The sequence below is a fragment of the Fructilactobacillus sp. X8R4C1 genome, from assembly GCF_059900905.1.
Genome location: NZ_JBWXVJ010000002.1, coordinates 288,356 through 346,026 on the forward strand (window position 1 = coordinate 288,356; position 57,671 = coordinate 346,026).

Below are 57,671 nucleotides of genomic sequence, written 5' to 3' on the forward strand. Positions count from 1 at the left end.
CTGCCCGCTCATACTCCATGTTATTTGATGCCGTATTCATTCGTTTAGTCAGTAGTTGTCTAGCAGGTCCCACACTACCGTTTAAAAATGACTTGATTTTCTTGATTTGAGCATCGTACTCTGACTTAGGTACTTTCTTAAAGCAAGCCCCCAAGCACTGTCCCATGTGGTAGTACAAACAAGCTCGTTTTTGATACCCATTACAACGTCTGAGTGGATACATCTTTTGTAAGAAATTCAAGGTTTCATCTGCAGCATAGACGTTTGGATATGGTCCAAAATAATATCCACCATCATTTTTAACGGTATTAGTAATCAACATTCGGGGATCACGTTCATTAGTAATTTTAATGTAAGGATACCCACTGTGTCCTTGCTTTAAACGAACGTTATAATAAGGCCGATGCTTCTGAATCAAAGTGATTTCAAGTAAAAATGCTTCTTTGTCATTTGAAGTAATGATTGTCTCAAAATCAGCAATGTTTCGCACTAATTTGGCTCGTCTCCCATACTGAGTACTCTTGAAATAAGAGCGAACTCGATTCTTTAGGTTTTTTGCCTTACCAATATAAATAATTTTGCCATCTTTATCTTTCATAATGTAACAACCGGGTTGATCCGGAAGTAACGTTAATTTTCGTTCAATTAAATCAGATGCCATAAACTCCCTCCTTTCCGATAAATACTACTGTTACAATTATAATGAATTAGTTACAGTTTGTATAACAAACTGACATGAAATGATTTTTTTGCTATGATGAGTTTAAAGGAGCGATCGATATGGGACTAAAAATTAGAAGAAATGAAGATCTTGATGCCATGTTCAGTAAATTCGCTAAAGAGAATCCGAAAGATCCTAACCGTACCAAGTTTTTGAATCATAAAAACAAAGAAGACCAGCGCGAATCAAAAAAGAATAAAATATTAGATCAAGACAAAACCAAATAAACACAAAATCAGCTGCTCTCACAGCTGATTTTTTATTACTTAATTTGTTGCTCAATCCAGTTCCAAATTTGATCTGCTCCGACCTTGGTTTTAGCAGAGAACATTATCAACGGTTCATCTGCTTCAAGCTCCAGCCCTTTTCGCAACGTCTGTTCTTGTTTCTTGATTTTACTTTTAGGAATTTTATCAACCTTAGTCGCTACATAAAGCACGGGAATTCCATAATACTCTAACCAATCACGCATCTGAATATCGTACTCACTCGGGGCGTGTCTACCATCAATTAAATTGATCACTCCCCGGAGCTGTTCACGTTGCGTTAGATAAGTCTCAATCATTTGAGCCCATTTTTCCCGTTCCGTTTTAGAAACCTTCGCGTACCCATATCCTGGAACGTCAACAAAGTAGAGTTCATCGTTAACGCGATAAAAATTCAAAGTTTGAGTTTTTCCAGGTTGACCAGACGTATGAGCGTAATCCTTTCGGTTAATCAACACATTCGTTAGTGAAGACTTGCCGACGTTAGATCGACCCAAAAAGCCAATTTCTGGATATCCAGTAGTGGGATACTGTTTGGGATCAACTGCACTCATTACAAGTTCAACATCATTTACGTCCATTATTATCTCCGTTTAATTACTTTGTTCCGCTTTTTAAGACCATCTTTGGTTCTTTACCACTATTTACTGAATCTGGGGTAACAATCACTTCTTTAACGTCATCACGACTTGGAAGTGAATACATGATATCTCTCATCACACTTTCAATCATAGAACGAAGACCACGAGCACCCGTATTTCTAGCAATGGCTTTTTTTGCCATGGCCTTAAGTGCAGCGTCTTCAAATTTAAGTTGGACACCCTCGAGTGATAAAAGCTTTTGGTATTGTTTTACTAACGCATTTTTAGGTTGAGTCAGAATTTTGACCAGATCATTTTCGCTTAACTTATTCAAAGCAGTCAAAATTGGAAGACGACCGATAAACTCTGGAATTAATCCAAAATTCATCAGGTCCTCAGGAATTACTTTTTGCATAATATCTTCATCAGCAACGTCTTGGGTCTCATGATTATCAACCCCAAAACCAATTGTTTTATCACCTAAGCGTCGTCTAACAATATCTTGAATTCCATCAAAAGCCCCACCAACAATAAACAGAATATTCTTCGTATTAATCTTAATAAACTCTTGGCTTGGGTTCTTTCTACCACCCTTTGGTGGAACATTAGCGGTCGTTCCCTCTAAAATCTTTAAAAGAGCCTGTTGGACTCCTTCACCAGATACATCTCTTGTGATTGAAACATTTTCGGCTTTTTTAGCAATTTTATCAATCTCGTCAATATAAATGATTCCCTTTTCAGCCCGATCAACGTCATAGTCAGCGTTCTGTAAGAGTTTCAAAAGAATATTTTCAACATCTTCTCCAACATATCCAGCTTCAGTCAACGTCGTAGCGTCAGCAATTGCAAAGGGAACGTTTAAAATTTTAGCAAGCGTTTGGGCCAGATAAGTCTTCCCCGATCCAGTTGGTCCAATCATCGCAATATTACTTTTCTGAATCTGAGCATCATCATAAGCATGTCGTTCTTGGTTACCATCTTCACTTTCATCATCATCTTCAGAATCATTCAAAGCCTTAATTCTCATATAATGATTAAAGACAGCCACCGCTAGCGTTTTTTTGGCTTCATCTTGACCAATCACATACTCATCAAGTTTTTTAACAATTTCACTTGGAGTAAGCACATTGATGTCTTCAGCATCGGTCTTGTTTAATTCATCACTCATGATCTGTTCACACAAATCGATACATTCATTACAAATATATACACCGGGTCCAGCAACAATTTTTTTTACTTGGTCCTGTGACTTTCCACAAAAGGAGCAAGTAATGGTCTCATTTTGATTTGAATCATCATACATGGTATCTCTCCTTTTTGTTAATTCGTTGTTAATTCGTCTCGTTGCCTGCAATTTGAAACTATACCATACTAATAGAACCTTTTAAAATAATTTGCTCTACAAAAAAAGACCCGCTCTAACAAGCGGATCCCATCTTGTATAAATTATTTCTTATTTTCTTTACTGGAATCCTTCTTTTCAGAAGCCTTCTTGGCAGTTGATTTTGGTTCTTCTTTAGCACTGTCAACCACAATGTCAACGGCTTTTTGAATACCAATATCATGTTTTAACATGTCATCAGATAATGCATTACGAACGGCTGTTTCTTCCATTCCGTATTGTTTAGCAAGGTTGCTAACTTCTTTTTGAATGTCTTCTTCACTAGGATCAATCTTTTCAGCTTTAACAATTGCTTCTAAGACCAAATTAGTTTTAACTCGACGATCTGCACCATCAGCAAATTGCTTCTTTAAGTCCTCTGGCTTAGTACCAGTGAGTTTGTAGTACATTTCAGCGTTAATACCCTGCTGCTGCATTCCAGCTAAGTACTGGTCCATTTGACGTTGAACGTCATCATTAATCATAACTTCTGGAATATCTTTAACAGTAGCATTATCTACTGCTTCACTAATAGCCGTATTTTCCTTGGCATCGTGAGCGGCTGATTCTTTTTGTTCCTTAAGTTCTTTTTTAACTTTGTCTTCCAATTCAGAAAGTGTATCAACATCTTCATCAACATCTTTAGCAAAGTTATCATCAAGCTTAGGAAGTTGTTTCTCTTTAACTTCATGGAGTTTAACCTTAAAGGTAGCTTCTTTGCCAGCTAGTGACTTTTCTTGATAATCCTTAGGGAAGGTAACTTTTACTTCGACATCATCGCCAGCCTTTTTTCCAATCAATTGATCTTCAAATCCTGGAATGAATGATCCTGAACCAAGTTCAAGAGAATAGTTATTTGCTTTTCCACCTTCAAAAGGCTTGCCATCAACAAATCCCTCAAAATCAATGGTAACAGTGTCACCTTTTTTGGCAGGACGATCAACTAGAACAAGTTCAGCTTGAGATTGACGCATTTTATCAATCTTAGCATCAACGTCTTTCTTGTAAACTCGAGTACTTTCCTTTGGAACGCTTAGTCCTTTGTATTGACCAAGTTTAACATCAGGTTTGACACTAACAGTAGCCTTTAAGACCCAAGGCTTCCCTTTTTCAATTGAATCAACACTAACGTCAGGTTGACCAACGGGTTCAATGCCAGCGTCTTTAATTGCTTCACTGTAAGCATCTGGTAATAACAAATTCAAAGCATCTTGGTATAAAGCTTCTTCACCATACATTTGGTTAAATACTTGTCTTGAAACTTTACCCTTACGGAATCCAGGAACTTTAATATTTTTCTTATTCTTTTTGAAAGCTCGATCTAATCCTTCTTTAATCTTATCAAGACCAATTTCAAAAGTTAATTCCCCATCATTGGTACCTTTTTTCTTCCAATCTGCCATAACATTTCCTCCAACATGAAAAATATTTACACACTTTTCCAAGTAATAGTATTCAAGTAATATTCTAACTTAAGCGTCCTCAAAAGTAAACAGCGACGCTAAAACGGCCATAGCAATAAAAAAGAGATTGAAGACATTGTCTTCAATCTCTAAATAAAAATACTAATTAATCATCGATTTCGGTAACAACACCGGCACCAACGGTATGTCCACCTTCACGAATAGTGAACTTAGTACCCTTTTCAATGGCAACTGGCTTAGTTAAGTCAACGTGGAAAGTAACGTTGTCTCCAGGCATTACCATTTCAGTTCCCTTGTCTAATTCGATAACACCAGTAACATCAGTGGTGTGGAAGTAGAATTGAGGACGATAGTTTGAGAAGAATGGAGTATGACGTCCACCTTCTTCTTTGGTTAAGATATAAACTTGACCAGTGAACTTCTTGTGGGTTTGAATTGAACCAGGTGCTGCAAGAACTTGTCCACGAACAACTTGGTCACGATCAATACCACGAAGTAATGCACCGATGTTGTCACCGGCTTCACCCTTGTCAAGAGTCTTTCTGAACATTTCAAGACCAGTAACAGTAGTCTTCAATGTGTCAGGAACTAAACCAACAATTTCAACTTCGTCGCCGACTTTGATGCTACCACGGTCAATACGACCAGAAGCAACAGTTCCACGACCAGTGATGGTAAATACATCTTCAACAGGCATTAAGAATGGCTTGTCGTCATCACGTTCTGGAGTTGGGATGTATTCATCAACAACATCCATTAATTTCATGATGTTTTCTTCTTGTTCTTTGTCACCCTGAAGTGCTTTCAAAGCTGAACCACGAACAACCGGAACATCGTCACCATTGTAACCATATTCTGAAAGCAACTCACGAATTTCCATTTCAACTAAGTCGATCAATTCGTCGTCATCAACCATGTCAGTCTTGTTCAAGAAGACAACAATGTGGTCAACACCAACTTGTCTAGCAAGCAAAATGTGTTCACGAGTTTGTGGCATAGGACCATCAGTTGCGGCAACAACAAGAATGGCACCATCCATTTGGGCAGCACCAGTGATCATGTTCTTAACGTAGTCAGCATGTCCTGGGGCGTCAATATGTGCATAATGACGCTTTTCAGTTTCGTATTCAACGTGGGCAGTATTAATAGTAATACCACGTTCCTTCTCTTCTGGTGCAGCATCGATATCAGCAAAGTCTTCAGCCTTAGCCAAGCCTTTTTCTGATAATACTTTAGTGATTGCTGCAGTTAAAGTAGTCTTCCCGTGGTCAATATGGCCGATAGTACCAATATTAACGTGGGGCTTTGTTCTTTCATAATGTTCTTTTGCCATTTATGAAACCCTCCTGTCATTTTCGTAAGATAAACATCAGCAAAACGCCAATGTCTCTTTATTATTAATTATACTACATTTCCCCTAAAAGGCAAAATTGTCACTTTTTTGGGAATTCACTTTCATATTATATCCACTGACAAATTATTTGTAAACCAGATATAGACAATTTCTTAAATTACTTTAGTAATAAATTCATGATTTTATCAATTTTCACTAACCAATGATCAATTGATTTCATTTTTTCATCATCCACTACCATATTCGGATTAATGATATGCCGATGAATAGCGGTTACCCATTCATCAGGTTCCTTAATCACATCATCAATAAACGGATACAAAATCTGAGCATCATATTCGGCCGCGTTAGAAATTTGCTGATAACGAATTGGATCATTTTGTCCATAGCGTTCCCTAATTTCCTTTTGCATTGCTTGATACGCACTAGAATCCAATTCATCAACAAGATGTGATGGTGTTAAAGTATACGTTTTTCCATCCATCCAAATATATTTAACTGGTTTATCATACTTTAACTTAGCTAAATTATTAAGTAACTGATTTCTCCATACCGGATTGACGTCTGGATCTACTAGGTTAAACTGTGCACCCTTCAAATATTGCTTATACGGGAGTTCTTCAGCCTTTTCCATTATGTCGCGCTGCTTGATTCCCGTTTGTCCACCCATGTGCATAAAATGCTTCAAGTTAGCCCGGTTAGATTCAGCTTGCTCAGAGTCATTGATTCTCTCTAAAGATTCGATTTTGCTTTTGACATCATCCTTATCTAATACATCAATTGAATCAACAATTATTCGTAATGGGATAAACTTCCGGTTTTTTAAGTAAATATTTATTAATAATTTAACGTCATTTTCAACAAAATAATTAAAGTTATCTTCTAATAATTGATATGATTCAACGTACTTTTTTTCATTAAAGAGCGAGTGTCCCAACAAATCAATCACATTGTAATCGTCAACTTCATCATACAAAGCCAACAATTCCTGTGAACTTTTCTGATAATGTTTTTGCCTAAAGTCTGTTTGTGCTTTTTTTAATCTTGCCTTTTGATGATCATTCAATCTATTATCCTCACATAAGAAAACAAAAAAATTGAGCCGGGGCTCAACTTCTTTAGTCTTCTTGATCGTTTTTATTGTTAGCTTTTTTTCTTCTATGGTGTTGATTGACTTCCATAATAACTGGAAGAATCACTGGTCTTCTCCCAGTCTTTTTGTATAGAAATTGTCCAAGGTCTTCTCTAACATCTTGTTTTAAATGACCCCAGTCAAACTCCTTGTTATTAAGGTTATTCTGGACCGCTTCAGATACAATATCAGCTGCTTCTTTAAGCAAGGATTTATCAGAATTAACGTAAACAAATCCCCGAGCCATGATTTTGGGCTCTGAAATAATTTTTTTCTTCTTGCGGTCGATAGTAACAACTGCCACGAAGACACCATCTTCCGATAACACTTTTCGATCTCGTAATACAATGTTTCCAATGTCTCCGACACCAATTCCATCAATCATGGTGTCAGAAGCTGGGACAGCTTCTGACAAAAACATGTTTTCACCATCAAACTCAATTACATCACCTTTAGCCGGTAAAATAACGTGTGATGGTTTTATCCCAACTTCCTCAGCTAGCTCTTTTTGTGCTTCCATTAATCGATACTCACCTTGGATTGGAATTAAGTAATCAGGATGAATTAAATTAAGGAGCAGTTGAAGATCATGCTTGCTGGCATCCCCTGAAATATTCTTTTCATCAGCAATGCTCATGACCTCTCCACCAGCTTTATAGATCATATCGCGAGTCTTAGCCCATGGAGTGTCCATTGCACGGGATGGACTGGTAGCAATCAAGACCAGGTCACCTGGCTGAATATCAACGTCTCTGTCTCGGTTATCAGCCATTCTTTGAAGTGATTCCATTGGTTCACCGTTCTTACCGGTTTGTAGAATCAAAACTTCATGCGGATTCATTTGCTCTAACTCTTTTGCAGATTCAATAAACAAATCGTCAGAAGGTAACGTTAACTTGCCAAGTTTCAACGCAGTATCAATAACCTCTTCTAGACCCTTGCTGGTTAGATAAACTCTCCTACCTGACTTAGACGCAGCGTTTAATACTTCTTGAATTCTTAAAATATTATTAGCAAGACAGGCAACGATCACACGACCCTTCTGATAGTGGAAGGTTTCATAGAGATAGTCTCTGATCTCTTTCTCGTCAGTACTCTCTTCCGGATTGTCAGCATTTCTTGAGTCACTTAAAAGTGCCAACACGTGTTCTTTACCAATATCAGTAAGAGCTGAATAATCCGTTTTGTACCCGTCAGCAGCAGTCTGATCAAACTTAAAATCACCAGTATAAACAATGTTTCCGAGTTCAGTACTAATCACGATCCCAACTGAGTCAGGAATTGAATGAGTGGTATCAAAGAAACTAACCGTGCCATCCTCAAATACAATTTCGCTTTTACTATTAATGACGTGAAAATCATTAAATTTCTTAGTCTTCTTATTATCGGCAACCGCCAACTTTGCCAAACCAATCGTTAACTCCGTTCCAAACACGGGAACGTTAAATTCACTTAAAAAATATGGAAGTGCACCAATTGCATCTGCGTGACCGTGGGTAAGAAAAACCCCGACAATTTTATCGGCGTTATCCCTTAAATACGAAAAATCTGGGATTACAAAATCAATTCCTAACATTTCGTTTTGAGGGTATTTTAGTCCACAATCCAAAATAAAAATACTATTATCATTAATTTCAATGGCATAAAGATCCTTGCCATTTTCTCTCACTCCACCCAGTGGAATGATTTTGATGTTCTTTTTCATAATTACTTGTTCCTCTCAAAAAATTACTTACGATTAAAATTAACTATTTTATGCGAAGCTTGGCCTCTAAGCGCTCATGATATCTGTTAACAGTGTAACATATTTATATTAAGCACTAAATTATTTATGTATAAAAAAAGAGCGGAAAAAATCCGCCCTATTAAAATCAAGATTAACGACGTAATCCTAATTCCTTGATTAATTTACGATAACTTTGTACATCATTGTTACGTAAGTAAGCAAGAAGATTTCTTCTGTGACCGATCTTCTTCATAAGTCCACGTTGTGAATGAAAATCCTTTTTGTGGGTCTTCATGTGTCCATTAATTTCATTAATATCAGCAGTCAGTACAGCAATTTGTACTTCTGTCGAACCCGTGTCACCATCGTGTTGAGCAAACTTTTTAATAATATCGTTCTTTTGTTCTTTAGTTAAAGCCATTATTACATTCCACCTTTCTAATCTAATCCCTCAATCTGAGTAATACGTCAGTGACTCGCAAAACTAAGATTAAGTTACTTATTTAATATAACCTAAAAGAAAGCGTTATTCAAGTTATCATTAAAAAATTAGTCTTGTTTTTGGTGCTATTGCAATTAATCAATGGATTTTGTATAATTAAGAACGTCAAAAGATGTGAATAATTGAATTTATTTCACAAGGTGGAGGTGAACTTAATGCCAGTAATTAAATCTGCTATCGAACGTATGCGAACTAACGAAGAAGCTAGAAAGAAAAACGCATCTCAAAAGAACGAAATGAGAAGTGCAATCAAAAAATTCGAAAAAGCTGAAGCTTCTGGTGCCGATGATTTAGATAGTGTATACCGCAGTGCTGTTGCAGCAATTGACCATGCAAAATCTAAGGGTCTTATCAAAGCTAATAACGCTAACCGTAAGAAGTCTCATTTAGCAAATAAACTTGCTAAAAACGACAACTAAAAAAAGAATCCGATTAATCGGATTCTTTTTTTATACTCTGATTTAGTTTAACGGCAAACATTTCAAACAACAATTCTGGATCAATACTCGTACTTTTCAGTTGCTCTTCAATTTCTACCAAACTAATATATGCATCTCGTAGATATTCTCTAGGATACTTGCGATTGTTCCTGATTGCTAACTTTACTCGATACGGGTGGACCCGTAAAGAACTTGCTAAATTCCCCTGACTATAGCCAAAATAATCTAAAATTTTAACTTGCAGTAATAATCTGAACTGACTAACTAAAATTGCATTGATTTGAATTGGCTCATGCTTCTGAGAAATTAAATCATGATAAAACTCGATTGCTTGCGTTGTTTTACCACTCATTAAATAATTAATTAAATCAAAAACGTTTTGATCCATCGATTTTGATACTAACGAATCGACCGCATCAAGCGTTATTTTTTTATCATTGATTTTGTATAAAAAGAGTTTATCTAATTCATTCATAACACTAGCCAAATTACCCGAAGTTCGAGAAAGAAGTTCTTCAAGTGCATTTCGATCGATCGAATATCCACTGTTCTTAATCTTACTTTGCACTAACTGCTTAATTTCCCTTTCAGAAAACCGATTTAAGTCGATTACTTCCGCACGTTTTAAAAGCTCCTTGCTAACTTTTTTTCTAGCATCTAACTTTTGGTATGGAGCAAAAAAAGCTAGAGTTGTTTCATCAGGAGCATTCTTCAAATAATTTATGAGTTCTTCTGAATGATGAACGGTTTTGCTTTTATTTTTTTCACCGGTTAAAAAATATGGATTCTTAATGAAGACTAGTCGTTTTTTTCCAAAAAAGGGAATTGACATCGCATCATTTAGTGCAACGGAAAGCGATGTTTCTTCCATATCATAAGTAGCAAAATTCATTGTCCGTTCATCATTTGGGATCAGAGACTTTAGTTTCTTTTGAATTATATCGATCCAATAATCATCATTTCCAAGGATTAAATAAATTGATTTAGGATCACTATCAATCTGATTAACTTGTTCTACGACACTCAACGACGTGCCACCTTCCACTTTGTTTCAAATTTTCCAATTTTGTTATTATTTTTGAACTTATATCTAATCATACCATTCTTTTTGGTACTGATAATTGCAACATGTTGTTGGTTCATTGTATCAATAGTTTCCTGATTTGGATGATTATAACGATTATGACGACCCGCAGATATCAGAGCAACTTTAGGATTAATTGCCCTGATAAATCTAGGATCGGATGAAGTCTTACTTCCGTGATGACCTAGCTTGATCACATCAACTCGCAAATCAGGATATTTTTGGATAATCTTAAGTTCTTCCTCTCGGTTCAAATCACCCATAAAAATCCACTTCAAACCGCCAATTTTACCAAAAAGTACCATGGAATCTTGATTTTCACCAGACCCACTTTTCATCGGATGAACAACTTGAAATGGGGAATTTTTAATTCGATTTCCAGTCTTGGCATCAAGCAACTGAAACTGTCCTTGATACGGTCTAATTCGCCTTAAAAAGCTTTGATTATTAGTCATCCCCCACGGAACATAAACCCGATCAACCTTCATTTTACTTAAGAAGGCCGGCAAATCACCAACATGATCAGCATCTTGATGACTTAAACAAACATTATCAAGTTTTGAAATCCCAATGCTTTTTAAATATTGGATTGAAGTATCATTGGCTTGATAAATTTTGGCCCGCTTCTGTTTGCCAAAGAAATTAGGCTTTCCGCCAGTGTCAATCAACGTAATCGAACGATTAAATGGCTCTCTAACAAGAAAACTATCCCCTTGACCAACATCAAATGCATCAACTTCTCCATTCATTGGAAAATGAATCATCACAAAACCAATGCTAAAAAATAACACTAAAAGAATCATTCGCTTCATAGTTACTTTTTCAATGAGTAGTAAAGAAATTATTACCATTAATAAAACGATCCATACGTTTAGTTTCCCGATCACCAAATTTCCTGGAAGCCTTGAAAGAAAATTTAAAAGCTGGTCAAATGTCTTTAAGGTTGTATCAATTAATGAAACAATCAAATCAAATTTTAAAAATGACAGCAAATATCCAATTAACACAATCGGAAATATAAAGGTTGAAAAGAAAGGGACAAATAACAGATTGGCAAACAAAGATAATGCATGCCATTCATACATATGATACAAAATAATCGGTAAACTAATTAAGTTAAGTAGGATAGTTTGTTTTAAAAACCCACAGTTTTTCGTCAGGATTAACCCAAGTGATAATAAATATGAAAGCTGACACCCAAACTGAAAAATAAACAATGGATTAATCAGCAAGTTGATCATCACCGCACTGGACCAGATATCTAAGGGAGATATGTCAAGATACACTTTATCTAGACCCAAGCGTTCTTCGGCCATTATAATTGCCCGAAGTAAACTAGCTCCTGCACCAGCAATTACAAAGTAAAATGGAAGAAAAATGATTAAGAATGAATTAACCTGCTCCCTTCTCAATCGCAAAGTCGTCATAATCCACGTAATCAAACCAATTAAATAATAAACGTGCATCCCCGAAATTGTGAATAAGTGGATGAGGCCCAAGCGTTGGACCCCGGTCAGTTCTTCTCTAAAATCACTACTCCGACTTCCATAAATGATACCCAAAACGTACATCCGTAGATGTTTAGGTAATTGATCACACGTTTTAATCATTTGAAACCTTAAGTCGTGAACCCGATCACCTAAACCTTGATTGCTACAAATCTGACGGTATTTAATTTGATCACATTTAATTTCACTCACAATTCCCTTAGCGCGATTAAAACTCTTGGAGTCAAATTGAGCAAAATTGGGTGGTGAATCAATCAAACTAAGTTGGCCATCAATAATAAATTCGCTGGTGTGATTAAGATGAAGCAAAGCATCTTTTTCACTCTTATTTTTTACAAACCCATAAATTAATACCCGCTGTTTTAGCCGGGGAATTTCTACAACTCCACTATACGTATCTCCATGAAGCTGTAATTCATCTGGATGGACCTTAGCTATCCAAGTCGAAGTCGTTTCTGTCTTAGGTATCACCCTAACTTGTCGGTTAATGTGATTTTGCCAAATTCCAAAAAATATCAGTGGAATTAGCAGTGAGATGACACTTTTTGAAAAGAAACGGGGAATTCTTAAAAGAAAGATACGAATCAACCATAAAATTAATAAAACAATTCCAATTACGTGATTTCCAAAAAATGCGAATGCACCAAGCACCCACAAAATGGATGTAAAAACCAAAAAATTCTTTTTAATTATTTATCGACGGATAAGAATGATTCAAACGGTAGATTATTAACATCATTTTGATTAACATCAACTTTTTCTAAAGAGACATGTTTCATGTCCAATAACTTTTTAGCATACTCACTGTTATGATAATTTCTTAAATACTTGATTTTAATGATCCCGGCCTGAAGTAACATCTTTGTACACTGCAAACAAGGTACATCAGTGACGTATAACTCAGCATTATCAGTTGACTCACCAAACTTAGCACATTGTAGAATGGCATTCATCTCGGCGTGGATTGTTCTTTGACAATGACCATCTACTAAATAACACCCTTCGTCAATACAATGGACGTCTCCTGATACTGAACCGTTATATCCACAAGCAATTACTCGCTTATTTCGCACCAATACCGCACCGACAGATCGTCGATTGCATGTGCTTCTGGACGCAACTAACATCGCTTGCAACATGAAATATTGGTCCCACGGAATCCTTTTCTTTTTCATAACTGTCATCACCTTCACTAGAATAGTTAAATCTAGTATACCAATATTTATCTATCACAGTTGCTTCAAACAGTAATCGAACTTTTCAAATTTGCAACGGTCTTATCACCAAATCCAGGAACGTTTTTCAAGTCCTCAGGCTTTTTAAATGGGCCACTTTGTTTCCGATAAGCAATTATTTTATCAGCCTTCTTATCACCAATCCCATTTAGCTGTTGAAGTTTAGCTTTATCTGCTTCATTAATATTAACCTTTCCGCTATCAGAACCCTTATCACTTCCAGCCGAATTGCCTGATGAATCACTAGCAACTTGATTGGTCTTTGGTAATCCATTAATTTCTCCACGAATTGGGACATAAACAACCTGTTGATCAGACAATTTTTGCGCCAAATTAATGTGTTTAGCATCCGCTGAACGATTAAAACCACCTGCTAATTCAACTGCATCAGAAACACGCATGTTTTTACCAACCTGATAAACTCCTGGTTTATTAACTGCTCCCTTTACATCAACATACACTTGTTGGTGATCATCATTCCCATTGCCTGCCGAATTCTCTGCGGTTGATTTAGTAACGTTTTTTCTGCGATTTGCTTTGGCTGTTGTTTGCAAATTAGTACGTGGTGCCTGCCCGCTACTATTTTGAGATGCAAAAACACAATATCCCAGCAGTCCAACCACAATAATTATCAATCCTCCAATAATTCTGAACTTGTATTCCTCAATAAATTCATATAGCTTATCCATCTTTCTCTCCTTTCACATTTAAATACGAAAAAAACACAGCTTTTAGCTGTGTTTTTGATTTAAATAATTCAAAGCTTCATCAAAAGATGTGACCGGAACAATTTTCATTTTAGGGGCATACCTTTTGGCAGTTGCTTTAGCCACTTGGTAATTAGTCTTATGACCTTGCTCCATTCTTAAAATTGGCTCAGTCGGTTTAACGTATGGACAAAAGAAAACCTGTGCGCCACTCTTATTAGCAGCAATTATTTTCTTATCCACTCCACCAATTTCGCCCACTTGACCATTGGCGGCAATCGTCCCAGTTCCTGCAATTCGTTTGTAATCGTAATTCGTATGTTTTAATTCACTATATACTTGCAGGGCAAACATCAGACCACCAGAGGGTCCACCAATTTTTCCTGGGTTAATATTGGCCTTAGGATCAGTTTTAACACTCATATCATCAATCATTCCGATTCCAATCCCATAAAACCCCTTGACCAGTTGTTTCTTTGTGCCGATCGCCTGTTTATCTTTTCCATTCCGTTTAAAAGTAATTTTAAGTTGCGCATGCTTGGGTAAACTTTGAATGTACCTTACATATTCGGGACCCTTATATAATTTTTTTCCATTTATTGATTCAACCAAATCACCAGGCTTCAATTTATTGGCGAAATCGGATTGCGGATAAACGTTTAATACATACACACCATGATAACTTTGCTTAATCTTACCATGAGCTTTGTGGTAGCCAACATAAATTGCATTATTGATAGCCGTCTTCATATAAATATCTTGTACGTTATCATACTCTTGATTACTTTGATTTCCCATCACATCTGACGTTTTCTCAATTGAAACATGGGGATTCACTTTTGAATACAAGTAAGTGATTGGTCTAGCCTGCGACATTGAAACTGCAGTGATCATAAACTTATTCTTCTTATTTGGTTTAATTCCTTGAATTTTAACCATTGGTTGAATGTTAACGGCTTCACCAGGCGCTTCAATCAAAGCATTAAGCGGCCAAAAAAGGAACCACAATATAAAAATAATGATCCCTAGGAAAATCAAAAAATATCGGTTATGTTTAATCCATTTCCAGATTGTCTTCACTGATTTCTCTTCTCCTTTAATGCCTCACACACAACGTTAGGAACAAATTTTGATACATCTCCACCAAAATGATTAATCTCTTTAACCATTGAAGACGAAATCAATTCATAATCATGGTTGGCAAACAACAACACGGTCTCAATTTGCGAATCCAACATTTGGTTTAAACTAGCAATTTCCTGTTCGTTTTCAAAGTCTTTAGTATCCCGAATCCCTCGGATCAGGATATTGGCATGTTCTGCTTTTAAGAAATCAACCGTTAAATTAGAATAGACCTTAACAGTAACGTTTGAATAGCCAGCCACACACGTTTCAACCATTTCTTTCCGTTCTTTAGGGGTAAACAACCCCACTTTACTCGAATTGTCGCCAATGGCAACGACAACTTCGTCAAATAGTTGCGTTGCTCGCTTAATAATATTCAAATGTCCATTGGTAATGGGGTCAAAGCTACCCGGATAAATGGCTTTTTTCATAATTTTTCCCTTTATATTAAAATTTGATAGATTGATATCACCGTTAAACCATAATCTTTTTGTTTAATGAGGCGATAGTTTTTAACATCATCAGACATATCAGTTTGATTGTCAGTCTCACAGATTACCATCCCATTATGACTTAACAAACCACTATTGCTAATTTCTTCTAGTTGTTTAACCATCTGTTGCTTTTTATATGGGGGATCCAAGAAAATATAGTCAAAGAAATGACCTTCTTCTCTCAATTTAACCAGTGCTGATTCGGCATTCATCTTCCACACAGAAAAATCAGCAGCATTCGGATCAATCGCAACGTTCTGTTTAATAGTTTTATACGCAGCATACTGTTTATCAACTAAAACGGCATGATCCATTCCCCTAGAAATGGCCTCAAGGGAGACGGCTCCTGATCCGGCATATAAATCCAGAAAACTACCGCCATCAAAGTATGGTCCGATCATGTTAAATAACGCTTCTCGCACTTTGTCGGTTGTTGGGCGCGTCCGATTCCCAGGGACTGGTTTAATTTTACGTCCTCCAAATTTTCCTGAAATTATTCTCATTTTTGTTTCCTACTCTTCAACGTTATTTTCAGCATTAATCTCACCAAAAGTAAGTGCCAAGTCAACGGTTTTAGAGACACCAACCTTTTTAACAAACCTAAGTTTACTAATTTCTTGGATAGTCGTATCTAAATCAGAACTATCAACAAAAATAATAACATAATGCATCTTTTTCGATACAAATCGAATATCACCAAATCTCTTTAGGTTTTTAATTTGACGAATCGAGTATGTTGAAACAATCAATTCCGTTCGGTCAGTTAATTTGGCCATGATTTCACCTTACTTCACTTTTTTATTACTACGTTCTCTTTTTTCTACTCTACTAATATAAAGGACTAGTCCAAGACAAATGGAAAGTGCCGTTATACTTGAACCCCCGTAACTGATAAATGGAAGTGCAACTCCAGTTAAAGGAATCATACCAACCGCACCACCAGCATTGAATAGAGTCTGAATAAAAATGTAGGCAGCAGTTCCATAACAAATCGTACTATAAAAAGTATCGTTAGTTCGACTGCCAACTGCGATAATTCTTAAAACGAGATACAACAAGAGTCCCAAAACGACTAAAATACCAACGATCCCAAGTTCTTCGCCAATAACTGCAATTATAAAATCAGTATTTGGCTCTGACAAGTAACCCATCTTTTGAATACCGTTACCAATCCCGACACCAAACCAACCACCGTTACTAATTGCATAATAAGAATTTACCAATTGATGCCCGGTAGTCTGAATGTACTTAAAGGGGTCGGAAAAACTAATTAATCGTTGAAACTGGTAACTATGAAGATGATCTAAAATTCCATCAAAGGGTTTAATCCAAATCCTAAAACCTAAAATAAAGATGCCAATTACAACAATCCAAATTCTTGAAGCCTTAAAGTTACTTCCGGCTGCCAGAATCATCAGTAAAATAATGAATAAGTTAATTGCAAAACCACCGGTATCAGGTTGGAAGAAAATTAAAACGAGCATGATAATTGGAAGTAGGCTTGGCTTAGAAACAGTTCTAAACTCTTTAAATAACCCAACGTTCTTAAAGAATGGTCTTTCGTGTGCTAAAACATTTGCGTAATACAAGATGAATAACGGCTTACAAAATTCAGCCGGTTGAATACTAACTGGTCCAATTCTGATCCATCCGGCTGCCCCATTCGTACTAGTACCAAAAAACTTCAAAAACACTAAAACAACGGCCATAAAAACCATTGCTAACACATAGAACTTTAAGTTACCCTCAAGCAATTTACTTCTTAGCCTTGAAAAAAACAACAGAACAATAAAACCAACAAACACAAATATCGATTGCAGAATCAGATAACGAAACGCCATATTAGTATGAGCGCTTAGCCCTTCACTAGATGAAAAGACCATGACAATTCCAATCAAACTCAGTAATAGGTACGGTACCATAATGTACCAGTCTAGCTGTTTTAAGTATTTAATCATATTAATCTCCAACTGAATATGTAAAATCCATGAATTAATACCTCTCATTATACTAGTATCACCAAATAAAAAAAGACTATTTAGCAATGGTTAAATAGTCTTAATTATTTTAATTAATTGTGACGACGCTTCTTAGCTGCCTTTTCACGTTCATTAGTATTTAAAATTCTCTTTCTCAATCTGATATGATCCGGAGTAACCTCACAAAGTTCATCCTCATTTAAGAATTCAAGTGATTCTTCAAGGGTCATATGAACTGGTTCCTTAACCTTCGCAATATCTTCGGATCCAGCCGCACGAACGTTGGTCTGATTACGGCCACGGGTAATATTAACCGAAATGTCATTATCTCGTGCGTTTTCACCAACAATCATACCTTCATAAACATCGGTACCAGGATCAGTGAAAATCTTACCACGGTCTTGGACAGCCATGATGGCATAAGTAGTCACTTTACCGGAATTAATTGAAACCAAGGTCCCATTACGACGACCAGGATTCCAATTTTTGATAGCTGGAAGGTATTGACTGAATGAATGGTTCATAATTCCGTATCCACGAGTCAATGACAAGAATTGGGTGCTGTATCCAATTAACCCACGTGATGGAACTAAGAAAGTCATTCGAACCTGACCATTTCCAACGTTTTCCATGTTTTTCATCTCACCCTTACGTTGTGACAAGGTATCAATGATTGAACCAGAATATTCTTCTGGGGTATCAATTTGAACGGATTCAAATGGCTCACACTTAACTCCGTCAACATCCTTATAAATAACTTCAGGACGAGAAACTTGAAGTTCATAACCCTCACGACGCAAGGTTTCAATCAAGATTGAAAGATGAAGTTCCCCACGTCCAGAAACAACCCAAGCACCTGGATCATCAGTGTCTTCAACTCGAAGAGAAACATCCGTATGAAGTTCCTTCTTCAGACGATCGCCAAGTTGACGAGCAGTCAGATACTTCCCGTCTTGACCTACAAATGGTGAAGTATTGGTTCCAAAAGTCATCCGAAGGGTTGGTTCGTCAATTCTCAAAACAGGAAGTGGTTCCTGCTTATCAGGGCTAACAACGGTTTCACCAACGTTAATGTCTTCCATTCCAGAGACAGCAATTAAATCTCCGGCCTTAGCCTCATTGATTTCAACTTTTTGAAGACCAATGAATCCCATCAATTTAGTAACACGGAACTTCTGAGTGCTCCCATCAAGTTTCATGAGAACAACATTATCCCCAACCTTGATCTTACCTCTGAAGACACGGCCAATCCCAATTCGACCAACGAAATCGTTATAATCAAGCATTGCAACTTGGAATTGTAATGGATCGTCTGAATTATCGATTGGTGAAGGGATGTTTTTGATAATGGTATCAAAAACCGGCTTCATAGTGTGTTCCTGCTTTGAAACGTCAGGATCATAACTTGAAGTTCCGTTCATAGCAGAGGCATAAACAACTGGGAATTCCAGTTGTTCTTCATCAGCACCTAATTCAATGAATAAATCAAGAACTTCATCAACAACTGCTTCAGGTCTTGCACCAGGCTTATCAACTTTGTTGATTACAACGATTGGAGTCAAATGTTGTTCCAAAGCCTTCTTTAAAACAAAACGGGTCTGTGGCATTGTTCCTTCGGCTGCATCAACAACCAAAAGGACACCATCAACCATTCGCATGATACGCTCAACTTCTCCACCAAAGTCGGCATGTCCTGGAGTATCCAAAATGTTAATTTGTTTGTCGCCATATTTAACGGCAGTATTTTTTGACAGAATGGTAATTCCACGCTCACGTTCAATCGCGTTAGAATCTAACGCACGATCTTGAATCTCAGTGTGATCATTCAATGTGTCAGATTGCTTTAATAATTCATTAACCAAGGTCGTCTTACCATGATCGACATGGGCAATGATGGCAATGTTTCTAATATCGTCTCTTGTTTTCAAAAATGTTTCCTCCTCAAAAAAGCAATTCAAAAATTTGCAATTTGATAAGTTAATAACCCAACTTCGATAAAAAAGCTGTGAGTCCATCACAGCTTTTGATTAACGCTTCGTCGAAATTTTCAGAATATCTTTTTGCGCCTTTTTTGTCGCTAACAAAACTGTGTTTGATGATAGCATATTTATGGGCTTGCCGTCAATAGTAGAAACGGTCATCCCAAGCGTTTCAGCAAGAACACGACCAGCAGCAATATCCCAAGGCCTTAAATGCGAAATATAACCGATTGTCTCCCCGCAAAGAGCAGCAACGATTTCGATCCCAGCACTACCATAAATTCGATAACCAGAACTATCCTCTGCAATTTCTTGCATATGATAAACATCCCTAATAACAAGCGGACCACTCATTCCAATCAACCCATCTTCAAGAGAACCGTTAACTGGAGGATTCATTGTCTCAGAATTAACATAGATACCAATATCAGGGCCACCATGATACAACTTGTTATTTATAACATCATAAATGAACCCGAGGGTTGGTACGCCATCGACATAATAGGCAATCATCATTGCGAAGTGATTACGTTGCTTTACAAAATTCATCGTTCCATCGATTGGATCTACAATCCAAACCCGTCCGTTTAAATTGTCAATTTTGTCACCTAAGCCCTCTTCACCGAGAACTTTACTGTCAGGTTTAAGTGCTTTTAGCTGTTTTACAAAAAACTTTTCGTTGTCTTTATCAATGTTTGTAACTAAATCTTTCCTTCCAGTTTTTTCATCTACGTCTAAATGACCATTTAATCTTTCCATGACAAACGCACGTGCGGTTTTTAAGATTTGGCAAACATCTTGATCAATTTTATTTAAATCATCTACTGTTGTGATGGAAATCATTCCTTTCGCTTAATGGTCTTTAAATCCGAGTTTTCTTTTGCTAATTTAATAACATGGTACACATCTAAACCAGACTGCTTTTCAAAATCTCTTTGTAAATTATTTTGTTCGACTCTTGCCGGATTAATCTCACAGAAGCGTCGATAACTATCCATTAGCTTCTTTCGATTAACTCCCTTATTATAAGCCATTTCAATATTTTCAAAGAAATGACAAACATCAATTAATTCTTTTCGACTCCAATCATCAACAATGGGATAAGAATAACTATCATTAGTTTTTCGAGGCATTTTTTCCTCCATTAATCACGGCTGCAATAATATTGTCGGCCCATTCAACGTCTGAGTTTAACTTTTTTTGTTCGTCCTCTGAAAGCTGAAGTCGAATCGATTGAGCTGCTCCATTTCGATTAATTAGTTTGGGGCTAACATCCAGCCTTAGCTCATCTTTTTCTTTATCAACATTTACAACTGAACAAATTAACGATTGGCCCTCATACATCGAAAAAAGTAGTCGGACAATAGCTTTACTTTGGATCATTTCATTAATAACAACCCCCTGATCATCAATCACTTCTTGAACTTGAGTAATGATGTCACTACTATAGTTGTTACTATCATCAGCCAGGTATGAAAGCAAGGTTGCAGGACCAATGTAAACCCTACTCCACGCGACTAAATTATTAGTATTTAATCCTAAGACATTGACATTAATATCATCAGCACTAACGTCAAAATTCCTTTGGAGCTCATTCTTTAGTAGCATTTCTTGGGGAAGAGTTCCAACGCCAATGATATTTTGATTATCAAGTCCAGAAAAACTTGCTGCAAAATACGTAAAAACTTCATCATGAGGGGCATCAATCACTATTTTACCGCGAAATCCATTTGAGACACAGTCATTGATTAAATTCCTTAGTTTATCAATTTCCGGTCTCAAGTCTTCTGCAATTTGAGTAGCATCCGTCAACTTGGGATTATAGAAATCAATGTTTGGCAAATACAATAATGCATCGAAATTATTTAATTCTGGCTTACTTGCAATCTGGATTGACAAGTTATGACACATCTTACTAGAAAAGACGGTTGATCGAACTTGTTCACTGTCGTCTACTTGGATAGTAACGGGAAAGTCTAAAACAATTAAAGCGTTCAAAAGTGATAAGATCCTGGTTATGCTTCCTTTAATTAATATTTTTGGTTGCATTCCAATTCCTCCATTCTTTGTTTTTAAAGAATTTATTAATTTTTTGCTTGTTAATAAAATACCATTTCAAATTTCTTTTTGCACATAAGAATAAATTAAAATACTGAAATACCATGAAATTAACTGGTTTTGCGATTTATGATAAAATAACTGGTAGAAGTTGACATGAATTAGGAGGTAAAACGTTATGTACTTAATGAAAGACATAACTCGAGAGGGAAATCCTGTGTTACGGGAACAAAGTCAACCCGTTAAATTTCCACTTAGCGATGAAGATCGTAAATTAGGCGAAAAAATGATGCATTACTTGGAAGTTAGTCAGGATCCTGAACAATGTAACAAATACCATTTGCGAGCAGGAGTTGGTTTGGCAGCTCCACAAGTTGGACAATCCAAATCAATGGCTGCTGTTTTAACCCCACCAGAAGGCGAAGACCAAAAATCGCCCTTCAAGGCAATTATGATAAATCCAGTTATTATCTCAAACTCCGTTCAACGTGGTGCATTAACTGAAGGTGAAGGATGCTTATCGGTCGATCGTGATGTCCCTGGTTTTGTTCCGAGGGCAGACCGTGTTACGATTAAATATCAAGATTTGAACGGTAAAGTTCATCAAGTCAGGTTAAAACACTATCCAGCCATCATTGCTCAACATGAAATTGATCATCTTCACGGAACTTTGTTTTACGATCATATCGACAAAGATGATCCATTTTCCAAAACCGAAGATGAAGTATTTTTTGATTAATATCGTGTTTTTTGTGGGAGACGTTACTACGTCTCCCTTTCTTTTTCATTTAACTTATCCAAATCACTTAAATATTCATGAGTTGCAGGATTAATAACATTGGCTACATCAAAAACCATTACACTTTTGTTCAACCAACAGTCAGTCACAATCAACGTTTTTTTATGATTGGAGTCAATAAAACCATCTGAAATGGCATATTCAGATAGTTTTTGATTAAAAAGGTCCCGTAAGAGATCCGCATCATCATAGCCCTCTTTTACAACGCAACGATATTCAAAAACCATCACTCCCCTACCCCAGAAATCAGACAGTACTTGTGACCCAACGTAACTTTGCACAATTTCACGTTTGTCTTCAACCTCAAAGTATTTGACCACTTTATAGATTTCGCCATCAACGCTATGCTTCATTTTTAACTGATACCTTTTGGTCGGTAAAGTGACAAAAAAATAGTGCAAACAGTTATAAATTAAAAAAGCAACAACAATTGCAACGACCAATTCTAAAAATATTTTCACTGTTCTTCTCCCATTATTGATTATTAGGTAAATTTATAGATCAATTCTAACATGAAACATGTTTGTCGATTCACATGATTCTATACTTATTTACCATAATATGCTAAAATATGATTAATTGTTGCGTTCCTGCAACCTAATGTACGAAAAATAACATTAAATCAACAAAAAAGGAGTAATTATATTGATTTACAAGGTTTTATATCAAGATGAAAATAATTCTAACCCTAAACGTGAAGCAACTAAAACGATTTACTTAGAAGCTAAAACCGTTGCTGACGTTAGAACTAAACTTGAACAACACACAAAGTACAACATTGAATTCATTGAACCGCTCGAAGGGAAGCACCTTGAATTTGAAAAAAATGATCCCGGTTTTAAAATTACGGAGTTTAACTAGTTATGAAGAAATTAAACATCAAAAATAACGAAACTGCTATTTATGGTGTTGGTGGACTCGGAGAAATTGGTAAGAATACTTATGGTGTACAATTCCAGGATGAAATCATCTTAATTGATGCTGGAATCAAGTTCCCAGAAGATGATCAATTGGGAATTGACTATGTCATCCCAGATTATCAGTACTTAATTGATAATAAGGACAAAATTAAGGCACTTGTAATCACCCATGGTCATGAAGATCATATCGGTGGTGTGCCCTTTCTTTTAAAGGTTCTCAACGTTCCAATTTACGCTGGCCCGCTAGCATTAGCATTAATCAAAAACAAATTGGAAGAGCACGGCTTGTTAAAACAGGCTGAACTTCACGAGATTAATGATAAGTCAGTTTTAAAATTCAAAAAGACGAGTGTTTCTTTTTTTAGAACCACTCATTCGATACCAGATACAATGGGAGTCGCTGTTCATACGCCTGACGGTGTCATTGTGGAAACGGGAGATTATAAGTTCGATCTCACGCCTGTCACTAATCAGCCGCCTGATTTACAAGCCATGGCCAAACTGGGTGAGGAAGGTGTACTCTGTTTGATGGCTGACAGTACCAATGCCGAAAAGCCGGTCTGGACTAAGTCAGAAAAATGGGTTGGAAAATCCGTTCGTCATATTTTTGACGAAGTCAAGGGCCGTATTATTTTTGCTACCTTTGCTTCCAACCTCTCAAGAATTAAAACGGCTATTGATACGGCACTAGCTCATGATCGTAAAATTGCTGTATTTGGTAGAAGTATGGAAGCAGCCATTGTCAATGGTAGAAAGCTTGGTTATCTAGACGTTCCTGACAGTGCCTTCGTCGATGCTCAAGAGTTAAAGCACTTACCGGCAGATAAGGTTATGATCCTGTGTACCGGCTCTCAAGGTGAACCAATGGCTGCTTTGGCTCGAATTGCTAACGGAACTCACCGACAAATTTCCATTCAACCAGGTGATACGGTTGTCTTTTCAAGTAACCCAATTCCAGGTAACACATTAAGTGTCAACCGGGTCATTAATGAACTTGAAGAAGACGGCGCTAAAGTCATCCACGGTAAGATTAATAACATTCATACTTCTGGACACGGTGGCCAAGAAGAAGAAAAACTAATGCTTCGTTTAATGAAGCCAAAGTTCTTTGTTCCGATCCATGGTGAATACCGAATGTTAAAGATCCACACTAAACTTGCGCAAGAATGTGGAGTCCCTGCCGACCATTGTTTTATCCTAAAAAATGGCGAAGTACTTGCTTTAACAAAAGATAGTGCTCGTGTTGCTGGATACTTCAATGCTGGTGATGTTTATATTGATGGTAATGGTGTTGGAAATATTGGAGACAAAGTCCTAAGAGATCGTCAACTTCTTTCAGAAGAAGGTTTAGTAGTGGTGGTTGCTACCATCAACTTAAAGAACCAGGAAATCCAATCTGGTCCTGACCTTCTCTCACGTGGATTCGTTTATATGCGCGAATCAGGTGAATTACTTGATGAAGGACGAAAGTTAGTCTTTAGAACCATCCGTCGTGCCATGAAGAATAAAAATGCAGACGAAAAATCAATTAGTAAAGCAATTGTCAATGATTTATCAAACTTCTTATATGAAAAAACACAAAGAAGTCCCCTAATCTTGCCAATGCTAATCATGAACAATTAACAATAAGGGCTGAATCCAATTGTTTGGATTCAGCCCTTATTTTAGTCTCATATATTATTATTAGTCTTAATAACAAAAAGGTACGCTTAGTAAGCATACCTTTTTTAATTATTTATACTTGACGATTTTGTCAATTTCATCTAATTCATCTTGAGTAAAGTCAAGATTATCTAATGCCTTCAGGTTATCATCTAAATGATCGACTTTTGACGCACCAGTGACCACACTGGCAATCGTTGGATCGTGTAATAGCCATGCTAATGACATTTGGGCAAGTGTCTGGTCACGATTCTGTGCAATATCGTTTAATTTATTTAGTTTATTAACAGCACTTTCATCACCATTAGCCAAAATAAACTTGTTAGTCTTATGCAATTTAATGTTACTTGGAATCCCCTTTAGATACTTACTAGTCAAAAGGCCCTCTGCCAAAGGACCGTAAGCAATAAATCCATCATGATTATCTGCTAAGGTCTTAAGGGTCCCATCATCTTCCGGCTCTCGATTAAGCATATTATATGAACTCTGGTTAACTACAAACGGAGTCTTCAGTTCCTTAAACAATTTAATCATTTCAGCAGTTTGTTGGCCATCATAATTAGAAATTCCAATGTAAAGTGCTTTACCTGCACGAACTAATCCATCAAGGGCTTCAGCAGTCTCTTCTAATCGAGTATTAGGATCAAATCGATGGGTATAATAAAGATCCACATAATCAAGTCCCATTCTTTGAAGGCTTTGATCTAGCGCAGTAACGAGGGTCTTCTTTGAAGAATAGTTACCATAAACACCTGGCCACATATGAAATCCAGCTTTAGTGGTGATAATTAATTCATCACGGTAAGGCTTTAAATCGCGTCGATAAACTTGGCCAAACATTCTTTCAGCAGCACCTGAACCGGGCCCATAGTTATTAGCTAAATCAAAGCTAAAGATTCCCTTGTTGAAAGCATGGAGCATTACCTTTTCACTATCTTTAAAATTAGCATCGTCACCGAAGCTGTGCCACATTCCAAATGATAATGCGGGTAACTGCAGTCCCGTTGTTCCTGCACGTCTTACTTTCATATTATCGTAACGATCATCTTTTGCTCTAAATACCATTAGAATCCCTCCAAATTTATATTACTTAAACAATTTACTTGTTGATTGTTCGTTCTCAATTAATTTTAAGGCATCACCAATCAGCTTGCCAACTGAAACGATCACCATTTTGTCAACTCTCTTATTCTGTGGAACGACAATGGAATCGGAAACGATCACCTGTTTAATGGCTGGATCGGAAAGATTTTGTCTCGCTTCTTCAGTAAGAACAGGATGAGTAGCAACTACATAAACCGCTTTTGCTCCCGCATTCATAATCGCTTGAGCAGTGATTTTCATCTTCTCACCCGTCACAATCATATCATCAACAACAATTGCCTTTTTACCCTTTACATCACCAATAATCGTACTAGGAACCTGACTTAGATCCTCAGGATTTCGATTATCAACAATTGCAATCGGAAGGTTCAAGTAGCCAGCCATTCCTCGTGCCTTGGCGACACTATTATAATCGGGTGAAACCACAACGGCGTCATTACTAATATCATGTTCTTTTAGGTAATTACCCATTAACTCAAGTGACCGCAAGTGATCCACTGGGATATCAAAAAATCCCTGAATTTGTGCCGCATGCAAATCAAGAGTAATGACTCGATCTACCGCACTAGATTCAAGAAAAGTAGCAATTAATTTTGCAGTAATTGGTTCTCTTGAACGCGCTTTTCGGTCAGATCTTGAATATCCATAGTACGGGATTACCACGTTAATAGTATGGGGACTAGTTCTTCGAACCGCATCAATCATAATCATCAGTTCCATCAAATTATCATTAACAGGATCAGAAAGCGATTGAACGATGTACACATCATCTCCACGAATACTTTCATCAATTGAAATTTGAATTTCACCATCACTAAAATGATTGATGGTTGCTTTACCAAGGTCCATTCCACTATATTCAGAAATCTTTTCTGCTAACGGATGATTCGAATTCAACGCAAATATCTTTGCCGACTTTTTTTCTTTTTTTGTTTTCACCATCAAGTTTCCCCTCATAACCAACTAATTACTACCTACATTATAATCGAATTTAATTCATTTATCATTATTAAAATTTTGAGGGGTAATTCCCTGCATCCCAATCATGGGATCAATTGTATTTTCAATAATCTGATCCTCCGATAAAATAAAATCTGAGGGAGTTTTCTTTTTAAAAGTCGGTCTACCCTTTTTTGAATTTCCAATTACCTTTGGAGTAAACTCTTCGTCAATCACGTATTGTAACCGTTGCTTCAAAGTCGTTTTCCGATTAACCGATTCATTTTCAATACATTCTTCAAATGAATTTGGATCTCCAATCATAATCAACATTTTCGAAGCTCTAGTAACTGCAGTATACAATAAATTCCTTTTAAGCATCCTCTTATACTGAGGAACAATCGGTAAGATAACCATTTCGAACTCACTACCCTGAGCTTTATGAATCGAGGTACAGTAGGCAAGTGTTAACTGATTCCAGTCATTTCGAGTATAGGTAACCTCATTTTGATCAAACGCAATGACCAGTTTATCTAGATAATGCTTATTATCGCTATTAACTTCAATTCCAACGACTTTACCAATATCACCGTTAAAAATGTTATTCTCAGGGACATTTACAAGTTGAAGAACCTTATCGCCAATTCGATAAGTGGTTCCCCTAAAGTCAACTTCTTTCTGAGAGTCAGCCGTTTTAGGATTCATAATGTTTTGAATCTCAACGTTTAAACGATCAATCCCTGCAGTTCCACGATACATTGGAGCCAGTACTTGTACATCTGTAGAACTAAATCCTTTCGTTTTGGCCTTATTAACAATCTGCTTAATTACCGAATCAACTTGTTGGGTATTACAATTAATAAAGCTACGATCCCTTTGGTTTTTTAAAAGTGTTTTGGGCATCTCACCATTCTTGATATCATGGGCTAATTCTACAATGGTTGATCCGTCATTTTGACGGTGAATTTGGTTTAATTCCACGCTAGGAATTGTGTGAGAACGGAGTAAATCATAAAAAACCTGACCGGGACCAACCGACGGTAACTGATCTTTATCACCAACAAAGATCACCTTCATACCGTTTGGAACCGCCTGGCATAAAATTTTAAATAAGTCTGTATCCACCATCGACATTTCATCAACGATTAACAAACCACCCTCCAAATCATTGGCAGCTTCTTCATCGCCATGACCAGTAAGACCTAGCAAGCGATGAATGGTACTGGCAGGAATTTTAGTTGACTCACTCATTTTCTTGGCAGCTCGCCCAGTAGGAGCTGCTAATAATACCGGATATGCTTGTTCTTTATAGTCATTAATATCTAAAGATAAATCATTAGCTTTGGCAAACGTTCTAACAATTCCGTTGATAATAGTCGTTTTCCCAGTTCCAGGACCACCAGTAAGCAAAAATGCAGGGTTTATCATTGCTTCATTAATGGCTTTTTTCTGAGAGTCGTCATACTCAATTCCGACCTCACTCTCAACTTTGCCAATTATCTTAGAAAAATCATTAGGTTGATCCTCCCCCCTTTTGCCACCCTGTTCAATTCGCTTGATGTTTTCAGCAATGCGTATCTCGTCATCGTATAGATTTTTTAAATAAATTTTATCTTCATCAACGACAATTTTTTGGTCTTTAGCTAAATCATATAATTCTTCACCTAACTTCTTATCGTCAATACTCTTCGTTCGATCGGTTTCAAGAATTCGAGTGCTTTCTTGCATCAATTCTCTAGTGTCAGAATACGTATTACCACTTTTAATGGATAAAGAGTCAAGAGCTGTCAGTAATCCGGCACGCAACCGTCCTTTATCGTTGTAATCTACTCCAACCTTATTCGCAATTCGATCAGCACGCTTAAAGCTAATTCCAGAAATATCTTCAACGAGTTGGTAAGGATTATTCTTAATGACTTCTAAAGCCTGCTCTTTATACTTTTTAAAGATGGCAGAAGCTAAGCTACTGCCGAAGCCATAACTATTCAGCCCAACGATGGTTTGTTCAACCCCATTATTTTCGTGAATTGCTTTTGTAATTACATCCTTTTGCTTCTTGGTTAATCCAACTGAATTTAAAACCGCCTGGTTTTCTAAAACCTTCTCAATTAAATTCGTTCCCAATTTGCTAACAACTTTTTCGGCAGTCTTCGGCCCGATACCAGTAAATTCATCACCTGATAAATAATTAACCAAACCCTTTTTGGAAGTTTGACCAACCCGCTCGTAATTTTCAGCTTGAAATTGCTTTCCATACTTAGGATGGTCAACCAACTTCCCAATAAAACGATAAGTGACATCATCACTAATATCCGCAAAGTTACCAGTGATAACAATTTCATCTTCATGCCAATCTACATTGGTTTCATTAACCTTTACCAGCAAAACTTTGTAGAAACTATCTGAACTTTCAAAAAAAGTTGTCTGAACTTGTCCCTTCACAAATGGTTGCTCGTTTTGAGATGAATTATTCAATTTTTCGTTCGTTTGAAATAAATCCATGGATTCAGACAATTATTTTCTCCTATTTTTTGGAATCATTTGGTTTCGAGTCATCAGGGTGCTCATTTTTTTGTTTATTTAATTGAACGACTTTTTCAATGTCTTTTATCTGACTTTGTTTGGCATCAAAATTTTTCTTATCGTACTTTTCGGCTTTCTTGAAATAATCATCAAATGGTTCACCAATCACCATCGCAATTAATCCCCGATCGAAATTAGCTTTCCCATCATTTGGATTACTTTTTAGAACTCGATCGTAAAAATCGGCTGCTTGATCGAAATCACCAAGTGCCATTAGGCACTCCCCCATCATTCGATTAATTTCAGAATCTTGCTTTGCTAATTCTTGAGCCGTTAATAAAAACACTAAAGCTCTCTTATAGTCCTTTTTCCCCATATAACTTTGAGCCAACATCACGTAAGCGTCTTTTTTTAACTCAGGATCATTCACCTGCTGAAACTGTTGAATGGCTTTTTCATATTCACCAGCAGAATAATATACGTTACCTAAACCATATAACAGCGTGCTTTTTGCTTTTTTATTTGAATCGCCAAATAAACCCAAAGCCTTCATTAATAACTCTTCAGCCTGGGTATAACTTTTAAGCTCAACTAAAAACACACTTAAATCATAGTAAGTTCGGTAGTCCTTGGGGTGATCATCAATATCTTTTACTAACTTATGAAGTGTTTCTTCCGCTTGCTTTTGACGGGGATCTTCCGTTGGTTTATTTTCTCGTCCATTATCTGTCATAGCCATCCTCCTATTACACTAAATCTGATTTTTCAACTTTCCTGTCTAAATAACTGGTGTTATTCCAATCCACCAATCGATACGTTTTTCCATGATTACTAGTTTCAATAACGGTAGTACTTGTATTAGCCAATCCACCACGCTTACGTAAGTCTCTCAGAGGGATTCCTAATAATGAATTAATCAAAGCATTTAGAGCTGCTCCATGACTAACAATTAAAATATTATCGTTACTATTGTAATTTTGCGTAATTTCACCAATTTTACTTTGCATTCGTTTAATTAATGCAGGGAAATCCTCCCCACCAATTGCTTCAGGACGATATTGATCTGGATGGTTACGAAAGGCATCAAATTCTTCTGGGAATTTCTTTTGCACATCAGTAAATTTCATTCCTTCCATCTTACCGAGATGAAACTCTTCCAAGCGACTGTCCAGTGAAATGGAGACTGGAGATTTTAACCATTTTTGAATATGGAAAGCGGTAATTCGTGCTCTTTTGATAGGGCTTGCATAAATATGTGCAAATTGAACACCCGAAAGAAATTTACCCGCTTGATCCATTTCATGGTAACTTTCGTCAAGAAGCGGTGAATCACCTCCGGCACCTTGATACCTACTTTCAAGATTCCATTCGGTCTTCCCATGTCTCACAAAATAAAGTCTCATTTAAATCCCTCACACACATTGATATAGCTTTATTATGCCAGTTTAGAATTAAATTATCAAAAAAGTCCGACTCAAAACGAGTCGAACTTTGTTTAAATATTATACATATTGTAGTTCATGATCATTTTTAAACGCGGCATCAATCGTTGCGGTTCCTAAACATTCTTGACCGTCATAAAAAACCACTGCCTGTCCGGGAGTAATTGACCGAACTGGTTCATCAAAAGTTACCTTAACATGATTATTATCGTCATCAATATGAACGGTAACCCCAGTATCCTTTTGACGATACCTAAACTTAGCCGTGCAGTGAAAATCATTTCCTCGCGTATTGGAATCAATCCAAGAAAGACCAGAAGCAGTTAAATAATCAGCATATAAATGTTCATTGTCATAACCCTTTCCAACGTACAGAATATTCTTAGAAAGATCCTTACCAACAACAAACCAAGGTCGATTATCATAACCATCTCCACCAATACCGAGACCTTTCCTCTGACCAATTGTATAATACATCAGCCCATTATGATGACCCTTAACTTCACCATCAAAGGTCATCATTTTACCTGGTTTAGCAGGAAGGTATTTGCTAAGAAAATTATTAAAGTTGTTTGGACCAATGAAACAAACTCCCATTGAATCCTTTTTGTCGGCTACCCAAAGGTTAGCTTCTTTAGCAATTTTTCTAACCTCAGGTTTAGTCATTCCACCAACTGGAAACATTACTCGATCCAATTGATCCGCTGAAAGTTGACTTAAAAAGTAAGTTTGATCTTTATTAAGATCTGTGGAACGTAATAAGTGGTTGTGTCCTTCTTTATCACGTTTCAACTGAGCATAATGCCCCATTGCAATATAATCGGCACCAAGATCCATTGCATACTCGAGAAAAGCTTTGTACTTAATCTCAGTATTACAAATTACATCAGGATTAGGAGTACGTCCGCGTTTGTATTCCGCTAAGAAATACTTGAAGACTCGGTCCCAATACTCATGTTCAAAGTTAACAGAATAATATGGGATGCCGATTTCGTTAGCAACATGAGCAACGTCCTTGTAGTCTTCAGTAGCGGTACAAACACCATCAGCATCGGTGTCATCCCAGTTCTTCATGAAGACTCCAACAACATCGTATCCCTGTTGTTTTAAGAGGTAGGCGGCAACTGAAGAGTCAACACCACCACTCATACCAACAACAACACGTGTTTTACTGTTATCTTGCATAACATCACCATCATTCTTTAGATTCTGAAAATCTACGATTTGAAGGTCGCAATTCCAGTATTTACTATCATACTCTACTAACTAACATTCCTGCAACTTTTCACTCTTCTACACTTTTTGGAATACTTTTCTTAAAATCATATTCTGCATAATGAAATTAAACTGATCACGTTCTTCTTGATGATTATCATTAGAAAAGATATCCACATCACTCATTTCATTACCATCAACGACTGCCATCTTAAATTCACTCATATCAGAATTAATTGTAATCTTAAGCTTGATCGCCCTTTTATTGAATGGAGACTCTGGGTCAATGGATTTCTTATAGGAAAAATTACCACTTTTAGTGGTGTTAAAACCAAGGTCAAGTAAAGTGTATTGTTTGATTTCTGGGTTTAACTCATATTTGTCAGTTCCACCCTTTAACTGGACTACCTTTGAAAATGCCATTACTTCTTGTTTCCCTTCTTCAAGCGATGAACAATCGCCGTAATCTCAGTAACTAATTTTTGAATGTCTTCATCAGTGGTATATGCCCCAAAACTAACTCGAATGGATTCTGAAAGTCTAGGACTATCTTTTCCAAACATTGCAGTTAAAACATGAGAAGGTTCTAAACTACCAGCGGTACATGCTGATCCACCCGACACGGCAATCCCCGCTAAATCTAAATTAGTCTGCATAACATAGGTAGAAATTCCTTTGATCCAAATGTTTAAGACATGTGGCAGGGTATTATCACTCATCGATCCGTTTACGTCGATGTCAATCCCGTTATTAGTTAATCCATCAACCACTTCGCGCTTAAATCGCCTAAAATCTTCTCTTCGTTGCTTTTTCTTTTCACTAGGAAGGTTTCTAACAGCCGTAGCAAATCCTGATATTTGGGGAATATTTTCGGTTCCAGCACGTCGTTTGTCTTCCTGATCGCCACCCATAATATAACTGGTAAAATTAATTCCATTTCGTCGATACAAAAAACCAATCATTTTTGGACCATTTAACTTATGAGCCGATGTAGATAGTAAATCAATATGATCCCTTTTGACATCAATATCAAGTAGACCATAGGCTTGCACAGCATCCGTATGAAACCAAGCCTGATGATCTTTAAGTAGTTCCCCAATTTCGTGAATCGGATTCTTACTACCCACTTCATTATTTCCCATCATGATTGAAACCAAAATCGTGTCATCATCAAGCGCATTCTTCAGATCAGTTAAAGAAATATTACCTTGCTTGTCAACCGGCAAATAAGTAACTCTAAATCCATGATCTTCTAAATATTTCATTGGTTTTAAAATTGCTTCGTGTTCAATCGAAGTTGTAATAATGTGATTACCAAGACTCTTTCGAGCCTCAGCTGTTCTAATTACTGCCGTGTTATCACTTTCGGTTCCACCACTTGTAAATACGATTTCGTTATCGTCCGCATTAATACTTTTAGCAATCACATGTCGACTATCTTCCAAAATTTCTTTGGATTGTCTCCCAAGCTGATATAGAGTTGAAGCATTTCCAAAATTGTTTTTAAACTTATCATACATATCATCCAGCACTTCGCTGGAGACTGGTGTGGTTGCGGCGTTATCTAAATAGATCTCACCCAATTAAATCATCCCTCTAAGCTTCTTTAGTATTCTTAAATAAATTTAATAGCATCTGTGCCGAACGTTTCCCGGCGTCAACAACAAACTCGTCAAAACTCTGATTAGCGTTTTCATCACCAACATCTGACATCGCTCTAATAACGACGTACGGAATATTAAACTGGTGGGCAACTTGTCCTACTGCGGCGCCTTCCATCTCAGCCGATAAGGCATCTGGAAAATTTTTCAGAATTTCATTGATCATTTTTTGTCCAGCAATGAATTGATCTCCGGTAACAATCAAACCCTTTTTAGGGTTAATTCCGGTATCTTTTGAAGCATCGGTAATTTTATTAATCCAAGTGTTAGAAGCGTCAAATCGAGCTGGCTGACCGGGTAATTGACCGTATTCATATCCTGCAGCAGTAGCATCAACGTCATGATAAGCAGTTTGAGTAGAGATTACTAAGTCCCCAACGCTCAGTCCTTCCCCAATGCCAGCTGCTGATCCAGAATGAATGATTACATCAACATCAAAATTCTCAAGTAAAAGGGCCGCTGTAATTCCTGCTTCAACTTTGCCAATCCCGGATTTTACTAAGACAACTTTTTGACCATCGATGGTCCCTTCATAAAACTTGATGCCATTAATATCTTTTTCTCTCTCATTTTTTAATGCTGATTTTAAAGATTTAATTTCTTCATCCATTGCACAAATAATTCCAAATGTTTTCATTTTCCCAAATTCTCCTAAATTATCCAACGAATCTCATAATTGCTAGCACGAGCACAATTAATAACAATAATAATAATATAACGACATTCAATCTTCTTCCGAGTCGTTTACGTTTGTACTCAGAAGCATCTTGTCTTTCTCTTTCATATGAGTTCGGTTGATCGGTATAATAATTCCCCGAAGATTCATCGGATTGACCCTTATTAGCACGATGAAACAATCGGTCAAACCAGCTTCGCTTTTTCAAACGGGCATGCCGAGTCTCTTGATTTTCTGATTCATTATCATAACGAGTACGGGGATCTCTTCTCCCGCTATCACCATACATGCGCTGATACTCAGATCTAGTCATTTCAGACCGATCTTTTTCCCTATCATTAACTACCATATATTGACCGCCTATTTCTGCATCAATTCCCAGTATTGGATTGCCATAATTGTCTTAGCATCAATGATTTTGCCACTTTTCATCATTTGTTTGGCTTCATCTAGCGTATACTCATTAATTTCTAAAAATTCACCAGGATCTCTAGGTAACTTTGTCTTCACTGGGGTTAATCCCTCCACTAAGTACAAATACATATACTCATCAGAAATTCCAACTGATGGATAAAATGAATAAAGCTCTTTAATTTCCTTAGCGTTATATCGAACTTCTTCATTTAATTCCCTTTTAACGGCATGAATCGGTGAATCATTGTCGCGATCATCCAATTTACCTGCAGGGATTTCAATCATCACTTGTTTTGCTGGGGCGCGCCATTGTTTCTCTAAAATCATTTTATTGTCTGAGGTGATTGCAAGCATTGCTACTGATTTACAGTGGTGAATAATCTCTCTAGAGGCCAGGTGTCCATTTGGAAGCTTAACTTGCTGTTCTTCTACTTGAGCAATTGGTCCATTATAAACCGGTTTACTACTAATTACTTTTTCTTCAAAATCCATAATAATCACCTTCCAAAAATAGTTTAACCATAATATAACCCCAATGCAATTGCTTTAATCTTGATGTAAAACCACCTTAGCAGCCTGAAAGCCGTGTTGTCCCATGGCTTTCACAAAATCAACTTGATCACCGGGCTTAATTTGCTTTGGATTTCCAGAAATAATCCCAGTAATATGCATGAAAATGTCATCAGAATTAGGAACCTCAATGTACCCAAATCCCTTATCCCTTTCGTAACTTTTAATCGTACCTTTCATTTCGTTTTACCCCTTTGTTAATAAAAAATCGGGATCAAATCCCGATTCCATTACTTTTCTTCAAATCCGTCTGTTGCTGTTTCTGGAAACTCTTCTTTAACAATCTTAGCACAACGACCACAGAACTCTGGGTAATCTGGGTCAGAACCAACATCCTGCTTAATGAGACGACAACGAACACAGGTCTCACCTTTGGCATGCTCTACTTTAATTGCTAAGTTATCATCAAATCGATCCGCATCCGAGTCAACTTCATCAATTGATTTAACCTCTAATTGAGAAACCATCAAGATTTGAGCAATATCCACGCCTAAATCGTTAAAAAGCTTCTTAGTTGCATCATCAACATACAAAGTCAATTTAGCTTCAGACGGCTTACCAATGACTTTACCATCTCGAGCCAGTTCCATGGCTTTCAACACGTTCTTTCTCAACTTCATAAATTGATCCCACTGATGACTAATTTCATCTTCATTGTCAAAGTGCTTAACTTCTGGCATTTCAGCCAACTGAACAAATTCTTCTGGTTCATTTAAGAAATTCCAAATTTCCTCGGTCGTGTGGGGGATGATTGGAGTCATTAATTTCGTTAAAGCAACTAGGACCTCGTATAAAACCGTTTGCATTGAACGGCGTCTGTGACCATTCTTAGGATCAATGTACAAAATATCTTTTGCAAAATCCAAGTAGAAAGCCGACAAATCACTAGTAATAAATGACAGTAACTCCTTGTTAATACTCATGAAATCGTACTTGTTGTAGTCATCTTTAACGTTTTTAATTAATTGATTCAAGCGAAGCATCATGTACTGATCAGCATGGTTCATGTCTTCATACTTAACCGAATCTGATTCTGAATCAAAATCACTTGTATTAGCTAACATATACCGAATTGTATTTCTGATCTTTTTATAACTATCAGAAACGACCTTAAAATTACCCATTGATACCCGCACGTCAGCTGAAGTATCAACAGTGGTAACCCACAAACGAACAATGTCAGCTCCCATTTGCTTGATAACATCACTTGGGGCGATCGTATTTCCAAGTGATTTACTCATTTTGTGACCTTTTTTATCCAGGGTAAATCCTTGTGATAAAACATGTTTGTAAGGTGCAATGTCGGCATAGGCAACACTTGTAATCAGACTAGAGTTAAACCAACCACGGTATTGATCGGATCCTTCAACAACGAGATCAGATGGATACGTCAATTCAGGGCGTTCAGCCAAAACGCCCTGATGAGAAGTACCAGAATCGAACCAAACATCCATAATGTCATTTTCTTTGGTAAACTTACCATTTGGTGAATGCTCACTAGTAAATCCGTCTGGTAAAAGATCATTGGCTTCCCTTTCAAACCAAATATCGGAGCCATATTTACCAAACAAACTAGCAACGTGTTCAATCGTCTCATCAGTAATGATTGGTTCTCCATCTTCACCATAGAAAATTGGTAGTGGAACTCCCCAAACTCGCTGTCTAGAAATGACCCAGTCACTACGATCACGAATCATGTTATAGAGTCGCTTTTGGCCCCAATCAGGGTTAAATCCAACCGTATCGACGGCATCCAAGATTTCTTTTCTAATCTTATCAACTGAGGCAAACCACTGTGGGGTAGCACGATAAATGACCGGCTTTTTGGTTCGCCAGTCAAAGGGATAACTATGTTTATAAGGCATGTAATGAATTAACTGTCCCTGTTTTTTTAACTTATCCAAAGCAATTTGGTTAGCATCCTCATAAAAGACACCTTCAAAATCAGGACCAGCTTCTTTAGTGAGGTATCCTTTAGCATCTACAGGAGCAAATACATCTAAACCGTATTCCATCCCAATGTTATAGTCGTCCTCACCAAATCCAGGAGCAGTGTGAACTAACCCAGTTCCGGAGTCATTAGTAACAAAATCGCCGTTCATTACAACCAGTTGACGGTCTTTATCAAACGGATGTTGGGCTTTAATGTTGTTTAAATCCTTTCCTTTGACCGTCTTTAAGGTTTTGATGTCTTCCCATCCGAACATTTCTGCGTCTTTATCAAGTAAATCGGTTCCGATAACATATTTTTTCGGGTCATCATCGTGTTGAATAATCGAATAGTTAAAGTCGGGTTCAACGGTAATTCCCTCAGAACCAGGAATCGTCCAGGGCGTCGTAGTCCAGACAACCATATAAGTATCATCATCTAAAATTCCATTTCCATCAATCACTTTTTCAGCAAAAAATGCCGACGGAGAAGTCACATCATGATACTCAACTTCTGCTTCCGCTAGTGCGGATTCCGATGACCAAGACCAAATTACCGGCTTAAGTCCTTTATAAATCAAGCCTCGATCAGCCATTTTACCAAAAACACGTACTTCAGCCGCTTCATATTCGGGCATTAAAGTAAGGTATGGATTATCCCAGTCCGCTGAAACACCTAAACGTTTGAATTCATCACGCTGTTGGTCAACTTGTTTTAAGGCATAATCGTGACAAAGTTTACGAAAATCATTCGTAGACATCTCTTTGCGATTATAGCCCTTCTTTTTAAGTTGCTGTTCAATTGGTAGTCCATGAGTATCCCATCCCGGAACATAAGGAGCACGGTATCCATTCATGGATTTAAATCGAACAATAATGTCTTTGGTGATTTTATTCATGGCGTGTCCCATATGGATATCACCATTAGCATACGGAGGTCCATCGTGTAATACAAACGATGGTTTGCCTTCATTCAGTTTTTGCCGTTGTTGATAAAGTTGATTATCTTCCCATACTTTTTCCCGTTCAACCTCTTTAACGGGAAGATTTCCTCTCATTTTAAACTTAGTTTTACCCAAGTTTAGCGTATCCTTAATTCTCATAGTATCCTCCTCAAAATAAAAAGACCTCGCCCTAATAGGGACGAAGTCTTCGTGGTACCACCCAAATTCAAAATTAACAACCGTTAATTTTCTCATTGCATCATAGACTATTAACGAAGTGATCTTTTGCTAATAATTACTTTTTTAGGCTCACACCAACCCTAATTCGCTGAAAAGACCATTAGCAACTTTCTATCTTCAATCTATCATTATTTATGTAGCTTATCATTGGGATAAATTTCAACTGTCGGATCCGTGTATGGTCCTGAAACCGACTCTACAACAAATTGATCACCCTTTGAAGAATCATTACTAGATGAGTTTACACTGCCAATAGCCTGCTTGTCAAGATTCTTCACAGCATCTTGAATCTCATCATAATTGCTAAAATTACTTGAATCGAGTAATTTATTCCAATCTTCACTCTGGGCAAAGTCTAACTGACTTTTAAGCATTCCAATCATCTTTTGACGGAAATCCTTCACACTATTTCTAAAATCATCAGTCGCAATCGAAAGACTTTGAGCCTGTTTCGAAGTGTTACCCATGATTTCATTTGATTGAGCAGTAGCTTCAGTTAAAATAGAATCGGCTTGCTCTTGAGCCTTTTGTTTGATTTCATTTGCATCACTTTCTGCGTCCTTTTTAACCTTATCAGCTGCTTCTTGGGCAACTAAAATCGATTGGTTCAAAGAATTTTTTAAATCATCATAGTAAGTGAGGTCTTTTTTGGTTTTCTTTAATGATCTTTTAAGCTCCTCATTCTCATCTTGCAGAATTTGGTAATCTTTAGTGAGTTGATCTAAAAAGTCATTGACTTCATCAATGCTGTATCCCCTCATTTTTAGTGAAAACTTTTTATCATGAATATCTTGAGCCGTTAGCGTCATAATATCCCTCCTCATTTATTTTTTATTACGTTTAATTCAGCTTTTAATTTTCCCTTTTTCGAGTGGCCATTGTATCCCACTACCTTTATTCTACCGTATCCTCTGACAGAAATCATATCAGAAACTTTAATTTCATAATTTGATTTAGTAAACTCAAACCAATTTAAGCGAACTTTTTCATGCTCGATCAGACTCTTAGCCATACTTCTAGAGATATGAAAACCAATCGAAATAACAACGTCTAAACGAAATGATGGTAAAGTAACAAAATCTACTATCCAGTCATCTTTTTGCTGAACAATTTGACTAAAATTAATTTGGCTTAAATCAACCTTTACTTTACCAATACGATCAACTGATCTTATCAAATACTTAGCCATTTCATTCTCACAAATAAATTGCCAACGTTCCCCATCAGTTAGAATATCACCAAGAACCTTACGTTCAATCCCACTCCCAATTAAACTTCCAAGAACTTGATTGTGATGGATAGACGCAAATTTTTCAGGATATTGAATCTCAATTAGTGATAATTCATAATCATCAAACTTCGGCACAAAATAGTCTGGATAAATCAGACCTCGTTTCATCTCAGCATTTTGATATCCACCAAACGTCAACAGCTTCAAACTAGGATAACGATTTACCAAAGTCTGAAGTAAATAGCACTCCCTTGAGTTGAGAAAACTAGTAAGAACTGGACGATACTCAGAATTCGCACTATCAATCCAATCACTTGCAGTTTGAAGGAACGGTAATTCGGATTTTCTAAAATGTTGTTCAATATTTTTTTCAACACCCATTTTATGCGACCAAACTTATGATAATATTTCCAATGTAGGTTACCCCAAACTGTAAAAGTTGAAGTACAACTAAGGCCAATATTGGCCCAAATCCTAACATCCCAATGTGAGCAAAATTAAAGTAATCTAAAAAGGGATTCACGATCCGACCCAAAAACTGGCCAAATCGAGATTGTGAGGCACCTGGAAACCATGTCAGTAAAGCATCGATTACGATTGCCAACATATAAATCTGAATTGCATAATTAATAATCTGTGCAATCCAAGTAATTACCATTACCAATTAAATCATCCTAACCTACTATTGAACTTTTCGTCCATTGCGCCATCAATATCAAAATTGTTAGGAGCACAGAGAAAAATTTTCTCATCAATTCGTCTTATTTTTCCATCAATAGCGTAAATAGTCCCATTTAAAAAATCAACGATTCTTTTGACGGACTCATTACTAACCCCGTCCATTTTAACAATTACAGCATTCCCACCAATTAATTTACTGGCAATACTTTTTGCGTCAGCATAAATTCGGGGTTCCATAACAGCAATTTTACTATTAGAAATATCACTTTTACTCATTGATACGACCTTACGCGGATTATTTTTTACAGATCGAACGCTATCAACATTATTTTGGTTTGAGTCGTCGTCTTCATAAGTCTCGTTATTATCATCGAGACCAAAAAAACGCTTAAAATTATATGACATTACTAGCTCCTCTCCGAATACTATTGCTTATTATTTCGGTTCCGATATCTGAAGAATGGAGGGACATTATCATTGTCGTTTCCACTATCATTATTATTTGAATCAGAATTATTTCCAGCTTCAAATGGTTCAAAGTCTTGCTTTTCCACGTTCGAAAACTTGTCATTATCTGATGAATCAGCATTTCTAACTTCGTTTTGGTTATCACTAATGTCCCAGTTGTGAAGCGGATCATCATTACTAGAATCAGCTGAATTATCTTTAGTAGCATTATCAGTCTTGGGACTAGCAAAGGTACTCGAACGATTCTTCCTAGTTAGTGCTGGGCTAGCAGAACGGTCTGGATCCCCAGTCTGAATTCCAGTAGCAACTACTGAAACTTTAACTTCATCCCCCATGTTTTCATCGATCGAAGTTCCAAAGAAGATATTAACATCATTTGACGTTGCATCAGATACGATATTAGCTGCATCTTGTGCCTCAGCAAGTGATAACTCTGGTCCAGCAGTTACATTCAGCAAAACTTGTTGAGCTCCGTCGATTGAAACTTCCAATAATGGTGAATTAATGGCCTTTTTAGTTGCTTCTTCAGTTCGGTTTTCACCGGTTGCTGCACCCACTCCCATAAGAGCGGATCCTTGATTCTGCATTACACTTGTTACATCAGCAAAATCCAGATTAACAACCCCGGGACTAGTAATTAAATCAGTGATTCCTTGAACACCCTGACGTAAGACATCATCGGCATCCTTAAAGGCTTCCATCATTGGAGTCTTTTTATCCACCATATCTAGTAAACGATTATTTGAAACCACCACTAAAGTATCAACGTTTTGCTTAAGGGCTTCAATTCCTTCAGTAGCGTTATGATCACGTTTTGGTCCCTCAAAAACGAAGGGACGAGTCACAACTCCAACTGTCAACGCACCAGCATCTTTAGCAATTTTGGCAACAATCGGAGCTGCCCCAGTTCCAGTTCCTCCGCCCATTCCTGACGTAACAAACACCATGTCAGCATCGTGTAAGGCATCAGTAATGGCTTCTTCACTTTCTTCAGCTGCTTTTGATCCAACTTCTGGGTTTGATCCAGCTCCTAATCCTTTGGTGAGCTTGGGTCCAAGATTAATCTTAGTTTCTGCTTTAGAACTTCCTAAAGCTTGTAGGTCGGTGTTAGCGGCAATAAATTCGACTCCTTTAACGCCCTCTTCGATCATTCGATTAACGGCGTTTCCACCACCGCCACCAACTCCAATGACCTTAATTGTTGCACCATTATTTTTATTTGCATCCATTGAATAGTCCATATTTTATCAATACCCCCGCGTTACTCGAAAAAGTGGTGTACAATGCCACTTAATTTTTCGCCTAAATTCTTATCACTCTTTGGTTTCTTTTCACGTTTTTGTTTTGCAGTTTTATTCTGACGTTTTTGCTTAAAGGGAATGGATCCAGATACGCTTGGTTTAGATTGAGGTTCAACTTCTCTGGCATTTCCGTTGTCATTATAGGCGAATTCACCATGGTCAAATGCTGAACGTACTAACCGTTCAATTTGACTTAAATTACCACCATAATTAACTAATGATAATGCTAACGATAGTGAGGGATGTCTTAAACCAATTTGGTCGGGAATATAAACCCTGACATTAACACCAAAGGTATTAGCGGCTAATTCAGCAATCCCTGGCATAGAAGCTACTCCACCGGTTAGCACAATCCCACCAGGAAGACTTAATGCCTCAACTCCATCAAGATCATCTTTGAGTCTACCAAAGATTTGATCGATTCGTGCTTCGATAATTTCAGCTAATAATTTCTCACTTACATTAACTGGTTGTCCTTGGCCAACAACTTCGACTGGAAACTCATTATCTTCACTAGCTTGATCAACATCAGCATATCCATATCCACGCTTCAACTTTTCAGCGTTAGCGGCAGAAGTGTTTAATACTGAAGAAATATCTTTAGTTATGTATTGTCCACCCTCAAGATCAACATTGGCGTACTTGAGTTCAAAGTCATGAATAACCGCAACTGTTGATTGTCCTCCACCTAGGTCAATCAATATTGTTCCAAACTCTTGCTCTGATTCACTTAAAATATATTTTCCTTCAGCCTGGGGATCGACAACCAATGCCTCAATATTCAAGCCAGCATTAGTAACGGCTTTTTTAATATTATGAATAATAGTCTTAGGCCCACTAATCATTCGGCCATTCATTTTCAGACGATTTCCAACCATGCCCCGTGGATCTTGGATACCGTCAAAGCCGTCCACCATGAATTCATCTGGAGTTAGATCGATCACTTCACGTTCAGGTGGAAGGTTGGTGTCAATAGCAGACTCAGAAACGTCAACAACATCATCGTTTGTGATTTCCTCAGACTGGTCGGGGAGTTCAATCATCCCAGAACATTTATCAATTTTAATCTGATCAGCTGGGATGCCCACAATTACATTGCTAATTTTGACACTTGCCTTTTCTTCAGCCTGACTAACGGCCCGCTCAATAGCATTTGAAGCCTTATCAATATCAACAATAACTCCACGACTAACACCAGTTGATTTTTCATTACCAACTCCGATTACATTCATTTGACCATTAGCTTTTTCAGCCACAATCACTTTAATCGAAGTAGTTCCAATATCTAAACCAATGTACAAATTTGAATCGTTCATTATCTGGAACCTCCATATAAGGTCTATTGAAACAAATTATCCAATATACCATAATCTCACTTAATTTTAACACACATGATGAACGTTAATAAAGAGCTCTCATTCCCCCAAAGGATAGGAATATGCTCCCACTTCCATGTTAACCACGCTCTTTTGTTTCAGGCTCTTCGCAATTGCAGGATAGTAAGCCATCTTATCTGCCATAGTACTGATTTTGACGTAAATCTCATTTCCATCTTTCATCAAAATTTGAATCCGCTCCGGATTGCTTTTAGTATTAGCATTTTTTAACTCTTTAATCTGATTCCTAATTGATGGACTAATCTTTTTGTATTGCTTTAACACATTTCTAATTTCATTTCCTGGCTTAAATCCAGAAACAGTGCAGATATTGTTAGGATCATCAATTTTAACTGCTTCGCTGGAAACATGACCTGACGGATAGACTGGATAATACTTCCCAGCTTTAAAAATGTACTCCGGATTCGAATATCCATCTACACTTACCATCAATTGATTATGCTTTTTAAAAGAAAAATCAACGTGCTTAACCTGCGCATTATGAGTTAACACGTACTTTTGGGCCTTAGCTTTGTTTCTCTTTACCATTAGCAACGAATCTCCAACTCGAAATGGTATCTGATCTTTAATATTCTCGCCCTTTAACTGATGATTGGTTTGAATGTTAATCGATGAAACCCGACTGTATGGCAGTACCAAATAGAGCGAAACTAAAGCTACTACTATAAACAATAATAAGATTGGCAAAAATCCTCTAATTAATTGTTTGCGTTGTTGCTTTCTAATCCCAGGAATTTTGTGTCCAACTCGATACCGACTATTCTTCCTTTGTTTTCTCTCCTGGTACTTCTCCAACCGACCTGATGAATTGGAATCATTATCGCTAGTTTTCATTAAGATCACCCGTTAAGCTTTTTTATGATGCTTCTCAATTGCCTGCTCACAAACGCCTAAAAGTTTGTCAGCGGCATCACGAACTCCCATATCATATGAGTTAGTAGCCATTTGCTTTCTTAATTCAGTGTTATGCATTAAAGAATCGACTTTTGTCACTAAAGATTGCCCATTCAAATCTTTTTCAGTCAAAATCATCGCGGCATTATTTTTTACGAGACTCATCGCGTTCTTAGTTTGATGATCCGCGGTAACATAGGGACTTGGAATTAAAATGGCCGGAATCCCAATGGCAGTTATTTCTGCAATACTAGTGGCACCAGCACGTCCAACAATTAAATCAACTTTAGGCAGAACCGCTGGCATATTTGAAATATAAGGTAAAACGGCGATATTGTCGTTAATTTTAACGTTTTTTAAATCATTTTTAACACCTTGATATCGCTTCTGGCCGGTAACAAAAACAACTTGGTATTTTCGTCGGTCAAATTCAGGGATCGCTTCTACCGTTGATGAATTAATTTTTAGTGCTCCCTGGCTTCCACCAAATATCAACACCGTTGGAACATCATCTTTTAAACCAAACTCACTCCACTTAAAATCGCTTTTCATATTAGCCACCTGCTGCGCCCGTGGATTGCCAGTGAAAATAACTTTATTTTCGGGAAACTGTTTTCGAGCATCGTCAAAAGCAATGGCAATTTCATCTACATAACGACTCAAAAAGCGATTAGTGAGACCAACAACACTATTTTGCTCATGAATAACGGTTGGAATTCCTAACTTAGCTGCAGCATATACTACGGCTCCACAAACATACCCACCGGTGCCAACCACAACATCAGGTTTAAACTTTTTAATGATTTTTTTTGATTCTTGGACGCTTTTTAAAAACAACCAAATCGTTTTAAAATTATACAGACTAAACAACTTCCGTTTGAATCCTTGAATTTTTAAGGCATCAAATTTTATTCCCTTTTCTGGAACAATTTTACCTTCCAATCCGCGATCGGACCCAACGTACAAAACCTCTGAATGAGGCTTTTGAGCTTTTAACGCGTCAATTAGGGCAAGTGCTGGATAGATATGTCCACCAGTTCCTCCCCCGGATACAATCATTCTCATTATTTAGTCTCCTTTTTACCAGTTAACTTCTCTACATCTTTGATGAATTCATTCCCACGATCACGATAAGTTGCAAATTGATCCCAACTTGCGTTAGCCGGTGACAGCAATATGATATCACCTGGTTTACTCATCTTAACCGCCTCTGGTACGGCTTCATCAAGGTCTTTAACTTTTTTAATTTGTGGAACACCGGCTTTTTTGGCAGCATCTTCTAACAAGTCAGCGGTTTCACCAAATAAAACAATTCCCGCTAAATTAGATTTAAAATCAGGAACCAGTTTATCAAAAGTATAGCCACGATCTAATCCACCTGCTAACAAAACGATCGGTTCATCAAATCCTCTTAGAGCCATTTGGGTGGCCTCAATGTCGGTTGCCTTAGAATCGTTATAGAACTCACGATCGTCAGCAGTTAAAACGTATTGAACACGATGTCTAACTCCACCAAAATTCTTTAATACTGAAACAATCGCTTCAGTAGAGATTTTATACAGTTTAGCTACCGCAATTGCGGCTAAGGCATTTTGAACGTTTTGTTCACCCGGAACCCGAATGTCTTTTTTGTGCATAATAAATTCATCTTTAAAGTAAATATCGCCATTAGAAACGTAGGCTCCATTTTTGTACTTATCAGTGAGTGAAAATGGAACGATTTGAGCTTTACTACGCTTGCTTAATTCTCGCCATTCAGCACTATCAAAATTCATGACAAGAAAATCATCTTTGGTTTGATTTTTAGTAATCTGCATCTTAGCATTTACGTAATTTTCACGTGTTTTGTGGTAATCCAAATGGTTGGAAAAAATATTAGTAATGACAGCAATATGCGGATGAAGTTTAGGAGTCCCCAGTAACATAAAACTCGAAATTTCTAATACTAAGACATCATTCTTATTAACTTCTTGAGCTACCTTGGTGGCAGGAATTCCAATATTTCCACCATCTAGGGCCCTTCCATCTCTTTTGCCCGCTTGCAACATTTTAGTAATCATGGTGGTAGTGGTGGTTTTTCCGTTACTACCCGTGACCCCAACAATCGGAGCATCTGAGATTTCTGCTGCAAGTTCCAATTCCACAATGATCGGAATGTTTTTATCTTGAGCGGCTTTAACCAAATCATTATCGTATGGAATGCCAGGATTTTTGACCATTAGATCAATTCCATCTAATAGGGAAAGAGGTGATTTACCTGCTACTACTCTTACACCATCTGCTTTTAATTCATCATATTCTTTAATTTGATCAGCTGGTTTTGCATCAGTTAAAGTGACATTTGCTCCCAGCTTAACCAATAGTTTAGCAGCATTGGTTCCACTCATGCCAGCCCCAAAAACTAAAATATTTTTATCTTTATAATTGTCCACGTTTTTCATAATTAAAATTAAGCTCCCTAAAAATTAAATCATTGTAATAACGCCAGTGATCGCAGTAAACAAACCTACTAGCCAAAAGACAATATCAATCTTCCATTCACTCCAGCCCATCAACTCAAAGGTATGATGAATGGGAGTCATCTTAAAAATTCTTTTTCCAGTTAGTTTAAATGATGTAACTTGTAAGATGACACTGGCAGTTTCAACAACGAATACTAATCCAACCCATAATAACGAAAGTTCATGGTGAAGCAAAATTGAAACGGCAGCTAAAGCACCACCCAATGCTAGGGAACCCATGTCACCCATAAAGATCTTGGCAGGCTTGTGATTAAAAAGCAGAAATGCGATAAGCGCACCTGCAACTGCCATGCAAAAAATTTCAACCTCAAACTGGTGTTGGAAATGAGCGACAACGGCATAAGCTCCAAAAGCTATAATTGATAATCCACTTACCAATCCATCCAATCCATCCGTGAGGTTAACGGCGTTAGAAAAGCCCGCAAGCCAAAAAATGATAAACAAAACATAGAAATACCCTAATGGAATCTCGCCGAGGTTAAAAAAGCGAATTGACATTGGAAATCCATCAGCATAGTAAACCCAAGCAAATACCAGTGCTCCAATGACTTGAAGCAAGAACTTTTGCCAAGCTTTGAATCCTTCATTTTGACGCTTAAAAAGTTTAATTGAGTCATCCCACATCCCAATTAGTCCATAAAAAACAAGAACAAAGATTAGGATGAGTAACGTTGACTTCAATTGGCTAACTACTAATCCATAGATCAAGCACGTAATGACGATTGCAATTATGAAACCTAATCCTCCCATTGTGGGTGTTCCACTCTTACTTTCATGCCAGCTGGGACCTTCCTCCCTGATCATCTGACCTTCATGCTTTGATCTAAAATAACTTATTAATACTGGCGTTAGTCCCAGTGTAATAATAAATCCTCCAATTAGTGGAATTAACCAATCCATCACTTTTCATCCTCTCAAAATTTATTTTAATTTAACTGTCAACGTAGCTTTGGGGGTAATTCTTTGACCTACATTGATACTCTGACTTTCTACTTTTCCCTTACCGCTAGTACTTAATTTGATACCCAATTGATCACTAAGCGTTTGAACGTCTTTTTCGCTCCAACCTTTAAGACTAGGCATCTTTAATACTCCGCTAGTGATCAAAATAACGTGATTATCTCCTGAACCAGCACCAATCGCCGTTGGACTTTGCTTAGTAACCGTGTCACCATCACCAATCACAATTGGCTCCAAATGACTTTTACTAAGTTGGTCTTTAGCCACATCAGTCTTTTGACTAACGACATCTGGAACTTGCGCATTATCATCTGTATTTTGGGTTAATGCCCGCTGCATAACTGGATTGAAGATTTGCGCCATCAATTGGGTAGCGGTCTTTCCACCGTTTAAAGTGGGTTGTTTCATACTTACGTACATAATGTATCTTGGGTTTGAAGAAGGTACCATTCCAGCAACCGAATACAGGTAACTATCGTCACCATTCTCATAACCGCCAGATCCATTACTTACCTGAGCAGTACCAGTCTTTGCAGCTACTCGATATCCAGGAATCTTGTAATCTTGACCGATCCCATATGGCTTATAAACAACATCTTCCATATGCTTTCGAACAGCTTTAGCAGTTGAGGGTTTAATGGGATGTCCCAACGTTTCTTCCTTATAATTCTTAACCACCTTATTGTGATCATTGGTTATATCATCAACAAACCTTGGCTTGATCATTTTGCCGTTATTAGCAACTGAAGTCATAGCTTGCACCATCTGCAAGGCAGTTACTTGAATACCTTGACCAAAGGCAGTATTAGCCTGTTCAATTGGTAACTTAAATTGCATATTCCCCGAATCATCATCACCAAAAACTGAATTAGTATTCTTCAGAAACTGGAATCGATTAATGTAATCTTTCCAAGTATTTGGCCCCATCTGTTGTTCCAAATGTGCCATGGCAACGTTACTAGACAAGGCAAATCCCTTATTATAAGTGATCATTCCCCATCCTGTTGGTAGCCAATCGGGCACAATCTTACCATCAATATCATATTTGCCTGATAAATAACGCTCATTTCCATGGAAATTACCACTATCAATTGAAGCGGCTAGCGTAAAAATCTTCATGGTTGAACCTGGCTCAAAAGCATCTTGGGTTAATGTATTCCGCCAAATTCCACCTAATCCCTTGCCAGTTGTAGCATTGAAAGTTGGTCGTTGAGCAGCGGCTAAAACTTTCCCAGTCTTAGCATCAATCAGCATGGCATTCATACTCTTTGGATGAACCTGTGATTGTACCTCACTCATCTGGTTTTCAAGCAGAAATTCTAATCGAGAATCAATTGTGGTATGAACACTATTCCCGTTAACCACTGGTCGTTCCTTTTTATTATCATCAGGTACTTCGTAACCATAATTATCATGTCTTACTTCTTCATACCCATTTGTCCCACTCAGAACTTTATTAAATGACTTTTCAAGGCCCATTTGTCCCACTAAGTTTGTCTCCTTAGTCTTGTTATTGGTAACTGGAGAAGCCAACCCAACAATGTGAGATGCAAAGACCCCATTTGGATATAATCGACTCTGTTGTTGAACAAATTTGATGCCGGGCAAATGATGAGAAACAATTTTTTGTTTATCAACTAAAGAAATGTTTTTTCCCGGATTTCCAAATTCAACCTGAAAGGCTTGTTTCTTTGGTTTAAGGGCCTTAAGGGCATCTTTGTAACTAATCGGTAAGTTTTCAGAAAGGACCCTAGCGGTTTTTTCAGGATTAGTTACATAATCTGGTTTATTATCTCTAGTCTTTTGCGACTTGTTTAAAATAGCATAAATCGAGTAAGTACTAGTATCCTCAGCCAACGCTTGATTATTGTTATCATAGATGGTTCCACGTTTAGACTTAATCACGTTAGTTTGGGCATACAAACTCTTTGTTTGCTGTGCCAAATTAACGTGATTCGCACTTTTGAAAATTGCTTTTTTAAAAAAAAAGCCGAAAATCAACAGGAAAACTACAATTACTAAAATCCGAAAATACATCCCAAATTTTTTTCGATTAGCAATCGCATTTTTCCGATTTTTTATCTGCTCTTGTTTTTTATTCATTTTGTGACGTTCCTTATTTGATCATTTGAAAGTTTTAATCCCGATCCCTTAGCAACCTTATCTAAACGTGAACTACTTTGAAGTTCATCAATCTGTTGCTTAAGTCCGGTATTGGTATTATGTATTCTTGTTGATCGGCTCTCAGTATCTTGCAACGTTTGCTCGGCACCTGAAAGTGAAATTCTTGTCCAAACCAATGCGACCGACATTAAGAATATCATCGCACATCCAACTACTAAAATTGTAATTTCCAGCTTAGGACTGAACTTATGTTCTCTTTGGGGAGTAGTAACTCGCTTTGAATTGATCTGATTTCTTCGATATGTTTCATACGCGTTTCCATTTGAATATTCTTTTTTTGCTAGACCATTTTGTGCCAAAGTTCCCACCTCCTATTTAATTTTCTCAATGATTCTGAGTTTGGCACTGTGCGATCGATGATTTTGACTAAGTTCATCAGCACTGGGTAAAATTGGTTTTCTTTGGACCATTTTAAACTTTGGTTGCATTGAATCCGGTATGACTGGTAAATCATGAGGTAAATCTTGAATGGTGGTTTTTTCTTTAAAAATCCCCTTTACCAAACGATCTTCAAGCGATTGAAACGTGATTACACTAATCCGACCATGAACATTTAACATATCTAACGCCTGCTCAAGTGAATCTTCTAAAGCGCCTAGCTCATCATTAACGGCAATTCGTACGGCTTGAAAAACGCGCTTAGCTGGGTTACCACCATGTCTTCGTGCTGGAGCTGGAATGGCATCCTTAATGATTTCAGCTAACTGACTTGTAGTATCAATTGGATGATCAGCTCTAATTTTTTCAATACTACGAGCAATTTGTTTAGAAAACTTTTCCTCACCATACCGATAAAAAATTTTTACTAACTTTTCATACGACCAGTGATTAATAACTTCCCAAGCATCTAGATCATTTCTTTGATCCATCCGCATATCAAGACGAGCATCCTTTTGATAACTAAAGCCTCGCTCGGCATCATCAAGTTGAGGTGAAGAAACTCCTAAATCATAAACAACCCCATCAATTCCAACGACATCATAACGCTTCAAATCACGTTTAAAATTTCTAAAATTATCATGAATAAAAGTAATTTCATTATCTTTTAAGAACTTTTCTAAATGTGACTGATTATAATCAATGGCAACTTGATCTTGATCAAAAGCGTATAAATGACCCTTTTTTAGTTCCGACAATATCTTAGAACTATGGCCTCCGCCTCCAAGAGTACAATCAACATAGATTCCATTGGGCTTAACATTCAGACCACGAATAGCCTCATTTAATAAAACCGTTTGATGTTTAAACGTAGACATTAAAATTCACCTCAAGTTAGACATCAAGTAAATTTTCAGCAATATCGCTGAACTCACTCGCAGCCTCATCCGTATAACTATCCCACTTAGAAGCATCCCAAATTTCAAACCTAGTCGATACTCCAGCCAAAACACAGCTTTTGGTCAGGTCGGCATACTTACAAAGAGCGGTCGGGATATTGACTCGGCCTTGTTTATCAATATCACATTCAGTGGCCGCAGAAAAGAAAAAACGTGCAAACATTCGCGCATCTTTTTTGTTAAAGGGCAGTTCATTAATCTTATCCTGAACTTTTTGCCATTCATTCTCGGTATACCCAAAAAGACAGCCATCTAAACCACGAGTAATGACAAATTTATCTCCTAATAAATCTCTAAATTTAGCGGGAATGATGAGACGTCCCTTGGCATCGATGTTATGTCGATATTCGCCCATGAACATAATTCATCATTCCCTTCTCCCCTAAATATAAATTTAGTTTACCACAATAAACCACTTCCTACCACTTTGCCTCCATAAAAATCCACAAAAAATAAAAGCACTCCGGAAAACAAATCCCAGGAATGCTTTTATATCAGTGTATTATAATAATTTTTACAATCAAAGAAAATATAAAAATAATTATCCAATAAATGTCACTTATTCGCCAAAAATTAACTAAAAATTGTTTTGGCAACAACTGTCCTTCATCGATCACTCGGTAAAACAAAAAGATAATCCCAATTATCATCCAAGCCAAAATGAATAATGGCAAAAACGAAAATCCATGACTCGTCATAGTAATGACATGAACTAACCAAATTCCAATGATTGGAAATGAATCAAGAACACTCAGCCGTTGAAACATCCGATTTTTAGTAATGCGCTTAAAAAAAATAATAATAAAACCAATAATAATGAAAAGTAATAAAGGCTTAATTAATGACTCCACTAATAAATGTAGATTAGATATATAATTGACCATTTTTAACCTCGTAAATTAGGTATAATAAGTGATTTGCAATATTTTTAGTTCAAAGTTAAAATTGTGACAGTATGAATACTGAAAGTGGTGGATACTTTGAATAAATGGAAAGATAAAACAACGTTTCAAAAGATCTTAATGATCTTTGTTTGGTTAATGATTATTGCAACCATTTTATCAGTGGTTGCTGGATCAGCAGCTGCTTTCTTTGGTGGCATGTAAATTAATAATATCGTTTTAGGGCATTCTGAAGCAAATTCAGAGTGTCTTTTTATTTTTCATCATCAGAAGAAGGCTTCTTATAGACGTCTCTAGGTTTACTTCCATGCTGTGGTCCAATATACCCACGTTGTTCCATATCATCAACAATCCGAGCCGCCCGATTATAACCAATTCGAAACTGACGTTGAATCATCGACGTACTGGCTTTTTGTTCTTTTACAACAAATTTCAGAGCATCATCAAATAGATCATCCTCATCATCGTCTTTTTCTTCTTCTTTAATTTCAGCATCAGTAACCATCATTGAGTCATCATATTCTGGCTCAGCTTGTTTCTTGACAAAATCAATCACGTTTTCAACATCACTATCAGAAATAAAGGAACCTTGGACACGCGCTGGAATGTTTTGATCGATCGGGAGATACAGCATATCACCCCTCCCAAGTAATTTTTCAGCTCCATTCGTATCTAAAATTGTTCTTGAATCAACTCCACTTGATACCGCAAAAGCGATTCTTGATGGGACATTAGCTTTAATCAATCCGGTAATAACATCAACTGACGGACGTTGAGTTGCCAAAATCATATGAACCCCAGCTGCTCTTCCCATCTGAGCTAGTCTAATGATGGCACTCTCCACTTCATTTGAGACCGTCATCATTAAATCAGCTAGTTCATCAACAACCACTACAATGTATGGGAGAGTTGGAAGAGCCGTACCTTCAGTCCGATTCTTTTCTTGAATATACTTATTATATCCACTAATTTTACGTTGACCTGTCTGGGCAAACATCTCATAACGATGTTCCATTTCATCAACCACTTTATGAAGAGCGCGAGCGGCTTTCTTAGGATCTGAAACCACTGGGCTTAAAAGATGAGGAATCCCATTATAAACACCCAACTCAACTTTCTTAGGGTCAATTAACATAAATTTAACCTGGTCGGGAGTAGCTTTTAAAAGAATACTAGTGAGAATTGAATTAATTGCAACCGACTTACCACTTCCAGTTGATCCCGCAATTAACAAATGAGGCATCTTGGTAATATCGCAAGAAACAACGTCACCGTTAACGTTTTTACCCAAAGGAACATTTAGAATACCATGGTTGTTACCAGTCTGATTTTCAAATACATCCCGAAACGAAACGGTCGAAATTGCTTTATTAGGAACTTCGATCCCAATTAAAGATTTGCCTGGAATTGGTGCTTCAATCCTGATGTCTTTTGCTGCTAATGCAAGTGCAATATCATCACTCAAATTGACAATTTTAGAAACTTTTACACCAATTGCTGGATGCAACTCATATTCGGTAACCGATGGTCCTAAGCTTACATTTTTTACCTCAGCATCAACCCCGAAACTCTTTAAAGTCTTTTGTAGAATTTTCGTATTTTTATCGATCGCATTATATTCTGCAGTCTGATCTTGCTCTGGCACTTTAGTAAGGAGATTAGTTGAAGGAAGTTGATAGTGGTTACCAGAAGAATTATTTTCAAAAGTTGGTAAACTCGTTTTGGTTTCATTATCAAAATGATTCCGTTTAGGCTTCTTACTTGCAACCGTTATGTGAGGAGTATTCTCATCTTGTTTAACACCAACATGTTCCGTTGGCTTATTGACTAGAACAGTTGGTGAATTAACGGATGCTTGAGACTTCGAACTGTTCTTCTCATTTTCTTTTTGATGTCCTAGATAATCTTGAAACTGATTTGTCTTTGCTGATTGCTGCTTTTGTAATTTTCGATTATTTCGTCGCTCTTGATTATTCAGGTGCGCCCGATTAAATGACGCAATAATCGCAGTAAACCACTTAGCTGACCAAGTCAAAAAGCCTTTGAGCCACTTAATAACTGGTAGTTTAAAGAAGATGATCGCTCCAACGACCATTAAACTGTAAGCAAGGATCAAAGTCCCAACTAACGAGATAAGGGTATCGAAAAAAGATAATAACGTAGCGCCAATCATCCCACCCCCAACGTTACTAGTAGAGACACCGTTAGTAATATCAGAAAGTAACGCATTGAAGGTGGTGGACACAAAGTTAACATGGGAATTTAAAGAATTCGAAAAGGTAATGGATAAGTTTAAAATCCAACCAATAAATGCTATCAAAAAACCCAAAATATAATGGTAATCGATTCGAGGAATCTTAATTCCCAGAAGCAATAAGATGCCAAAAACACCTAGAAAAATTGTCAAAACCTGGTAGGCGTTCCCAACCACTAACCGAAATACATTAGCAAACAGGGTCCCCGCCATTCCTAAGCTGAAAAATCCTAAAACGGCTATCAATAGAAAAATCAAACCAATAATATTTAATTTCTTTTCACCGCAAAAGTTTTTTAATTTGGTCCACACAGAATTTCTTTTTTTCCTTGGACGACGTTTTCTCGTTATTTTACGCTTTGTAGTTTTACGTTTTGTTTTTCGTTGAGCCAACTAAGGCACCCCTTCGCATTATTTTAATTTATCGTGCTCATAAGTATGAGTCACTTCAAGTCCAGCAAATTTCTGTTGCCTTAAAGCCTCATATATTACAATCGCACAAGTGTTCGATAAATTCAATGCTCGAATATGAGAATCATCTTGAGGAATTCTAATAGCTTGTTTGGAATACTGACGTTCAAAGTTTTCGGGCAATCCCGTCGTTTCTTTTCCAAACAAAAAATAATAATCCACGTTATCATCACTATAATTAGGATCTGTATACACCTTTTTCCCAAACTTTGAAACCAAAAACAACCTTTGCTTGTCTGGAATGGTTTTTAAAAATTCAGGAAGATTTTCGTGATAATTGATCTTAACCTTATCCCAGTAATCTAATCCAGCTCTCTTTAAGTGTTTATCATCAACCGAAAAACCCAACGGTTTAATTAAATCAAGAACGGTATCAGTTCCCGCACATGTTCTTGCAATATTGCCAGTATTAGCTGGCATTAATGGTTCAAATAATGCAATATGATTAGTCATTTACATCCTCCAATAATTCGTTCAATAACTTTCTTTTTCAATTATATCACGCGTCTAATTCCATTTAAGCGCAAAATCGATGTCAATTCAGATCCATAATAGTTATAATTGTTGCAGGAGGTAGTTTATATGACAATCGTTGAACCACTTGTATCAAAATTTAGAGAGGTATCTGCTGAACTTGAAAGTTCTCAATTAAAAATTGCAATTAATCAGGAAATGATGACCCCCAGTCGTGGATTTATCGCAGAAACATGTAAATATGCTCACGAAAAAAAGCGAAGCATCGACGTCTTAATTTCATCAAATAATAATACTAGTACCTTTAATGATTCTGAGATAAAAATCATGGAAGATGATCTTTTTCAATGCCAAGAGTTAGGTGTTGATGGTGTCATTATTGGTGCTTTAAATGACCAAAATAAAGTCGACTTAGAGGCCATGGAAATTTTGATGGCGGCCGCAGGCGGCATGCAACTGTATTTTTCACCTGTATTTGATCAAATAATTGAAAAAAATTGGACTGATACTCTGAACTGGATTGATAACAATAACTTTGCTGGAGTAGTTGCATCAACCAGAATAGAAAGTTTATCTGCAAAAATAAAAAATTATCAGAATCTTCAGTTAATTCCACTCGTAGAGTCCAAAGATGAATTGGATAAGGTCCAAAAGATTGCTGATCCCAATATTATAATTAACAAAAAATAGCTTCAGCTATAAAAATAATCCCGTAACGCTAAAAACTAGCGTTACGGGATTATTTGTTTTTCTCCAATCAATGAACTTTCTTAATGTTCAAAATGACGTGGTCCTCTGAACTTGTGCCATAGAAAAGCACCAACTCCAGCAACTACCACCACAATAATTCCTCCAACTACCCAGGGAGTAATGCTCCCATCTTTTTTCTCGTGCTTAGCATCATTTTTGTCATGATCTTTTTTTGCCTTTTTGTTTTTCTGATTCTTCTTATCAGATTGATTCTTTTTATCCTTGGCATTCTTATCAGCATTGGGTTTTTGGGAATTACCTTTGGCCTTTGATTGATCCTTGGCTTTTTCATTTTGCTTTTTTTCATTCGTCTGATTATTACTAGTAGCATTTTTCTGGGTGCCAGTAGCTGAACTATCACTAGTCCCGTTATTATTTTTACCATTAGTCTGACTACCATTGGAACTCACACCAGCATTAGCACGGTTAGGTTGTTTATTATTTGCCGTACTGTTACCAGTTGATGAATAAATAATCGTCATTTCCATAATATCTGTCGAACTATCACTACCACCAAATGTCATTTGGGGACCATTACTATTATTTTGTCCATTTTGAATACTAGAATACTTGTATCCAGGAATGTTAGGAATCGACGCAATATAGGTACTACCAGTTGCTCCCATGGCGGTGGTTGCAGGACGAATTACGTGACCATTTTGATCAACGTAGTGAACTACAATCTCCCCTTGACCACTATTACCCTGCGCAAATTGAGTAGTTTGCGCATTAACATGTCCCACATTAGGCACAAACACTCCAATGGTGACCACTGCAAAACTAATTAAAATTAGTGAGGTTACTTTCTTTAAGTTCATAATCCATACTCCATTTCATTTATTTGAAAATGTTTAAGGGTGTTTCTAAAAATTATTTTCACCTAATTAATTTTAGTTCAAGTCGGCAACGTAACGATATGCACCTGAAGCTGCTCGGTATCTTAACCATGTGTATCCATTAGCAATTACTTTGCCATCATAAACAACGCTTTCTCCAGCATCATATTGTCCCACAACTTGTGAACTAGTACTTGGTGAAGTTCTAATGTTAGTAGCGTGTCTGAAAGTAAATCGGCCAGAAGTGGGAGTAACGTCTGATTGGTTGTTACCAG

The 57,671-nt window shown here is 37.1% G+C and carries 61 protein-coding genes (2 of these 61 running past the window's edge); 7 read left to right on the forward strand and 54 right to left on the reverse strand.

The window, feature by feature from the left end:
- A protein-coding gene (gene uvrC / locus AC6UDA_RS04415) for an excinuclease ABC subunit UvrC (protein WP_500711082.1) crosses the window boundary here: on the reverse strand, positions 1 to 661 show its 5' portion. Its footprint begins 1,148 nt before the window's first position; the window shows 661 of its 1,809 coding nt (coding positions 1–661); the start codon lies at positions 659 to 661; its stop codon lies beyond the left edge, outside the window.
- Between the two features lie 119 nt (positions 662 to 780).
- On the opposite strand from uvrC, the gene AC6UDA_RS04420 reads away from it, so the two are divergent.
- Positions 781 to 948: an SPJ_0845 family protein gene (locus AC6UDA_RS04420; RefSeq protein WP_500695557.1), complete on the forward strand. Its 168-nt coding sequence runs from the start codon at positions 781 to 783 to the stop codon at positions 946 to 948.
- Between the two features lie 35 nt (positions 949 to 983).
- Here the strand turns inward: AC6UDA_RS04420 and yihA are convergent, their stop codons facing one another.
- From yihA to rpsO, 7 genes are all read right to left on the reverse strand, one after another.
- Positions 984 to 1,568: a ribosome biogenesis GTP-binding protein YihA/YsxC gene (gene yihA / locus AC6UDA_RS04425; protein WP_500693888.1), complete on the reverse strand. Its 585-nt coding sequence runs from the start codon at positions 1,566 to 1,568 to the stop codon at positions 984 to 986.
- A 16-nt stretch (positions 1,569 to 1,584) separates the two neighbouring features.
- Positions 1,585 to 2,871 carry an ATP-dependent Clp protease ATP-binding subunit ClpX gene (clpX, locus tag AC6UDA_RS04430; RefSeq protein WP_500711084.1) on the reverse strand — a complete coding sequence of 429 codons (1,287 nt, stop codon included), beginning with the start codon at positions 2,869 to 2,871 and terminating at the stop codon, positions 1,585 to 1,587.
- A gap of 143 nt (positions 2,872 to 3,014) precedes the next feature.
- Positions 3,015 to 4,352, reverse strand: coding sequence for a trigger factor (gene tig / locus AC6UDA_RS04435; protein ID WP_500711086.1), 1,338 nt, complete (start codon positions 4,350 to 4,352; stop codon positions 3,015 to 3,017).
- Between the two features lie 166 nt (positions 4,353 to 4,518).
- Positions 4,519 to 5,706, reverse strand: a complete 1,188-nt coding sequence (gene tuf / locus AC6UDA_RS04440; RefSeq protein WP_500693891.1) for an elongation factor Tu — start codon at positions 5,704 to 5,706, stop codon at positions 4,519 to 4,521.
- Between the two features lie 178 nt (positions 5,707 to 5,884).
- A complete protein-coding gene (locus tag AC6UDA_RS04445; protein WP_500711088.1) occupies positions 5,885 to 6,793 on the reverse strand; it encodes a hypothetical protein in 909 nt (302 codons plus the stop codon).
- A gap of 52 nt (positions 6,794 to 6,845) precedes the next feature.
- Positions 6,846 to 8,564, reverse strand: a complete 1,719-nt coding sequence (locus AC6UDA_RS04450) for a ribonuclease J (RefSeq protein ID WP_500711090.1) — start codon at positions 8,562 to 8,564, stop codon at positions 6,846 to 6,848.
- A 172-nt stretch (positions 8,565 to 8,736) separates the two neighbouring features.
- Complete coding sequence (rpsO, locus tag AC6UDA_RS04455; protein WP_500693894.1) at positions 8,737 to 9,006, reverse strand: 30S ribosomal protein S15; 270 nt, start codon at positions 9,004 to 9,006, stop codon at positions 8,737 to 8,739.
- 236 nt (positions 9,007 to 9,242) lie between these two features.
- On the opposite strand from rpsO, the gene rpsT reads away from it, so the two are divergent.
- Positions 9,243 to 9,506 carry a 30S ribosomal protein S20 gene (gene rpsT, locus AC6UDA_RS04460; RefSeq protein WP_500695552.1) on the forward strand — a complete coding sequence of 88 codons (264 nt, stop codon included), beginning with the start codon at positions 9,243 to 9,245 and terminating at the stop codon, positions 9,504 to 9,506.
- A gap of 13 nt (positions 9,507 to 9,519) precedes the next feature.
- On the opposite strand, the gene holA is transcribed toward rpsT, so the two are convergent.
- The 13 genes from holA to AC6UDA_RS04525 all read right to left on the reverse strand — a co-directional run bounded on the left by holA (position 9,520) and on the right by AC6UDA_RS04525 (position 21,687).
- Entirely contained in the window at positions 9,520 to 10,554 is a 1,035-nt protein-coding gene (holA, locus tag AC6UDA_RS04465) for a DNA polymerase III subunit delta (protein WP_500693896.1), read from the reverse strand.
- Positions 10,551 to 12,707 (reverse strand): DNA internalization-related competence protein ComEC/Rec2, encoded by a 2,157-nt coding sequence (locus tag AC6UDA_RS04470; protein ID WP_500711092.1) that lies wholly within the window; start codon positions 12,705 to 12,707, stop codon positions 10,551 to 10,553. The genes holA and AC6UDA_RS04470 overlap by 4 nt, the downstream gene beginning before the upstream one ends.
- 101 nt (positions 12,708 to 12,808) lie before the next feature.
- Positions 12,809 to 13,294 carry a ComE operon protein 2 gene (locus AC6UDA_RS04475; protein WP_500695550.1) on the reverse strand — a complete coding sequence of 162 codons (486 nt, stop codon included), beginning with the start codon at positions 13,292 to 13,294 and terminating at the stop codon, positions 12,809 to 12,811.
- Between the two features lie 65 nt (positions 13,295 to 13,359).
- Positions 13,360 to 14,043, reverse strand: a complete 684-nt coding sequence (locus AC6UDA_RS04480; RefSeq protein ID WP_500711094.1) for a helix-hairpin-helix domain-containing protein — start codon at positions 14,041 to 14,043, stop codon at positions 13,360 to 13,362.
- Between the two features lie 42 nt (positions 14,044 to 14,085).
- Complete coding sequence (locus tag AC6UDA_RS04485; protein ID WP_500711096.1) at positions 14,086 to 15,141, reverse strand: SepM family pheromone-processing serine protease; 1,056 nt, start codon at positions 15,139 to 15,141, stop codon at positions 14,086 to 14,088.
- Entirely contained in the window at positions 15,138 to 15,617 is a 480-nt protein-coding gene (gene coaD, locus AC6UDA_RS04490) for a pantetheine-phosphate adenylyltransferase (RefSeq protein ID WP_500693901.1), read from the reverse strand. The genes AC6UDA_RS04485 and coaD overlap by 4 nt, the downstream gene beginning before the upstream one ends.
- 11 nt (positions 15,618 to 15,628) lie before the next feature.
- Positions 15,629 to 16,183 (reverse strand): 16S rRNA (guanine(966)-N(2))-methyltransferase RsmD, encoded by a 555-nt coding sequence (gene rsmD / locus AC6UDA_RS04495; protein ID WP_500711098.1) that lies wholly within the window; start codon positions 16,181 to 16,183, stop codon positions 15,629 to 15,631.
- Between the two features lie 9 nt (positions 16,184 to 16,192).
- A complete protein-coding gene (locus AC6UDA_RS04500; RefSeq protein ID WP_500693903.1) occupies positions 16,193 to 16,456 on the reverse strand; it encodes a YlbG family protein in 264 nt (87 codons plus the stop codon).
- Positions 16,457 to 16,465: 9 nt separating this feature from the next.
- Positions 16,466 to 17,638 carry an FtsW/RodA/SpoVE family cell cycle protein gene (locus AC6UDA_RS04505; RefSeq protein ID WP_500711100.1) on the reverse strand — a complete coding sequence of 391 codons (1,173 nt, stop codon included), beginning with the start codon at positions 17,636 to 17,638 and terminating at the stop codon, positions 16,466 to 16,468.
- Positions 17,639 to 17,751: 113 nt separating this feature from the next.
- Positions 17,752 to 19,587 carry a translational GTPase TypA gene (gene typA / locus AC6UDA_RS04510; protein WP_500693905.1) on the reverse strand — a complete coding sequence of 612 codons (1,836 nt, stop codon included), beginning with the start codon at positions 19,585 to 19,587 and terminating at the stop codon, positions 17,752 to 17,754.
- A gap of 99 nt (positions 19,588 to 19,686) precedes the next feature.
- Positions 19,687 to 20,478, reverse strand: a complete 792-nt coding sequence (locus AC6UDA_RS04515; protein ID WP_500711137.1) for an inositol monophosphatase family protein — start codon at positions 20,476 to 20,478, stop codon at positions 19,687 to 19,689.
- Positions 20,478 to 20,771, reverse strand: coding sequence for a UPF0223 family protein (locus AC6UDA_RS04520; protein WP_500711102.1), 294 nt, complete (start codon positions 20,769 to 20,771; stop codon positions 20,478 to 20,480). Before AC6UDA_RS04520 ends, AC6UDA_RS04515 begins: the two co-directional genes overlap by 1 nt.
- Positions 20,755 to 21,687 carry a Rossmann-fold NAD(P)-binding domain-containing protein gene (locus tag AC6UDA_RS04525; RefSeq protein ID WP_500711104.1) on the reverse strand — a complete coding sequence of 311 codons (933 nt, stop codon included), beginning with the start codon at positions 21,685 to 21,687 and terminating at the stop codon, positions 20,755 to 20,757. Before AC6UDA_RS04525 ends, AC6UDA_RS04520 begins: the two co-directional genes overlap by 17 nt.
- Positions 21,688 to 21,874: 187 nt before the next feature.
- Here AC6UDA_RS04525 and def point away from each other — a divergent pair, with 187 nt between their 5' ends.
- The gene (gene def / locus AC6UDA_RS04530; RefSeq protein ID WP_500695546.1) at positions 21,875 to 22,435 is read left to right on the forward strand and encodes a peptide deformylase; all 561 of its coding nucleotides are present in this window, start codon (positions 21,875 to 21,877) and stop codon (positions 22,433 to 22,435) included.
- A 26-nt stretch (positions 22,436 to 22,461) separates the two neighbouring features.
- On the opposite strand, the gene AC6UDA_RS04535 is transcribed toward def, so the two are convergent.
- Entirely contained in the window at positions 22,462 to 22,956 is a 495-nt protein-coding gene (locus AC6UDA_RS04535) for a hypothetical protein (RefSeq protein ID WP_500693909.1), read from the reverse strand.
- A gap of 184 nt (positions 22,957 to 23,140) precedes the next feature.
- Between AC6UDA_RS04535 and AC6UDA_RS04540 the strand changes: the two genes are divergently transcribed.
- Complete coding sequence (locus AC6UDA_RS04540; protein ID WP_500693910.1) at positions 23,141 to 23,356, forward strand: DNA-directed RNA polymerase subunit epsilon; 216 nt, start codon at positions 23,141 to 23,143, stop codon at positions 23,354 to 23,356.
- 2 nt (positions 23,357 to 23,358) lie between these two features.
- Positions 23,359 to 25,038, forward strand: a complete 1,680-nt coding sequence (gene rnjA, locus AC6UDA_RS04545; RefSeq protein ID WP_500693911.1) for a ribonuclease J1 — start codon at positions 23,359 to 23,361, stop codon at positions 25,036 to 25,038.
- A 108-nt stretch (positions 25,039 to 25,146) separates the two neighbouring features.
- Here rnjA and AC6UDA_RS04550 read toward each other — a convergent pair whose 3' ends face one another.
- From AC6UDA_RS04550 to AC6UDA_RS04685, 28 genes are all read right to left on the reverse strand, one after another.
- Positions 25,147 to 26,142: an aldo/keto reductase gene (locus tag AC6UDA_RS04550; protein WP_500711106.1), complete on the reverse strand. Its 996-nt coding sequence runs from the start codon at positions 26,140 to 26,142 to the stop codon at positions 25,147 to 25,149.
- Positions 26,143 to 26,163: 21 nt separating this feature from the next.
- Positions 26,164 to 27,123, reverse strand: coding sequence for a ribose-phosphate diphosphokinase (locus AC6UDA_RS04555; protein ID WP_500711108.1), 960 nt, complete (start codon positions 27,121 to 27,123; stop codon positions 26,164 to 26,166).
- Between the two features lie 54 nt (positions 27,124 to 27,177).
- Positions 27,178 to 29,634 carry an SF1B family DNA helicase RecD2 gene (gene recD2, locus AC6UDA_RS04560; protein WP_500711110.1) on the reverse strand — a complete coding sequence of 819 codons (2,457 nt, stop codon included), beginning with the start codon at positions 29,632 to 29,634 and terminating at the stop codon, positions 27,178 to 27,180.
- A gap of 10 nt (positions 29,635 to 29,644) precedes the next feature.
- Complete coding sequence (locus AC6UDA_RS04565) at positions 29,645 to 30,376, reverse strand: tetratricopeptide repeat protein (protein WP_500693915.1); 732 nt, start codon at positions 30,374 to 30,376, stop codon at positions 29,645 to 29,647.
- Positions 30,377 to 30,389: 13 nt separating this feature from the next.
- On the reverse strand, positions 30,390 to 31,046 hold the full coding sequence (locus AC6UDA_RS04570) for a histidine phosphatase family protein (protein ID WP_500711112.1): 657 nt from the start codon (positions 31,044 to 31,046) through the stop codon (positions 30,390 to 30,392).
- Between the two features lie 99 nt (positions 31,047 to 31,145).
- Positions 31,146 to 32,270 carry a tRNA 2-thiouridine(34) synthase MnmA gene (mnmA, locus tag AC6UDA_RS04575; RefSeq protein WP_500693917.1) on the reverse strand — a complete coding sequence of 375 codons (1,125 nt, stop codon included), beginning with the start codon at positions 32,268 to 32,270 and terminating at the stop codon, positions 31,146 to 31,148.
- Between the two features lie 108 nt (positions 32,271 to 32,378).
- Positions 32,379 to 32,723, reverse strand: a complete 345-nt coding sequence (locus AC6UDA_RS04580) for a DUF1831 domain-containing protein (protein WP_500711114.1) — start codon at positions 32,721 to 32,723, stop codon at positions 32,379 to 32,381.
- Positions 32,723 to 33,883: a cysteine desulfurase family protein gene (locus tag AC6UDA_RS04585; RefSeq protein WP_500701165.1), complete on the reverse strand. Its 1,161-nt coding sequence runs from the start codon at positions 33,881 to 33,883 to the stop codon at positions 32,723 to 32,725. Before AC6UDA_RS04585 ends, AC6UDA_RS04580 begins: the two co-directional genes overlap by 1 nt.
- A 13-nt stretch (positions 33,884 to 33,896) precedes the next feature.
- The gene (locus AC6UDA_RS04590) at positions 33,897 to 34,598 is read right to left on the reverse strand and encodes a 5'-methylthioadenosine/adenosylhomocysteine nucleosidase (protein ID WP_500701166.1); all 702 of its coding nucleotides are present in this window, start codon (positions 34,596 to 34,598) and stop codon (positions 33,897 to 33,899) included.
- Between the two features lie 19 nt (positions 34,599 to 34,617).
- The gene (locus AC6UDA_RS04595) at positions 34,618 to 34,986 is read right to left on the reverse strand and encodes a hypothetical protein (RefSeq protein ID WP_500699385.1); all 369 of its coding nucleotides are present in this window, start codon (positions 34,984 to 34,986) and stop codon (positions 34,618 to 34,620) included.
- Positions 34,987 to 34,997: 11 nt separating this feature from the next.
- On the reverse strand, positions 34,998 to 35,543 hold the full coding sequence (locus tag AC6UDA_RS04600) for an NUDIX domain-containing protein (protein WP_500711116.1): 546 nt from the start codon (positions 35,541 to 35,543) through the stop codon (positions 34,998 to 35,000).
- A 54-nt stretch (positions 35,544 to 35,597) separates the two neighbouring features.
- On the reverse strand, positions 35,598 to 35,801 hold the full coding sequence (locus tag AC6UDA_RS04605) for a cold-shock protein (protein ID WP_500693923.1): 204 nt from the start codon (positions 35,799 to 35,801) through the stop codon (positions 35,598 to 35,600).
- Positions 35,802 to 35,851: 50 nt separating this feature from the next.
- Positions 35,852 to 38,653 carry an isoleucine--tRNA ligase gene (gene ileS, locus AC6UDA_RS04610; RefSeq protein WP_500711118.1) on the reverse strand — a complete coding sequence of 934 codons (2,802 nt, stop codon included), beginning with the start codon at positions 38,651 to 38,653 and terminating at the stop codon, positions 35,852 to 35,854.
- Positions 38,654 to 38,862: 209 nt separating this feature from the next.
- Positions 38,863 to 39,543 (reverse strand): DivIVA domain-containing protein, encoded by a 681-nt coding sequence (locus AC6UDA_RS04615; RefSeq protein ID WP_500693925.1) that lies wholly within the window; start codon positions 39,541 to 39,543, stop codon positions 38,863 to 38,865.
- An 11-nt stretch (positions 39,544 to 39,554) separates the two neighbouring features.
- Positions 39,555 to 40,346 (reverse strand): YlmH family RNA-binding protein, encoded by a 792-nt coding sequence (locus AC6UDA_RS04620; protein ID WP_500711121.1) that lies wholly within the window; start codon positions 40,344 to 40,346, stop codon positions 39,555 to 39,557.
- Position 40,347: 1 nt separating this feature from the next.
- Positions 40,348 to 40,623, reverse strand: a complete 276-nt coding sequence (locus AC6UDA_RS04625; protein ID WP_500693965.1) for a YggT family protein — start codon at positions 40,621 to 40,623, stop codon at positions 40,348 to 40,350.
- A gap of 11 nt (positions 40,624 to 40,634) precedes the next feature.
- Positions 40,635 to 41,051, reverse strand: a complete 417-nt coding sequence (locus AC6UDA_RS04630) for a cell division protein SepF (protein WP_500693927.1) — start codon at positions 41,049 to 41,051, stop codon at positions 40,635 to 40,637.
- Positions 41,052 to 41,071: 20 nt separating this feature from the next.
- Entirely contained in the window at positions 41,072 to 42,355 is a 1,284-nt protein-coding gene (gene ftsZ / locus AC6UDA_RS04635) for a cell division protein FtsZ (protein ID WP_500706367.1), read from the reverse strand.
- Positions 42,356 to 42,375: 20 nt separating this feature from the next.
- Entirely contained in the window at positions 42,376 to 43,731 is a 1,356-nt protein-coding gene (gene ftsA, locus AC6UDA_RS04640; protein ID WP_500706365.1) for a cell division protein FtsA, read from the reverse strand.
- 99 nt (positions 43,732 to 43,830) lie between these two features.
- Positions 43,831 to 44,646, reverse strand: coding sequence for a cell division protein FtsQ/DivIB (locus AC6UDA_RS04645; RefSeq protein ID WP_500706364.1), 816 nt, complete (start codon positions 44,644 to 44,646; stop codon positions 43,831 to 43,833).
- A gap of 12 nt (positions 44,647 to 44,658) precedes the next feature.
- On the reverse strand, positions 44,659 to 45,771 hold the full coding sequence (gene murG, locus AC6UDA_RS04650; protein ID WP_500701172.1) for an undecaprenyldiphospho-muramoylpentapeptide beta-N-acetylglucosaminyltransferase: 1,113 nt from the start codon (positions 45,769 to 45,771) through the stop codon (positions 44,659 to 44,661).
- Complete coding sequence (murD, locus tag AC6UDA_RS04655; protein WP_500706362.1) at positions 45,771 to 47,147, reverse strand: UDP-N-acetylmuramoyl-L-alanine--D-glutamate ligase; 1,377 nt, start codon at positions 47,145 to 47,147, stop codon at positions 45,771 to 45,773. The genes murG and murD overlap by 1 nt, the downstream gene beginning before the upstream one ends.
- Before the next feature lie 24 nt (positions 47,148 to 47,171).
- A complete protein-coding gene (mraY, locus tag AC6UDA_RS04660; RefSeq protein WP_500701174.1) occupies positions 47,172 to 48,128 on the reverse strand; it encodes a phospho-N-acetylmuramoyl-pentapeptide-transferase in 957 nt (318 codons plus the stop codon).
- 21 nt (positions 48,129 to 48,149) lie between these two features.
- Positions 48,150 to 50,291, reverse strand: coding sequence for a penicillin-binding transpeptidase domain-containing protein (locus tag AC6UDA_RS04665; protein ID WP_500711123.1), 2,142 nt, complete (start codon positions 50,289 to 50,291; stop codon positions 48,150 to 48,152).
- The gene (locus tag AC6UDA_RS04670) at positions 50,288 to 50,671 is read right to left on the reverse strand and encodes a cell division protein FtsL (RefSeq protein ID WP_500693935.1); all 384 of its coding nucleotides are present in this window, start codon (positions 50,669 to 50,671) and stop codon (positions 50,288 to 50,290) included. The genes AC6UDA_RS04665 and AC6UDA_RS04670 overlap by 4 nt, the downstream gene beginning before the upstream one ends.
- A gap of 12 nt (positions 50,672 to 50,683) precedes the next feature.
- Positions 50,684 to 51,628 (reverse strand): 16S rRNA (cytosine(1402)-N(4))-methyltransferase RsmH, encoded by a 945-nt coding sequence (gene rsmH / locus AC6UDA_RS04675; protein WP_500701176.1) that lies wholly within the window; start codon positions 51,626 to 51,628, stop codon positions 50,684 to 50,686.
- A gap of 16 nt (positions 51,629 to 51,644) precedes the next feature.
- Positions 51,645 to 52,070, reverse strand: coding sequence for a division/cell wall cluster transcriptional repressor MraZ (gene mraZ, locus AC6UDA_RS04680; RefSeq protein WP_500696584.1), 426 nt, complete (start codon positions 52,068 to 52,070; stop codon positions 51,645 to 51,647).
- A gap of 133 nt (positions 52,071 to 52,203) precedes the next feature.
- Positions 52,204 to 52,593: a DUF3397 family protein gene (locus AC6UDA_RS04685; protein WP_500693938.1), complete on the reverse strand. Its 390-nt coding sequence runs from the start codon at positions 52,591 to 52,593 to the stop codon at positions 52,204 to 52,206.
- A gap of 96 nt (positions 52,594 to 52,689) precedes the next feature.
- Between AC6UDA_RS04685 and AC6UDA_RS04690 the strand changes: the two genes are divergently transcribed.
- Positions 52,690 to 52,815: a DUF4044 domain-containing protein gene (locus AC6UDA_RS04690; protein ID WP_500693939.1), complete on the forward strand. Its 126-nt coding sequence runs from the start codon at positions 52,690 to 52,692 to the stop codon at positions 52,813 to 52,815.
- A 49-nt stretch (positions 52,816 to 52,864) separates the two neighbouring features.
- Here the strand turns inward: AC6UDA_RS04690 and AC6UDA_RS04695 are convergent, their stop codons facing one another.
- Both AC6UDA_RS04695 and AC6UDA_RS04700 read right to left on the reverse strand, forming a co-directional pair.
- Positions 52,865 to 55,258 (reverse strand): FtsK/SpoIIIE family DNA translocase, encoded by a 2,394-nt coding sequence (locus tag AC6UDA_RS04695; RefSeq protein ID WP_500696583.1) that lies wholly within the window; start codon positions 55,256 to 55,258, stop codon positions 52,865 to 52,867.
- Positions 55,259 to 55,276: 18 nt separating this feature from the next.
- Positions 55,277 to 55,789 (reverse strand): tRNA (cytidine(34)-2'-O)-methyltransferase, encoded by a 513-nt coding sequence (locus AC6UDA_RS04700; protein WP_500695525.1) that lies wholly within the window; start codon positions 55,787 to 55,789, stop codon positions 55,277 to 55,279.
- Between the two features lie 129 nt (positions 55,790 to 55,918).
- On the opposite strand from AC6UDA_RS04700, the gene AC6UDA_RS04705 reads away from it, so the two are divergent.
- Positions 55,919 to 56,500, forward strand: coding sequence for a copper homeostasis protein CutC (locus AC6UDA_RS04705; RefSeq protein ID WP_500711125.1), 582 nt, complete (start codon positions 55,919 to 55,921; stop codon positions 56,498 to 56,500).
- 80 nt (positions 56,501 to 56,580) lie between these two features.
- Here the strand turns inward: AC6UDA_RS04705 and AC6UDA_RS04710 are convergent, their stop codons facing one another.
- Both AC6UDA_RS04710 and AC6UDA_RS04715 read right to left on the reverse strand, forming a co-directional pair.
- Complete coding sequence (locus AC6UDA_RS04710; protein WP_500696581.1) at positions 56,581 to 57,378, reverse strand: MucBP domain-containing protein; 798 nt, start codon at positions 57,376 to 57,378, stop codon at positions 56,581 to 56,583.
- Positions 57,379 to 57,450: 72 nt separating this feature from the next.
- Positions 57,451 to 57,671, reverse strand: partial view of an SH3 domain-containing protein gene (locus AC6UDA_RS04715; protein WP_500696580.1) — the end only. The gene runs 2,314 nt beyond the window's last position; only the last 221 of its 2,535 coding nucleotides appear in the window; the start codon falls outside the window, past its right edge; it ends in the stop codon at positions 57,451 to 57,453.

What these genes read in the sequence shown, in the direction of transcription:
- AC6UDA_RS04420 (WP_500695557.1), top strand. Translation starts at nt 781, where the DNA reads ATGGGACTAAAAATTAGAAGAAATGAAGATCTTGATGCCATGTTCAGT.
- yihA (WP_500693888.1), bottom strand. Translation starts at nt 1,568, where the DNA reads ATGGACGTAAATGATGTTGAACTTGTAATGAGTGCAGTTGATCCCAAA.
- clpX (WP_500711084.1), bottom strand. Translation starts at nt 2,871, where the DNA reads ATGTATGATGATTCAAATCAAAATGAGACCATTACTTGCTCCTTTTGT.
- tig (WP_500711086.1), bottom strand. Translation starts at nt 4,352, where the DNA reads ATGGCAGATTGGAAGAAAAAAGGTACCAATGATGGGGAATTAACTTTT.
- tuf (WP_500693891.1), bottom strand. Translation starts at nt 5,706, where the DNA reads ATGGCAAAAGAACATTATGAAAGAACAAAGCCCCACGTTAATATTGGT.
- AC6UDA_RS04450 (WP_500711090.1), bottom strand. Translation starts at nt 8,564, where the DNA reads ATGAAAAAGAACATCAAAATCATTCCACTGGGTGGAGTGAGAGAAAAT.
- rpsO (WP_500693894.1), bottom strand. Translation starts at nt 9,006, where the DNA reads ATGGCTTTAACTAAAGAACAAAAGAACGATATTATTAAAAAGTTTGCT.
- rpsT (WP_500695552.1), top strand. Translation starts at nt 9,243, where the DNA reads ATGCCAGTAATTAAATCTGCTATCGAACGTATGCGAACTAACGAAGAA.
- AC6UDA_RS04475 (WP_500695550.1), bottom strand. Translation starts at nt 13,294, where the DNA reads ATGAAAAAGAAAAGGATTCCGTGGGACCAATATTTCATGTTGCAAGCG.
- AC6UDA_RS04480 (WP_500711094.1), bottom strand. Translation starts at nt 14,043, where the DNA reads ATGGATAAGCTATATGAATTTATTGAGGAATACAAGTTCAGAATTATT.
- coaD (WP_500693901.1), bottom strand. Translation starts at nt 15,617, where the DNA reads ATGAAAAAAGCCATTTATCCGGGTAGCTTTGACCCCATTACCAATGGA.
- rsmD (WP_500711098.1), bottom strand. Translation starts at nt 16,183, where the DNA reads ATGAGAATAATTTCAGGAAAATTTGGAGGACGTAAAATTAAACCAGTC.
- AC6UDA_RS04500 (WP_500693903.1), bottom strand. Translation starts at nt 16,456, where the DNA reads ATGGCCAAATTAACTGACCGAACGGAATTGATTGTTTCAACATACTCG.
- AC6UDA_RS04505 (WP_500711100.1), bottom strand. Translation starts at nt 17,638, where the DNA reads ATGATTAAATACTTAAAACAGCTAGACTGGTACATTATGGTACCGTAC.
- AC6UDA_RS04520 (WP_500711102.1), bottom strand. Translation starts at nt 20,771, where the DNA reads ATGCCTCGAAAAACTAATGATAGTTATTCTTATCCCATTGTTGATGAT.
- AC6UDA_RS04525 (WP_500711104.1), bottom strand. Translation starts at nt 21,687, where the DNA reads ATGCAACCAAAAATATTAATTAAAGGAAGCATAACCAGGATCTTATCA.
- def (WP_500695546.1), top strand. Translation starts at nt 21,875, where the DNA reads ATGTACTTAATGAAAGACATAACTCGAGAGGGAAATCCTGTGTTACGG.
- rnjA (WP_500693911.1), top strand. Translation starts at nt 23,359, where the DNA reads ATGAAGAAATTAAACATCAAAAATAACGAAACTGCTATTTATGGTGTT.
- AC6UDA_RS04550 (WP_500711106.1), bottom strand. Translation starts at nt 26,142, where the DNA reads ATGGTATTTAGAGCAAAAGATGATCGTTACGATAATATGAAAGTAAGA.
- AC6UDA_RS04555 (WP_500711108.1), bottom strand. Translation starts at nt 27,123, where the DNA reads ATGGTGAAAACAAAAAAAGAAAAAAAGTCGGCAAAGATATTTGCGTTG.
- AC6UDA_RS04565 (WP_500693915.1), bottom strand. Translation starts at nt 30,376, where the DNA reads ATGACAGATAATGGACGAGAAAATAAACCAACGGAAGATCCCCGTCAA.
- AC6UDA_RS04570 (WP_500711112.1), bottom strand. Translation starts at nt 31,046, where the DNA reads ATGAGACTTTATTTTGTGAGACATGGGAAGACCGAATGGAATCTTGAA.
- mnmA (WP_500693917.1), bottom strand. Translation starts at nt 32,270, where the DNA reads ATGCAAGATAACAGTAAAACACGTGTTGTTGTTGGTATGAGTGGTGGT.
- AC6UDA_RS04580 (WP_500711114.1), bottom strand. Translation starts at nt 32,723, where the DNA reads ATGGCATTTTCAAAGGTAGTCCAGTTAAAGGGTGGAACTGACAAATAT.
- AC6UDA_RS04590 (WP_500701166.1), bottom strand. Translation starts at nt 34,598, where the DNA reads ATGAAAACATTTGGAATTATTTGTGCAATGGATGAAGAAATTAAATCT.
- AC6UDA_RS04595 (WP_500699385.1), bottom strand. Translation starts at nt 34,986, where the DNA reads ATGGTAGTTAATGATAGGGAAAAAGATCGGTCTGAAATGACTAGATCT.
- AC6UDA_RS04600 (WP_500711116.1), bottom strand. Translation starts at nt 35,543, where the DNA reads ATGGATTTTGAAGAAAAAGTAATTAGTAGTAAACCGGTTTATAATGGA.
- AC6UDA_RS04605 (WP_500693923.1), bottom strand. Translation starts at nt 35,801, where the DNA reads ATGAAAGGTACGATTAAAAGTTACGAAAGGGATAAGGGATTTGGGTAC.
- ileS (WP_500711118.1), bottom strand. Translation starts at nt 38,653, where the DNA reads ATGAGAATTAAGGATACGCTAAACTTGGGTAAAACTAAGTTTAAAATG.
- AC6UDA_RS04615 (WP_500693925.1), bottom strand. Translation starts at nt 39,543, where the DNA reads ATGACGCTAACGGCTCAAGATATTCATGATAAAAAGTTTTCACTAAAA.
- AC6UDA_RS04620 (WP_500711121.1), bottom strand. Translation starts at nt 40,346, where the DNA reads ATGGGTGTTGAAAAAAATATTGAACAACATTTTAGAAAATCCGAATTA.
- AC6UDA_RS04625 (WP_500693965.1), bottom strand. Translation starts at nt 40,623, where the DNA reads ATGGTAATTACTTGGATTGCACAGATTATTAATTATGCAATTCAGATT.
- AC6UDA_RS04630 (WP_500693927.1), bottom strand. Translation starts at nt 41,051, where the DNA reads ATGTCATATAATTTTAAGCGTTTTTTTGGTCTCGATGATAATAACGAG.
- ftsZ (WP_500706367.1), bottom strand. Translation starts at nt 42,355, where the DNA reads ATGGACTATTCAATGGATGCAAATAAAAATAATGGTGCAACAATTAAG.
- ftsA (WP_500706365.1), bottom strand. Translation starts at nt 43,731, where the DNA reads ATGAACGATTCAAATTTGTACATTGGTTTAGATATTGGAACTACTTCG.
- AC6UDA_RS04645 (WP_500706364.1), bottom strand. Translation starts at nt 44,646, where the DNA reads ATGAAAACTAGCGATAATGATTCCAATTCATCAGGTCGGTTGGAGAAG.
- murG (WP_500701172.1), bottom strand. Translation starts at nt 45,771, where the DNA reads ATGAGAATGATTGTATCCGGGGGAGGAACTGGTGGACATATCTATCCA.
- murD (WP_500706362.1), bottom strand. Translation starts at nt 47,147, where the DNA reads ATGAAAAACGTGGACAATTATAAAGATAAAAATATTTTAGTTTTTGGG.
- mraY (WP_500701174.1), bottom strand. Translation starts at nt 48,128, where the DNA reads ATGGATTGGTTAATTCCACTAATTGGAGGATTTATTATTACACTGGGA.
- AC6UDA_RS04665 (WP_500711123.1), bottom strand. Translation starts at nt 50,291, where the DNA reads ATGAATAAAAAACAAGAGCAGATAAAAAATCGGAAAAATGCGATTGCT.
- rsmH (WP_500701176.1), bottom strand. Translation starts at nt 51,628, where the DNA reads ATGTCTACGTTTAAACATCAAACGGTTTTATTAAATGAGGCTATTCGT.
- mraZ (WP_500696584.1), bottom strand. Translation starts at nt 52,070, where the DNA reads ATGTTCATGGGCGAATATCGACATAACATCGATGCCAAGGGACGTCTC.
- AC6UDA_RS04685 (WP_500693938.1), bottom strand. Translation starts at nt 52,593, where the DNA reads ATGGTCAATTATATATCTAATCTACATTTATTAGTGGAGTCATTAATT.
- AC6UDA_RS04700 (WP_500695525.1), bottom strand. Translation starts at nt 55,789, where the DNA reads ATGACTAATCATATTGCATTATTTGAACCATTAATGCCAGCTAATACT.
- AC6UDA_RS04705 (WP_500711125.1), top strand. Translation starts at nt 55,919, where the DNA reads ATGACAATCGTTGAACCACTTGTATCAAAATTTAGAGAGGTATCTGCT.
- AC6UDA_RS04710 (WP_500696581.1), bottom strand. Translation starts at nt 57,378, where the DNA reads ATGAACTTAAAGAAAGTAACCTCACTAATTTTAATTAGTTTTGCAGTG.